This window comes from Streptomyces sp. NPDC079167 (genome assembly GCF_040686735.1).
Taxonomy (GTDB): Bacteria; Actinomycetota; Actinomycetes; order Streptomycetales; family Streptomycetaceae; genus Streptomyces.
Genome location: NZ_JBFBLO010000009.1, coordinates 224,734 through 282,404, shown reverse-complemented (window position 1 = coordinate 282,404; position 57,671 = coordinate 224,734). Strand labels below are relative to the sequence as shown.

Annotated in this window: 46 protein-coding genes and 3 pseudogenes (2 of these 49 only partly in view); 30 read left to right on the top strand and 19 right to left on the bottom strand. The window is 71.2% G+C overall.

Going from position 1 to position 57,671, the window contains the following annotated elements; all coding sequences use genetic code 11:
- From AB0P41_RS21000 to AB0P41_RS20990, 3 genes are all read left to right on the top strand, one after another.
- Positions 1-993 carry the 3' portion of a thiolase family protein gene (locus AB0P41_RS21000; protein WP_365933426.1) on the top strand. The gene continues 222 nt to the left of window position 1, outside the view, so only the last 993 of its 1,215 coding nucleotides appear in the window; the start codon falls outside the window, past its left edge; the stop codon is at positions 991-993.
- 204 nt (positions 994-1,197) lie between these two features.
- Positions 1,198-3,021 carry a SpoIIE family protein phosphatase gene (locus AB0P41_RS20995; protein WP_356714134.1) on the top strand — a complete coding sequence of 608 codons (1,824 nt, stop codon included), beginning with the start codon at positions 1,198-1,200 and terminating at the stop codon, positions 3,019-3,021.
- A gap of 150 nt (positions 3,022-3,171) precedes the next feature.
- Positions 3,172-4,275 (top strand): serine hydrolase domain-containing protein, encoded by a 1,104-nt coding sequence (locus AB0P41_RS20990; protein WP_356714133.1) that lies wholly within the window; start codon positions 3,172-3,174, stop codon positions 4,273-4,275.
- Positions 4,276-4,316: 41 nt separating this feature from the next.
- Here AB0P41_RS20990 and AB0P41_RS20985 read toward each other — a convergent pair whose 3' ends face one another.
- Complete coding sequence (locus tag AB0P41_RS20985) at positions 4,317-4,892, bottom strand: CGNR zinc finger domain-containing protein (protein WP_356714132.1); 576 nt, start codon at positions 4,890-4,892, stop codon at positions 4,317-4,319.
- A gap of 103 nt (positions 4,893-4,995) precedes the next feature.
- Between AB0P41_RS20985 and AB0P41_RS20980 the strand changes: the two genes are divergently transcribed.
- A complete protein-coding gene (locus AB0P41_RS20980) occupies positions 4,996-6,168 on the top strand; it encodes an epoxide hydrolase (RefSeq protein WP_365933424.1) in 1,173 nt (390 codons plus the stop codon).
- A 254-nt stretch (positions 6,169-6,422) separates the two neighbouring features.
- On the top strand, positions 6,423-6,527 hold the full coding sequence (locus tag AB0P41_RS20975; protein ID WP_365933422.1) for a hypothetical protein: 105 nt from the start codon (positions 6,423-6,425) through the stop codon (positions 6,525-6,527).
- 51 nt (positions 6,528-6,578) lie between these two features.
- Here AB0P41_RS20975 and AB0P41_RS20970 read toward each other — a convergent pair whose 3' ends face one another.
- The 5 genes from AB0P41_RS20970 to AB0P41_RS20950 form a co-directional block, all read right to left on the bottom strand.
- The gene (locus tag AB0P41_RS20970; protein ID WP_356714130.1) at positions 6,579-7,484 is read right to left on the bottom strand and encodes a Gfo/Idh/MocA family oxidoreductase; all 906 of its coding nucleotides are present in this window, start codon (positions 7,482-7,484) and stop codon (positions 6,579-6,581) included.
- Between the two features lie 35 nt (positions 7,485-7,519).
- Positions 7,520-8,728 carry an ROK family transcriptional regulator gene (locus AB0P41_RS20965; protein WP_356714129.1) on the bottom strand — a complete coding sequence of 403 codons (1,209 nt, stop codon included), beginning with the start codon at positions 8,726-8,728 and terminating at the stop codon, positions 7,520-7,522.
- A gap of 86 nt (positions 8,729-8,814) precedes the next feature.
- Complete coding sequence (locus tag AB0P41_RS20960; protein WP_356714151.1) at positions 8,815-9,741, bottom strand: carbohydrate ABC transporter permease; 927 nt, start codon at positions 9,739-9,741, stop codon at positions 8,815-8,817.
- A gap of 14 nt (positions 9,742-9,755) precedes the next feature.
- On the bottom strand, positions 9,756-10,736 hold the full coding sequence (locus AB0P41_RS20955; RefSeq protein ID WP_356714128.1) for a sugar ABC transporter permease: 981 nt from the start codon (positions 10,734-10,736) through the stop codon (positions 9,756-9,758).
- 33 nt (positions 10,737-10,769) lie between these two features.
- Positions 10,770-12,173 (bottom strand): extracellular solute-binding protein, encoded by a 1,404-nt coding sequence (locus AB0P41_RS20950; RefSeq protein ID WP_356714127.1) that lies wholly within the window; start codon positions 12,171-12,173, stop codon positions 10,770-10,772.
- Between the two features lie 135 nt (positions 12,174-12,308).
- Between AB0P41_RS20950 and AB0P41_RS20945 the strand changes: the two genes are divergently transcribed.
- The 5 genes from AB0P41_RS20945 to AB0P41_RS20925 all read left to right on the top strand — a co-directional run bounded on the left by AB0P41_RS20945 (position 12,309) and on the right by AB0P41_RS20925 (position 18,266).
- A complete protein-coding gene (locus AB0P41_RS20945; protein WP_356714126.1) occupies positions 12,309-13,355 on the top strand; it encodes a zinc-binding alcohol dehydrogenase in 1,047 nt (348 codons plus the stop codon).
- A gap of 69 nt (positions 13,356-13,424) precedes the next feature.
- On the top strand, positions 13,425-14,225 hold the full coding sequence (locus AB0P41_RS20940; protein ID WP_356714125.1) for a sugar phosphate isomerase/epimerase family protein: 801 nt from the start codon (positions 13,425-13,427) through the stop codon (positions 14,223-14,225).
- On the top strand, positions 14,222-15,610 hold the full coding sequence (locus AB0P41_RS20935; RefSeq protein ID WP_365933419.1) for a hypothetical protein: 1,389 nt from the start codon (positions 14,222-14,224) through the stop codon (positions 15,608-15,610). Before AB0P41_RS20940 ends, AB0P41_RS20935 begins: the two co-directional genes overlap by 4 nt.
- Positions 15,607-17,658: a glycogen debranching N-terminal domain-containing protein gene (locus tag AB0P41_RS20930; protein ID WP_356714123.1), complete on the top strand. Its 2,052-nt coding sequence runs from the start codon at positions 15,607-15,609 to the stop codon at positions 17,656-17,658. The genes AB0P41_RS20935 and AB0P41_RS20930 overlap by 4 nt, the downstream gene beginning before the upstream one ends.
- On the top strand, positions 17,655-18,266 hold the full coding sequence (locus tag AB0P41_RS20925; protein WP_356714122.1) for a dihydrofolate reductase family protein: 612 nt from the start codon (positions 17,655-17,657) through the stop codon (positions 18,264-18,266). The genes AB0P41_RS20930 and AB0P41_RS20925 overlap by 4 nt, the downstream gene beginning before the upstream one ends.
- A 69-nt stretch (positions 18,267-18,335) precedes the next feature.
- On the opposite strand, the gene AB0P41_RS20920 is transcribed toward AB0P41_RS20925, so the two are convergent.
- Both AB0P41_RS20920 and AB0P41_RS20915 read right to left on the bottom strand, forming a co-directional pair.
- Positions 18,336-18,467 (bottom strand): hypothetical protein, encoded by a 132-nt coding sequence (locus tag AB0P41_RS20920; RefSeq protein WP_356714121.1) that lies wholly within the window; start codon positions 18,465-18,467, stop codon positions 18,336-18,338.
- A gap of 186 nt (positions 18,468-18,653) precedes the next feature.
- Positions 18,654-19,559, bottom strand: a complete 906-nt coding sequence (locus tag AB0P41_RS20915; RefSeq protein ID WP_365933416.1) for an NAD(P)-binding domain-containing protein — start codon at positions 19,557-19,559, stop codon at positions 18,654-18,656.
- Between the two features lie 83 nt (positions 19,560-19,642).
- On the opposite strand from AB0P41_RS20915, the gene AB0P41_RS20910 reads away from it, so the two are divergent.
- Positions 19,643-20,014 (top strand): helix-turn-helix domain-containing protein, encoded by a 372-nt coding sequence (locus AB0P41_RS20910; RefSeq protein ID WP_356714119.1) that lies wholly within the window; start codon positions 19,643-19,645, stop codon positions 20,012-20,014.
- A 75-nt stretch (positions 20,015-20,089) separates the two neighbouring features.
- Here AB0P41_RS20910 and AB0P41_RS20905 read toward each other — a convergent pair whose 3' ends face one another.
- Complete coding sequence (locus AB0P41_RS20905; protein ID WP_356714118.1) at positions 20,090-20,608, bottom strand: hypothetical protein; 519 nt, start codon at positions 20,606-20,608, stop codon at positions 20,090-20,092.
- 121 nt (positions 20,609-20,729) lie between these two features.
- On the opposite strand from AB0P41_RS20905, the gene AB0P41_RS20900 reads away from it, so the two are divergent.
- The 8 genes from AB0P41_RS20900 to AB0P41_RS20865 all read left to right on the top strand — a co-directional run bounded on the left by AB0P41_RS20900 (position 20,730) and on the right by AB0P41_RS20865 (position 30,600).
- Positions 20,730-21,404: a TetR/AcrR family transcriptional regulator C-terminal domain-containing protein gene (locus AB0P41_RS20900; RefSeq protein ID WP_356714117.1), complete on the top strand. Its 675-nt coding sequence runs from the start codon at positions 20,730-20,732 to the stop codon at positions 21,402-21,404.
- A gap of 372 nt (positions 21,405-21,776) precedes the next feature.
- Positions 21,777-22,484 (top strand): DUF2470 domain-containing protein, encoded by a 708-nt coding sequence (locus AB0P41_RS20895; RefSeq protein ID WP_365933414.1) that lies wholly within the window; start codon positions 21,777-21,779, stop codon positions 22,482-22,484.
- 126 nt (positions 22,485-22,610) lie between these two features.
- Positions 22,611-22,985, top strand: coding sequence for a peptidase inhibitor family I36 protein (locus AB0P41_RS20890; RefSeq protein WP_356714115.1), 375 nt, complete (start codon positions 22,611-22,613; stop codon positions 22,983-22,985).
- 3 nt (positions 22,986-22,988) lie between these two features.
- A complete protein-coding gene (locus AB0P41_RS20885) occupies positions 22,989-23,900 on the top strand; it encodes a hypothetical protein (RefSeq protein ID WP_356714114.1) in 912 nt (303 codons plus the stop codon).
- A gap of 584 nt (positions 23,901-24,484) precedes the next feature.
- A complete protein-coding gene (gene malX / locus AB0P41_RS20880) occupies positions 24,485-26,086 on the top strand; it encodes a maltose/glucose-specific PTS transporter subunit IIBC (protein WP_365933411.1) in 1,602 nt (533 codons plus the stop codon).
- Between the two features lie 2 nt (positions 26,087-26,088).
- The gene (locus AB0P41_RS20875) at positions 26,089-27,276 is read left to right on the top strand and encodes a MalY/PatB family protein (RefSeq protein WP_356714112.1); all 1,188 of its coding nucleotides are present in this window, start codon (positions 26,089-26,091) and stop codon (positions 27,274-27,276) included.
- Between the two features lie 118 nt (positions 27,277-27,394).
- The gene (locus AB0P41_RS20870) at positions 27,395-27,865 is read left to right on the top strand and encodes a MarR family transcriptional regulator (protein WP_356714111.1); all 471 of its coding nucleotides are present in this window, start codon (positions 27,395-27,397) and stop codon (positions 27,863-27,865) included.
- Complete coding sequence (locus AB0P41_RS20865) at positions 27,862-30,600, top strand: FUSC family protein (RefSeq protein WP_365933409.1); 2,739 nt, start codon at positions 27,862-27,864, stop codon at positions 30,598-30,600. The genes AB0P41_RS20870 and AB0P41_RS20865 overlap by 4 nt, the downstream gene beginning before the upstream one ends.
- Positions 30,601-30,636: 36 nt before the next feature.
- Here AB0P41_RS20865 and AB0P41_RS20860 read toward each other — a convergent pair whose 3' ends face one another.
- Positions 30,637-31,155 (bottom strand): hypothetical protein, encoded by a 519-nt coding sequence (locus AB0P41_RS20860; protein ID WP_365933407.1) that lies wholly within the window; start codon positions 31,153-31,155, stop codon positions 30,637-30,639.
- Between the two features lie 335 nt (positions 31,156-31,490).
- Positions 31,491-31,949 carry an HIT family protein gene (locus tag AB0P41_RS20855; RefSeq protein WP_356714108.1) on the bottom strand — a complete coding sequence of 153 codons (459 nt, stop codon included), beginning with the start codon at positions 31,947-31,949 and terminating at the stop codon, positions 31,491-31,493.
- 328 nt (positions 31,950-32,277) lie between these two features.
- Between AB0P41_RS20855 and AB0P41_RS20850 the strand changes: the two genes are divergently transcribed.
- On the top strand, positions 32,278-32,769 hold the full coding sequence (locus AB0P41_RS20850; RefSeq protein WP_356714150.1) for an ATP-binding protein: 492 nt from the start codon (positions 32,278-32,280) through the stop codon (positions 32,767-32,769).
- Positions 32,770-32,839: 70 nt separating this feature from the next.
- On the opposite strand, the gene AB0P41_RS20845 is transcribed toward AB0P41_RS20850, so the two are convergent.
- Positions 32,840-33,397 (bottom strand): transglycosylase SLT domain-containing protein, encoded by a 558-nt coding sequence (locus AB0P41_RS20845; RefSeq protein ID WP_365933505.1) that lies wholly within the window; start codon positions 33,395-33,397, stop codon positions 32,840-32,842.
- A gap of 423 nt (positions 33,398-33,820) precedes the next feature.
- On the opposite strand from AB0P41_RS20845, the gene AB0P41_RS20840 reads away from it, so the two are divergent.
- Positions 33,821-34,111, top strand: coding sequence for a TRIC cation channel family protein (locus tag AB0P41_RS20840; protein ID WP_365933404.1), 291 nt, complete (start codon positions 33,821-33,823; stop codon positions 34,109-34,111).
- Between the two features lie 184 nt (positions 34,112-34,295).
- On the opposite strand, the gene AB0P41_RS20835 is transcribed toward AB0P41_RS20840, so the two are convergent.
- The 3 genes and pseudogenes from AB0P41_RS20835 to AB0P41_RS20825 all read right to left on the bottom strand — a co-directional run bounded on the left by AB0P41_RS20835 (position 34,296) and on the right by AB0P41_RS20825 (position 37,980).
- On the bottom strand, positions 34,296-35,219 hold the full coding sequence (locus tag AB0P41_RS20835) for a PmoA family protein (protein ID WP_365933403.1): 924 nt from the start codon (positions 35,217-35,219) through the stop codon (positions 34,296-34,298).
- Between the two features lie 445 nt (positions 35,220-35,664).
- Positions 35,665-36,923 (bottom strand): annotated as a pseudogene (locus AB0P41_RS20830) (MFS transporter).
- Positions 36,924-37,152: 229 nt separating this feature from the next.
- Positions 37,153-37,980: a helix-turn-helix domain-containing protein gene (locus tag AB0P41_RS20825; protein WP_365933401.1), complete on the bottom strand. Its 828-nt coding sequence runs from the start codon at positions 37,978-37,980 to the stop codon at positions 37,153-37,155.
- Between the two features lie 1,164 nt (positions 37,981-39,144).
- Between AB0P41_RS20825 and AB0P41_RS20820 the strand changes: the two genes are divergently transcribed.
- From AB0P41_RS20820 to AB0P41_RS20805, 4 genes are all read left to right on the top strand, one after another.
- Entirely contained in the window at positions 39,145-40,557 is a 1,413-nt protein-coding gene (locus AB0P41_RS20820) for a family 2B encapsulin nanocompartment shell protein (protein WP_365933399.1), read from the top strand.
- Between the two features lie 110 nt (positions 40,558-40,667).
- On the top strand, positions 40,668-41,978 hold the full coding sequence (locus AB0P41_RS20815; RefSeq protein WP_365933397.1) for a family 2 encapsulin nanocompartment cargo protein terpene cyclase: 1,311 nt from the start codon (positions 40,668-40,670) through the stop codon (positions 41,976-41,978).
- 4 nt (positions 41,979-41,982) lie between these two features.
- A complete protein-coding gene (locus AB0P41_RS20810) occupies positions 41,983-42,876 on the top strand; it encodes a geranyl diphosphate 2-C-methyltransferase (protein ID WP_356714103.1) in 894 nt (297 codons plus the stop codon).
- Between the two features lie 110 nt (positions 42,877-42,986).
- Positions 42,987-43,922, top strand: coding sequence for a TIGR03619 family F420-dependent LLM class oxidoreductase (locus AB0P41_RS20805; RefSeq protein WP_365933394.1), 936 nt, complete (start codon positions 42,987-42,989; stop codon positions 43,920-43,922).
- Here AB0P41_RS20805 and AB0P41_RS20800 read toward each other — a convergent pair.
- The 4 genes and pseudogenes from AB0P41_RS20800 to AB0P41_RS20785 form a co-directional block, all read right to left on the bottom strand.
- Complete coding sequence (locus AB0P41_RS20800) at positions 43,900-45,921, bottom strand: NAD-binding lipoprotein (RefSeq protein ID WP_365933393.1); 2,022 nt, start codon at positions 45,919-45,921, stop codon at positions 43,900-43,902. The genes AB0P41_RS20805 and AB0P41_RS20800 overlap by 23 nt on opposite strands.
- A gap of 140 nt (positions 45,922-46,061) precedes the next feature.
- Positions 46,062-47,051: pseudogene (locus AB0P41_RS20795) on the bottom strand (VWA-like domain-containing protein); the annotation flags it as partial.
- Positions 47,051-47,344: pseudogene (locus AB0P41_RS20790) on the bottom strand (AAA family ATPase); the annotation flags it as partial. The pseudogenes AB0P41_RS20795 and AB0P41_RS20790, both read right to left, overlap by 1 nt.
- Positions 47,345-47,440: 96 nt before the next feature.
- Entirely contained in the window at positions 47,441-49,402 is a 1,962-nt protein-coding gene (locus AB0P41_RS20785) for an acyl-CoA dehydrogenase (RefSeq protein WP_365933391.1), read from the bottom strand.
- 416 nt (positions 49,403-49,818) lie between these two features.
- Here AB0P41_RS20785 and AB0P41_RS20780 point away from each other — a divergent pair, with 416 nt between their 5' ends.
- From AB0P41_RS20780 to AB0P41_RS20760, 5 genes are all read left to right on the top strand, one after another.
- On the top strand, positions 49,819-50,772 hold the full coding sequence (locus AB0P41_RS20780) for a hypothetical protein (RefSeq protein WP_365933390.1): 954 nt from the start codon (positions 49,819-49,821) through the stop codon (positions 50,770-50,772).
- 210 nt (positions 50,773-50,982) lie between these two features.
- On the top strand, positions 50,983-51,951 hold the full coding sequence (locus AB0P41_RS20775) for a sugar phosphate isomerase/epimerase (RefSeq protein WP_356714098.1): 969 nt from the start codon (positions 50,983-50,985) through the stop codon (positions 51,949-51,951).
- Between the two features lie 86 nt (positions 51,952-52,037).
- Positions 52,038-55,337: a PQQ-dependent sugar dehydrogenase gene (locus AB0P41_RS20770; RefSeq protein WP_365933388.1), complete on the top strand. Its 3,300-nt coding sequence runs from the start codon at positions 52,038-52,040 to the stop codon at positions 55,335-55,337.
- 275 nt (positions 55,338-55,612) lie between these two features.
- Entirely contained in the window at positions 55,613-56,800 is a 1,188-nt protein-coding gene (locus tag AB0P41_RS20765) for an ROK family transcriptional regulator (protein WP_365933386.1), read from the top strand.
- Between the two features lie 106 nt (positions 56,801-56,906).
- Positions 56,907-57,671: the 5' portion of a PP2C family protein-serine/threonine phosphatase gene (locus AB0P41_RS20760; protein ID WP_356714095.1), read on the top strand. It continues 435 nt past the right edge of the window; the window shows 765 of its 1,200 coding nt (coding positions 1-765); the start codon lies at positions 56,907-56,909; its stop codon lies beyond the right edge, outside the window.

Below are 57,671 nucleotides of genomic sequence, written 5' to 3'. Positions count from 1 at the left end.
GCCACGCTCCTCGCGGGCCTGCCGGTCTCCGTCCCCGGCGTGACCGTCAACCGGCTCTGCGCCTCCGGCCTCGAAGCCGTCGTGCAGGCGGCCCGTGCGGTGGCGCTCGGGGACCACTCGCTCGTCGTGGCCGGTGGCGTCGAGTCGATGACCCGCGCCCCGTACGTCCTGCCCAAGAGCGACCGCGCCTTCCCCGCCGGGCACCCCGAGATGTACTCGACCACGCTGGGCTGGCGCATGGTCAATCCCCGGATGGATCCGCAGTGGACAGTGCCGCTCGGCGAGAGCGCCGAGCTGATCGCCGACAAGCACTCCATCAGCCGGGAGCAGCAGGACGAGTTCGCCCTCGCCTCCCACCGGAAGGCCTCGGCGGCACGGGCGGCGGGGCTGTTCGACGGGGAGATCGCGCCGCTGACCATCCCGCGCCGGAAGGGCGGTCCGCTCGTCGTCGACCGGGACGAGTGCATCAGGGACGACGCCTCGCTGGATGCCATGGCCAAGCTCCGCCCGTCCTTCCGTGCGGACGGCGGCACCGTCACCGCGGGCAACTCCTCACCTCTGAACGACGGTGCGGCGGCCCTGCTGCTGGCGGACGAGGAAGGCCTGCGGGCCACCGGCCGCGAACCGCTGGCCCGGATCACGGCCTCCGCGGTGTCGGCCAATGAACCGCACTACTTCGGGCTCGCCCCCGTCGAAGCCGTGAACAGGGCGCTGGACCGGGCCGGCAGGAGCTTCGCCGACCTCACGGCCCTCGAACTCAACGAGGCGTTCGCCGCCCAGGTCCTGGGCTGCGTCGCCGAGTGGCCCGATCTCGACCCGTCCGTCCTCAATCCTCGTGGTGGAGCGATCGCGATAGGCCATCCGCTCGGCGCCTCGGGGGCCCGCCTCGCCGGATCCGTCGCGCACCAGCTCAGGGCCGCCGGGTCCGGGACGGGCGTGGCAACGCTCTGTATAGGCGTGGGTCAGGGCTCCGCACTGGTGCTGGAGAGGTAGCCGGGGCTGCTGCGAGGGCCGGCCGCCTCCCGAGCGGCGGAACGGGCGGGCCGGATGAATGATGGACGGCATGACCTCCCTGACCGTGATTCCGGCGGCGGACACGATGCCGCCCGTGCGGCTGCCGCCGCCGGGCGGTCCGGAAGGCATGAGGGCGGAGAGCACGGGCGGAGAGGCCCGTCCGGGGACGGCGAGGGCCGCTCGATGAGGTCCACCGACGGATTGCTGGACATCGGCTTCATGCGCACGGTGTTCGACAGCCTGGGAACAGGCGTGTTCGTCACCGACAACACGGGCCGGCTCACCGCGTGCAACCCGCGCGCGCAGCAGATTCTCCGCCGTCCGCAGGAGGAGATGCTCGGACACGACATGCACGACCTGCTGCACCGCGGACCGGACGGCGCCACGGTCCCGCGGGACGAGTGCGCGATGCTGACCGTCCTGGAGACCGGCCGGACCTCCGAGGGCAGCGAGGAGCTCTTCCTGCGTGGGGACGGCACCCTCGTGCCGATCATCTGGGCGGCCACTCCGCTGCGGCACGAGGGACGTGCGGAAGGCTCGGTGGTCGTCTTCCACGATTTCAGCCTGCACCGTGACGCGGCCGAACAGACCGCGGCCTACCTGGCTGCCCTGGAGGGGCTCACCGCCCGGCTGACGATGGTGGCGGAGGTGTCGACGGTCCTCATCTCCGCCCTGGAGACGCCGGAGATGCTCGACCGGCTGGCCGGGCTGCTCGTGCCGGACATGGGTGACTGGGCGGCGATCGACGTGCACACGGCACGGCAGGCGGGCGAGATGCAGCGCGTCAGCGTCCGGGCCCCCGGCGACCACCGGGCGGCGGAGGCGCTCAAGGGGCCGCTGCCGCCCCTGCCCGAATCCACCCGTTCGGCCGTGGTCCAGGCCCTGCGGAGCGCCGAGCCCGTCGTCCTCGACGCGGACGCCCTCGCGGAGCCGCCCGACAGCCCGCTCGCGCGCGCCCACCGGGAACTCTTCGACCGGCTGGGAGGCAGCTGCGCCGTGGTGGTGCCCCTGCACACCCGGCGGCAGGTCTTCGGCGCGCTGACGGTGGCACGGACCGACCCCGGCACCTCCTACAGCGAGGCCGAGGTATTCGTGCTGGCCGACATCGCGCGCCGCGCCGGCCTGGTCATGGAGGCCGCCGTACTGTTCGAGCAGCAGCGCCATGTCGCCGAGACCATGCAGCGCCAGCTCCTCACCCCCCTCCCGCAGGTCGACCACCTCGCGATGGCGGCCCGCTACCGCCCCGCCGAGAGCGCTGCCGAGATCGGCGGGGACTGGTACGACTCCTTCCTGCTGGGCGACGGGGTCCTGACGATGGTCATCGGCGACGTCGTCGGCCACGATCTCAAGGCCGCCGCCCACATGGCCGAGGTCCGCAACATGCTGCGCGCCCTGGCCTGGGACCGGACGGAACCCCCCAGTCTGATCATGCGCCGTCTGGACGAGGCCATGACCCATACGAGCGACGCCCCCATGGCCACCTGTGTCTTCGCCCGCGTCGAAGGCGAGGAGGGCGGGCCCTGGCGGCTCCACTGGGTCAACGCCGGCCACCCGCCGCCGCTCCTGATCACGGCCGACGGGCACACCCGTTTCCTCGAAGGCGGTCACGGCCCCCTCCTCGGTCTCAGCTCGGCCCTGCACATGGGCCTGGGATGGCCCGACGCCCGTGTGGACCTCCCGCCCAGGTCGACACTGCTGCTGTACACCGACGGGCTCGTCGAGAGCCGCACCCGCGACATCGAGGCCGGTCTCGCCACGCTGCGCCGGCATGCCGCGGCCCTGGCCCGTCGCGACCTCGAGGACTTCCTCGACGAGCTCCTGGCCCGCATCGACCCCAGCGGCGACGACGTCGCCCTGCTGGTCCTGCGCATCCCGGCGGCGGGCGTCGGCGCCGGCCCCGACGAGGCACCGGCGCAGCATGCCCACAGCCCGGCCGCCGACAATCGCGGAGCGCCCGGATCCCGCATCGAGGACACACCCGTCAGGGACACCTCCGAGCCGGCCTGACGCATACGACGGGCGTCCTGGCAAGGGGGGTTGAGGACACCTTCGATTCGGGGCCGGGGCGCACTGATCTTGCGGCGGGCACCTGGCAGGGTCATCGGTGAGCGACCGGCCGGCCCGCGTCATCCGGGCCACGACCCAGGGGGAACACCCATGCATCGCAGGCACATTGCCGCAGCAGTCCTGCTCACCGCCACACTGACCGGGGCGCTCGCCCCCGTGGCTGCTGCCCGGCCGTCGGACCCGGTGCAGCGTCAGCTGGACCTGCTCGTGGACAGGGACGGTGTTCCCGGCGCGCTCGCCTACGACGGCAGGACCACCCGGACGGCCGGGGTCGCGGATCTGGTGTCCGGCCGTCACATGCCGGGCGCCCAGGGCCGGTTCAGGCTGGCCAGTGACACCAAGGCGTTCACCGCGACCGCCGTCATGCGCCTGGTCGCGGACGGGCGGATACGCCTCGACGACCGCGCCGGGGCCTATGTGCCCCAGCTCGCCGGGAGAGCAATCACCGTACGCCAGTTGCTGAAGCAGACCAGCGGGCTTCCGGAGTACTCCGCGCTGGTCGACTGGTCCGAGGCGGGCACGCCGGAGGAGTATCTGGCGCTGGCGCTCGACGCTGAGCCCGTCTTCGGGCCCGGGGAGGACTGGGGCTACTCGAACACCAACTACCTGGTGCTCGGCATGGTGATCGACAAGGCCTCGGGTGTCGGGTTCCGCACCTATGTCGAGCGTACGATCCTGCGACCGCTGCACCTCGACGACACCTACTGGCCGGCCCCGGGTGAGCTGACCCTGCGCGGCCCGCACGCCCGCAACTACGGCGTGCACCCCGCGTCCCCGGAAGCGGGTGTCGTCGATGTGACCGAGCTACCCGGCTACGAGTTCGGCGCGTCCGGCGGACTCGTCTCCACGCCCGAGGACCTCAACGCCTTCTGGGACGGCCTGTTCGGCGGCCGGCTCCTGCCCGGCTGGGCGCTGCGCCTGATGACGCGGGACACCACCGGCATCGGCGGCAGGGACGTCTACCCCGCGGGCAGCCGCTACGGCTACGGCGTCGCCTCGATCCCGCTCAGCTGCGGCGGCGTCTACTGGGGGCACGGCGGCGACCTGCCCGGCGGCTCGGTGGGCGGCGGCCGGGCCTCGGGCGGCCGGGGCACGGTGACCGTCTACACGACCACCTGGGCGGCCGAGGGCGACAGCCTGGGGCATCTCCAGGGCGCGGTGGACGCCGCACTGTGCGCCAACGGCCGGCGGTGAGCTCGGCCGCGAGTACCCTTCGGGTGTACCGCGGGTGACGTTCAGTCCGCCGATGCGGCGCTTTCGCGCCGGCCGGCGTGGAAGCGCGCCTTCTTCTGACGATTCCCGCATGTGTTCATGTCACACCATCTGCGGGTGCGGCTCCGGCTGGTGTCGAAGAAGGCAGCTCGGCAGGTCGGTGACGCGCACAGGGCCAACCGTCCGTCCCGTTCACCCGCGAGGATGCTGATCGCGTCGGCGGCGATCACACCGAGGGCGTCCTCCAAGCGGCGATCCGGGCCGAGCCGCCATCGCCGCGTGCCCTCGGGCGTCAGGATCGCCACGGCCCGCCCCTGAGCACTGCGGGCGTTGATGGTTCGGACAGCGGATGCGGGGAGGGCGTCCTGAATCGCGGCCGCTGTCGCGGCGGCGTGGATCGACTCTCTCAGTTCACGGGCGAGGTCCAGTTGGGCCGGGGTGCAGGAGTCCACGGTGAGGCCGTACACCGCGAGCCAGTCGACGAGTCGACCCGGCACCGGAATGCGCTCCACAGCGCTCCCAAGGCGCTCCGACAGAGTCCCCGTGAAGCTGGTCGCCAGCACGCCGCCGAGGCGGAAGTCAGGGAACGCGGCACTCATGGAACCACCATAGCTGGTTGCAGCGCGGCCCGGAGAACTGTTAGAACCGTCTTAGCCGGTTCGCGGTAAGGCGCGGCCGGCTCCACGACGGCCAGGAGGCCTCATGCCCCGTCCGACCAGCGACGTACAAGCATTCGAAGCCCGTGCCAGTGACGCCGACCTCGACGATCTGCGGGCGCGACTGACCGCGGCGCGGCTCCCGGAGGCCGAGACGGTCCGTCCCGCCGCGCCCGGCTCTCACCGATGGGAACAGGGCGTCCCACTCGCCGACCTCGTCGACGTCGTGAACTACTGGCGCACCGGTTACGACTGGAGGTCGTTCGAGGAGCGCCTCCACCGGGTCGGCCAGTTCCGCACGACCATCGATGATCTGGGAATCCACTTCCTGCACCATCGCTCCCCGCGCGCGGATGCCACTCCTCTGATCCTGACGCACGGCTGGCCGGACAGCGTCGTCCGGTTCGTCGACGTGGTGGAGGAACTGGCGGATCCGAAGGATGCGGACGCACCGGCGTTCCACGTCGTGGTCCCGTCACTGCCGGGCTTCGGCTACAGCGACAAACCGGCCACCACCGGGTGGGGAACCGAGAAGATCGCGGCCGCCTGGGTGAAGCTGATGGGAAGGCTCGGCTACGACACGTTCGTGGCCCACGGCGGCGACTGGGGCGGCAACATCACCACGGTCCTCGGCGGCAGGTTCCCGGCGCACGTGCTCGGCATCCACACCACGTTCGCGGAGGGACCGCCCGGTCTGACGACGGACGGGCTGACGGCGGCCGAGCGCGGGTGGGCCGAGGAGACCAGTGCTTTCTGGCGCGACCGCGCGGCGTACGCGAAGCAGCAGGCGACCAGGCCGCAGACCATCGGCTACTCGCTGGTCGACTCACCGGTCGGGCTACTCGCCTGGATCCTCGACAAGTTCGCCGAGTGGTCGGACACCGAGGACAGCCCGTTCGAGACGATGTCCCGGGACCGCATCCTCGACGACGTCACCCTCTACTGGCTGACGCGGACAGGCGCATCGGCGGCCCGCATCTACTACGAGAGCCACAACTCTCTGGATCCCGGGCTCCGGGTCGACGTCCCGGCGGCACTCACCATGTACCCCCGCGACGTCGAGAAGTGTCCGCGCCCTTGGGCGCAGGAGCGGTACCGGCGGATCGTCCGGTGGAGCACACCCGAAGACGGGGGGCACTTCCCGTCGCTGGAGGTTCCCGAGTATTTCGTCAAGGATCTGCGGGAGGGCCTCGCGGCAGTGCTGGTCGCCCGTCGGTGACCAGCACGGAGCACCGTCTGTCAGACTTGTCGGGGCGCTCCGGGCAGGGAGATGACGCTGCCACTGACGATCGACTGCTCCGATCCGCAGAGTGGTGGCCTTCTGGGCCGAGTCCTGGGGTACGCCCCTGGACCGCCGCCGGCCGAGGACCGAGGGTGCGGTTCCAGCAGGTCCCGGAGTTGCAGGCCGCCAAGAGCCGGTGACACCTCGCCCCGGAAGTCGGTGGTGGCCGTGACGTCCCGCTGGACCTCCGCGTGCGGCGGGTCGACGCCACGGTGGAACGGCTGGTCGAGGTCGGCGCCACCGTCGTACGGATCAAGGACGAGCCGGACACGGGGTTCTACTCCGCTGGCCTTTAGGACCCCGAGGGCAACAAATTCGACGTCGTCTGAAGGCCGTTGCGGCCGTGCTCAGCCGGCCGAGCGTGCGGCCATGTCGAGCAGCTGCTGTATGTGCAGGCCGTGGGCGGCGTCGATGCCGGTGCCCCGGCCGGTCCTGACGGCGGTGGCGAACTCGCGCCGGAGGACCGGCCAGCACTCCTCGTGGTCGATGCCGGCCGTGTCGTAGACCAGCTCCTCACCCGGGCCGAACAGTTCGATCCTGGTCCTGGCATTCGGGAGCCGTACGCTGCCGGAGAGGGATGCCTGGCTGACCGCGCCGTTCTCGTGCTCGCAGGTCAGTTCGGTCCAGCGGCGCGGATCCCCGGTCGCCCGTACGGAGACGATGGGCGCGACCGCGGTGTCGAGGAGGTCCAGGAGGTGGGGGCCGAGGTCGAGCAGAGCGCCGTGTTCCAGCCGCCAGGACGTCGCGAACTCCCCGCCGAGGAAGGCCCCGTGCAGATAGCAGGAGCGGGCTCCCGTGACCTCACGGGTGGCCGCCTCGGCGAGGAAGGCGCGGGTTGCCGGGTGGTACCGCTTGGTGAGGACGAGCTGGGAGACCACTCCGTGGTCGCGTACGGCGTCCGCCACGGCGCGGGCCGCGTCGAGATCGGCGCCGAGCGGCTTCTCCAGCAGGAGCGCGCGGCCGGCAGCCGCCGCGCGGGGTGCGAGGGCGGCCTGGACGGCGGGCGGCACGGCGAACGCGACCGCCTCGCAACGGCCGAGGAGTTCCTCGAAGGAGGCGGCTACCGGTGCGCCGTAGGGCTCGGCGACCTCGGCCGCGGCCTCGGGGCGGCGCGCCCAGACCGCCGCCAGTGAGGTCTCGGGACCGGCCGCGAGCATGCGGGCGTGCATGGCCCGGGCCCAGGGGCCGGCGCCCACGAGGCCGACGCGGACCGGGTCGTGGGGCCGGCTGTCCGGGAGGGGGGCGGTGGACATGGTGCTCTCCGTCGTTCTGCTGTGGGGCGGTGTGCTCAGGCGCCGGTACGGGCGAGTGCCGCGAGGCGGGCGTCGGCGCGTTCGGGGGCGTACAGGTGGTCGATGACCATGCGGGCGGCTCCGGTCAGGGCGGCGCGGTCGCCCAGTTCGGAGGTGACGACCTGGAGGTGGGCGGTGGTGCGCGGCATGGCGCGCTGGTAGATGAGTTCGCGGACGCCGGTGAGGAACGGGGTGCCGGCGAGGTCGCCGCTGAGCATCAGCACGCCGGGATTGAGCAGCGTGACGACCGTGACCAGGACCTCGCCGACGCGCTGCCCCGCCTCGCGGGCGAGCCTGACGGCATCCGGCTGGCCCGCGGCGAGATGCTCGCGTACGTCGGATCCCGAGGCGGTGGGCACCCCGGCCGCGGTGAGCTGCCCGGCGATCGACCGGCCGCTGGCGACGGCGGCGAGGCATCCGTAGGACCCGCACATGCACAGCGCGTCGGGGCGGTCGTGCAGGCGGATGTGGCCGATGTCGCCCGCTCCGCCGTCGATGCCCCGGTAGACCTCGCCTCCGACGACGACGCCGGCCCCGATCCCCGTGGACGCCTTGATCAGGACGAAGGCGCTGCAGTCCGGATGGCCGGCCCGCTGCTCGGCCAGGGCCATCAGGTTGGCGTCGTTGTCGACGAAGACGGGCAGGGGCCCGGCGGCCGGCATCGGGCCGACGTGTTCGGTCCAGGCCTCGCGCAGTCGTTCCCGTACGGGGAAGCGGTCCCAGCCGGGCATGATCGGCGGCTGCACGATCATCGCCGTCTCCCAGTCCACCGGCCCCGGCACGGAGAGACCGATGCCGCAGACCCGCTCGGCTCCCACGCCCGCCTCGGCGAGCAGCGGGCCGAACCAGCGCGCCAGTTGGTCCAGGGCGCGGTCGGGACCGTCGGCGATGACGAGGGCCCCGGTGTGCTCGGCGAGTACGGTGCCGGAGAGGTCGAGCGCGGCGACGCGGGCGTGCCGGGTCTCCAGGTCCGCGACGAGCACCACGGCGTGCACCGGGTCGAACTCCAGCCGGGCGGAGGGGCGTCCGCCGGTGGAGGTGCCGGTGGCGCCGCGCAGCCAGCCCGCTCCGAAGAGCTGGTCGAGCCGGTGTCCCACCGTGGAGCGGGACAGGCCGGTCGCCTGCTGGAGCTCGCCGCGCGTGGTGGCCTCACCGCTGCGAATGAGCTGCAGCAGATGCCCCGCGCTGGCCTGGTTTCCTGCCATCCCCGCCGTCCTCGCCCTGTCTGTCGCGTCCGCGCCCGCCCCGAGGGGCTTTCGGTCTCTCCTCGCCGGCCTCCCGGCTCCCGGCGTCAGCCCTTGTCCGCACCGCTGGTCAGGCCCTCGGTGAGGAGCCGTTCGGCGGAGAAGAACAGGAGTACCACAGGGATGGTGAGGACGACCGACCCGGCCATCAGCACCGTCTTGGACACCTCGATGCCGTTGGCGAGTTGCTGGAGGCCGAGGGAGACGGTCCACCGTTCGGGGTCGGCCGCCAGGAAGAGGAGGGCGAACAGGAACTCGTTCCACGCGATCATGAAGACGTAGAGCCCGGTGGCCATGAGGGTCGGCAGGGCGAGCGGCAGGATGATCTTGCGTACGGTCTGCAGCCGTGACGCGCCGTCGATCGCCGCCGCCTCCTCGATGCTGAACGGGATGGTGACGAAGTAGTTCTTCAGCATGTAGATCGAGACGGGCACGGTCTGCGCGATGTAGACGATGGCGAGCCCGATGAGGCTCCCCGACAGCCCCATCTTCGCGAACATGACGAAGAGCGGGACGGCCAGCAGCGTGGCCGGGAACAGGTAGACGGCCAGGAAGACCGCGCTGACCTGACGGTTGCCGAAGAACTTCAGCCGGCTGACGGCGTACGCGCCCGGTACCGCGGCGGCCAGTGTGAGCAGGACCGTGGCGACGGCGACGAGTGCCGAGTTGAGCAGCATGCCGAGGAAGCCCTGGCCTCCGTCCTCCGAGGACCTCAGGACGCTCTCGTAGGTGTCGAGCGTGAAGTCCTTCGCCGAGACCCAGAGGTTCCCCGGGTCCAGGAGGAGTGCGTCGATGGGCTTCACCGACAACATCAGCATGTAGTAGAAGGGCACGATCGTGATCGCCGCGAGGAAGGCGATCACGACCCAGCGCAGGACCCCGAAGAACCGTTCCTCGAACTGGGCGCGGGTGAGCCGGGGGCGCCGCGGCGCCGGCCGCGGGCGGGTGGTGCGCTCCGCCCGGTCACGGGTCATGGTGGGGGTGGCGGTCATGCCGACTCCTCCTGCATCTTCTTGCCGAAGAACTTGAAGTAGACGCCCAGGAGGGCCATGAGCACCACGGCGAGGACGAGGGCCTGCGCGGAGGCCGCCCCGACGTCGAAGCGCGAGGTGAGGAAGTCGTAGACGCGGACGGCCACGACGTCCGTGCCGGAACCGCCGCCGGTGAGCAGGTAGATGTCGTCGAACTTGTTGAACGTCATGATGAAGCGCAGGACGGACAGCAGGGCGATGACGGGCATCAGCTGCGGCAGCAGGATGTGCCGGAAGCGCTGGGAGAGCGTGGCACCGTCGACCTCCGCGGCCTCCTCCAGCCCGGCCGGAACCGCCTGGAGGCGGGCGAGCATGAAGAGGAAGGCGAACGGGAAGTAGCGCCAGGTCTCGAAGGCGATGACGGTCAGCAGGGCCAGCGGGATGTCGAAGTGGACGCCGAGCACGCCGACTTCGTAGGAGCGGGTGGAGAGGAAGGCGATGGGGTCGTCCCATCCGAAGAGCTTCTGGCCCCACTCGTTCACGATGCCGTACTGCGGGCTGAGTGCGACCTCCCACACGAAGGAGACCGCGACCACGGGGGCGACGTACGGCAGGAGCATGGCGGCGCGCAGGGCGCCCCTTCCACGGAAGGGCCTGCGCAGGGCGAGGGCGGCGATCAGACCGAGGACGACGGAGCCGGCGGTGGCGCCGACGGTGTAGAGGAGCGTGGTGCCGAGGCTGCTCCAGAAGCCGGGCGAGCCGAAGACCTGGGAGAAGTTGTCCAGGGTCCAGCGGCCGAAGAGGCCGTTCTCCTGGATGTCGACCAGCTTGGCGTTCTGGAAGGCGAGCAGGACGGTCCAGAGGATCGGCAGGATCACCACGACCAGGACCACCAGGAAGGTGGGGGTCACGAAGGCGAGCCCCGCGCGGTTCTCCCGCGTGCTCGTGCTCTGCGGTTGGACGCGGCGCTTCTTCGCGCCGCTCGTGATTGTGCTCATGGGTCGGTTACCTCGTGAGGGAGCGGCGGGCGGCTACTGGAGGGACTTCTGGAGGGCGGCCACTTCGGCGTCGGCCTCCTCGGCCGCCTCGTCGGGCGAGAGCTGGCCGCTGGTCATCGCCCCGATGGCCTTGGCGACGGGGAGTTCGCCGTTCGTCGCGCCGACGAGGGCGCCCTGCCCCTGGGCCAGGCCCCACCGCTTCATGCCGCCGACGCCGGTGACGAGCCGGTCGAGGAGCGCGGAGGGGTAGGCCTTCTGCATGGACTCTCGGCGGTCGACACCCATGACGCTGGCGCGCCAGGCCTGGTCGAAGGAGCCGGGCTTCTCGGCCGTGCCGGTGCGGACGGGGATCTTGCCCTCGGGAGCCATGCCGAACCAGTCGGCGTACCCCTTGCCCATCATGTACTCGATGAACTTCCGGGAGGCGTCCGTCTCGGCGGTCCGGGTGACGGCCCAGGACGTGATCTCCCCGAACTGGGCGGGTTCCTTGCCGTCGGGGCCCTTCAGGGAGGTGACGACGCCGGTGTTGCGGGCCAGGAACTTCGGGTCCTTCTTGCACTCCGGGCAGCTGGGGAGCGCGTCGGACCGCAGGCCGGCGAGCTCGTCCAGGAGGAAGGACGACCAGACCATCATCGACGACTGCCCGGCGAAGTAGGTGGCGCGGGTTGAGTCCACACTCTGGGTGCCGGGCGCTCCGTGCCCGCGGGCGAGTTCGTCGTACGCGGCGAACGCGTTGCGGCACGCCGGGGAGTCGAGAGCGGGCTCGCCCGCCTCGTCGACCAGCTCGCAGCCGTTGGCCAGGGCGAGGTCCTCGAAGCTCTGCTGGGTGAAGACGTCCGAGGGGTCGGTGGCCAGCGAGATGCCTTCCCGGCCGCCCTTGTCGAGCGCGGCGGCGGCCTTCAGGGCGCTCGCGTAGTCCTCCGGTGCGTCCAGTCCCGCCTTCGCGAACAGGTCCTTGCGGTAGACGAGGATCTGGAGCCAGGCGTCGGAGGGGACCCCGAGCCTGGTGCCGTTGTCCGAGGTGAGTTCGAGCGCGTTGCTGTTGAACGTGTCCGGCCGCAGGTCCTTCACGATGCGGTCCGCGACCTCGGTGTCGAGCAGGCCGTTGCCGTACATCTGCCAGACCTGGCCCATCGGGACCGCCCCGATCACGTCCGGGAGCTTGCCGGCCGCGGCGGCGGACATGATCAGTTGCGGCAGCTGGGCCTCGTCCACGCCCACGAGGTCGACCTCGACGCCGCTCTCCTTCTCGAAGCGGCTGATGACCTTTCTGGTCGCCGCCATCCTCGGCGGCAGGTTCTCCTGCGACCACACCGTGATCCGGTTGTCGGGCCTCTCCGCGCCTGAGCTGCCGGAGCAGCCGGCCAGGAGGCCCCCCGCCAGAGTCGCGGCGAGCCCGAACAGGGTCACCTTCGACCGTCGGGTCTTCATCACCATGCTGTGTCCTCACGCCACTTACGCACTTTCCTGACGCATCTCAGCATCACTTTTGCTTGTTGACAAGACATAACTCTGAGATATCTTCGACTGAAGTCAGCGAGCAACACCCCTCCAAGCGCTACCGGAGCCCCCGTGGAACGCGTCGTCCAGTTCACCGGCCCCCGTCAGGTCGAAGTCGCCGAGCACGGGAGCGCCCCGCTCCCCGTGGGGCATCTGCGGGTCCGCACCCGCTACTCCGGCATCTCGGCAGGAACCGAACTCACCGCCTACCGGGGTACCAACCCGTATCTGACGCGAACCTGGGACGCGGAGGCCCGGATCTTCCGCGACGGCGCGGCCGGGATCGAGTACCCGGTGGCCGGCTGGGGCTACTCCGAGGTCGGAGAGGTCACCGAGGTCTCACCCGAGCTCGTCGGCACGCCCGGCATGCCGGTCGCGGGCGATCTCGTCTGGGGCATCTGGGGGCACCGCAGCGAGGGCATCGTCCCGGCCGAGCGCATGATCGGCCACACCCTGCCCGCGGGACTGGAACCGCTCGCCGGGGCCTTCGCCCGGGTCGGCGCCATCGCGTACAACGCGATCCTCGCCGCGGACATCCACCTGGGCGAGGACGTGGCCGTCTTCGGCCAGGGCGTCATCGGGCTTCTCACCACCCGTCTCGCCCAGCTCAACGGAGCACGCGTCACCGCGGTCGACGCGCTCGACGGCCGGCTCGCGACGGCCCGTGAGTACGGGGCACGGCACACCCTCAACGCCCGTACGGACACCGTCGCCGAAAGCATCCGGGCCGCCACCGGCGGGGCGGGCGCGGATGTGGCGATCGAGATCAGCGGTGTGTACCCGGCGCTGCACGAGGCCGTGCGCTCCGTCACCGTCGGCGGCCGGGTCGTGGCGTCCGGCTTCTACCAGGGCGACGGCGCGGGTCTCCGCCTGGGCGACGAGTTCCACCACAACCGGGTGCAGCTGATCTGCTCCCAGATCGGCGGAGTGCCTCCGCAGCTGGCGGGGCGCTGGACCGTCGAGCGGCTCCAGCAGACCTTCCTCTCGCTGGTCGCCGAAGGCCAGGTCGACGTGAAGTCCCTGGTCAGCCATGTCGTCCCGGTGGCGGAAGCCGCCGACGCGTATGTACTGCTCGACGAGACGCCCGCCGACGCCCTCCAGGTCGTCCTGGAGTTCTGAGCCGCGCGGCCAGGACCGATCCACCCACCGGAACTCCCGAGCGCCCTCCACGGCGCCGAAAGGCACCCCATGCTGAAAACCGCCTGCCAGGAACAGCTCCTCCCCGGCGACACACTCCAGGAGAAGTGGGCCTTCGCCCAGGACGCCGGCTACGACGCCGTGGAGCTGCGGTCGAAGGGGGACTTCCACTTCCGTGACCGCCTGCCCGAGCTCAAGCAGGCCCTCGCCGACGGCGTGGTCATGCCGACCGTCTGCGTCGACATGCTGCACTTCTTCGCCGCGTTCGACGACGGCCTGCGCCGCGACGCCCTGGAGCAGATGAAGTCCCAGCTCTCCGTCGCTGCCGAGATCGGAGCACTGGGCGTCCAGACCCCCGCGTCCTACGGGATGTTCTCGCGCAGGCTCCCCCCGTTCGAGCCGCCGCGCACCGAGGAGCAGGACCGCGAGGTGCTGCTGTCCGGCCTCTCCGAGCTGGGCGAGCACGCGCGCCGCGAGGGCGTGACCCTCTATCTGGAGCCGCTCAACCGGTACGAGGACCACATGGTCAACCGGCTGGAGCAGGCCGTCGACCTGATCCGTACGGTGGACCTGGACTCGGTCCGCATCGGCATCGACAGCTACCACATGAACATCGAGGAGGCCGACCCCTCGGCCTCGATCCTGGCGGCGGCCCCCTACATCGGCCACGCACAGGTCAGCGACTCGAACCGCTTCCAGCCGGGAGCCGGCCACCTCGACTGGCCCGCCTGGATCGGCGCGCTGCACAGCATCGGCTACGACGGCTACCTCGCCGCCGAGTGCCGGCTGACCGGCGACCCGCTCGCGGCCGTGCGCTCCGTCCCCGCGTTCCTCCGGAGGTCCGGCGCGTGACGTCGCTGCTCGAAACCCCCGTGCCCGCCGCCGCCGACCACCTGGCCCTTCGGCGCGGCGCGGCACGGGTACTCCTCACCAACTGGACGGGCACCTCGACCGTCCCGTCGCGCGGTCTGTATCCGCACCAGTGGAGCTGGGACTCGGCCTTCATCGCGATCGGTCTGCGCCATCTGTCGGTGCGCCGGGCCCAGCGCGAACTGGAGAGTCTGCTGGGCGCGCAGTGGGCCGACGGGCGCGTCCCCCACATCGTGTTCAGCCCCGCCGTGCCTCTCGACGCGTACTTCCCCAGCCCCGACTTCTGGCGCTCCTCCACGGACGGCGCCACGGCGGGCGCCCCGGCCGGCACCGAGACCTCCGGCATCGTGCAGCCGCCGGTCCACGCGCTCGCGGCCTGGCTCGTCCACGAGGCGGACCCGGAGACCTCGCGCCGCCGCGGTTTCCTGCCCCGCGTGTACGACCGGCTCGTAGCCTGGCACCACTACCTCACGGGCCCCCGCGACCTCGGCGGCGGCGGGCTGGCGGCGATGGTGCACCCGTGGGAGCCCGGCATGGACAACAGCCCGTGCTGGGACGGCCCGCTGGGGCGTGTCGAGCCCGTCACCCCCGGTTCGTACCGGCGCGCCGACCTCGACCACGGGCAGCCCTCGGAACGTCCCACCGACCTGGACTACGGCCGGTACGTACGGCTCGCCGCCGACTACCGCGACAGCGGTTACGCGGATGTGCCGGGCGGGCACGCCTTCGCGGTCGAGGACCCCTGCGTCAACGCGCTGCTGATCGTCTCCGAGCACGCGCTGGCCCGGATCGCCGCCGAGACGGGGGCGGACCCCGCCCCCCACGAGGCGCGGGCGGCGCGCCTCACCGCGGCCCTGGTGGAGCGGCTCTGGTCGCCCGCCGACGGCATGTTCCTCTGCCGTGACCTGGCCGGCGGGGGGCTGATCCCCGAGCGCGGCGTCACCGGGCTCGTCCCGCTCATGGTCCCCGGCCTCCCCCAGGGCATCGTGGACGCCCTGCTCGGCACGGTGACGGGCACCGGCTTCCGCCTCGGCGAGGTCCCGATGGCTCCGTCGTACGACATCACCGGGCACGCCTTCGACCCCTCGCGCTACTGGCGCGGTCCTGCCTGGTTCAACACCAACTGGCTGCTGGAACGCGGTCTGCGCCGGTGCGGGCAGGTCCGCGAGGCGGACGCGCTCCGCGCGGCCATGCTCGACGCGGCCGGTGCCAGCTCCTTCGCCGAGTACGTGGACCCGTTCACGGCCGAGGCCCGCGGGACCCGCTCCTTCGGCTGGACGGCGGCCCTCACCCTCGATCTGCTGGCCGCCACGCGGCCGGCCGACGGCGCCACCCCGCCCCACACGCCGATCGGAGCACACACGTGAACGGCACGGCGGAGACCACGCTGGTCCGTGCGGGCACCTTCGCGGTCCTCGGGGCGGACGGCGGTGTGAGCGGCCGTCGAGGCACCTCCCCCGACGGACTGTTCCATCGCGACGCCCGGCATCTGAGCCGGTGGACACTGACCGTCGACGGTGCCGAGCCGGCCGTGCTGGTGCCGTCGGACGGCGAGGCGTCCGCCCGGTGCGTGCTCACGCCCCCGGGCACCCGGGACGAACCGGCGGCCTTCACCGTCTTCCGTGAACAGGCCGTCGACACCGGGGTCCTGAGTGAGTGTCTGCGACTGGTCAACAACCGTCCGGAGGCCGTCACCGCGGTCCTCTCCCTCACCACCGACGCCGACTTCGCCGACCAGTTCGAACTGCGCTCCGACAAACGGAGGTACGAGAAGGCCGGCGCGATGCGCACGGCGAGTGCCCATGCCGAGGGGGTCACCTTCACCTACGAGCGCGGCACATGGCTGTCGCGTACGGCGGTGTGCGCCTCCCCCGCACCGGCCGCCGTCCGGCCCGTCGGCGTACGGGACACGGCCCACCGGCTGGACTGGCACCTGGAGCTGCCCGCACACGGGACGGCCGAGCTCCTGCTCACCGTCACGGCGTACGCGCACGGCGCGCCGGCGCCGGCCCTCGTCGGTACACCGGCCGAGGCCGTCGCGGAACAGGCGGCGGACACATCGGCGTTCACCGGTGCTCCGCTGCCCGTTCCGGCCGGCGCACCCGAGGGCCTGGCCGCCGCGTGTGCCCGTGGACTGAGCGACCTGGCGGCCCTGCGGGTCCCCGCGACCGGACCGGACGGCGAGCGCGTGCGCGTACCCGCGGCGGGGATCCCCTGGTTCCTCACCCTCTTCGGGCGCGACTCCCTGTTCACCTCTCTCTTCGCTCTCCCGTACCGGCCGGAGCTGGCGGAGGGCACCCTGCGCGCCCTCGCGGCCACCCAGGGGGCGGAGTACGACACCGGGCGCGGCGAGCAGCCGGGACGTATCGTCCACGAGATCCGGCACGGCGAACTGGCCCACTTCCGCCAGGTGCCGTACGGCCGCTACTACGGTTCGGTCGACGCCACCCCGCTCTTCCTCGTGCTCCTGGACAGCTTCACCGAGGCCACGGGCGACCGTGCCCTGGCCGCCCGTCTGGAGGACCACGCGCGGGCGGCCGTGGACTGGATGTTCCGCGACGGCGGCCTGGACGACGGCGGTTACCTGGTCTACTCGCCCGACCCGCAGGGCCTGGTGAACCAGAACTGGAAGGACTCCGACGGCGCCGTCTGCTTCCTCGACGGCACCCAGGCCGAGGGGCCGATCGCGGTCGCGGAGGCCCAGGGATACGCCTACGACGCGCTGGTGCGCACCGCGCGGCTGGCCCGCTCGGTGTGGGAGGACGACGCGTACGCCGACCGGCTCGACAGCGCCGCCGCCGGCCTGCGGGCCCGTTTCCTGCGGGACTTCTGGATGCCCGGCCCCGACTTCCCGGCGCTCGCCCTGGACGGCCGGGGCAGGCAGGTCGACTCGCTGGCCTCGGACGCCGGGCACCTGCTGTGGTCCGGCATCCTGGACGACCGGCACGCGCGGCGCGTGGGGCGGCGCCTGCTGGAACCCGACTTCTTCTCGGGCTGGGCCGTCCGTACGCTGGCGTCCGGCCAGCCGGGGTACCACCCGCTCTCGTACCACCGGGGCACGTCCTGGCCGCACGACAACGCGGTCATCCTGCTCGGTCTGGCACGGTTCGGCCTGCACGACGAGGCGCGCACGGTCGCCCTCGGCCTGCTGGAGGCGTCGGCCCACCACGGTCACCGGCTGCCCGAGGTCATGGCCGGGTACTCGCGCGCCCAGCACCCCCGGCCCGTTCCCTATCCCCACTCCTGCTCGCCGCAGGCCTGGGCTGCGGCGACACCTCTGGCCGTGCTCACCGCGCTGCTGGCGGAGGACGAGAGTGTTCCCGCCCGACCGGCCCCCGGGAGTGGCACAGTGGTGTTCCGTGGACCGGAGGCAGCAGCGGCCGTGACGTCGGCGGAAGAGAGTGATGCGCGATGAGGCTTGTCGTACAGGAGTTCCTGTCCCTCGACGGTGTCTCCCAGGGCCCCGGGTCCCCGGACGAGGACCGGAGCGACGGTTTCGACCGGGGGGGCTGGTTCGTACCGCACCTGGACGAGGAGTTCGAGGAGGTGGCTGCCACCTGGCTCCGTACGGCGGACGCGTTGCTGTTCGGCCGTCGCACCTACGAGAGCTTCGCCCGGGACTGGCCGACGATGAGCGACCATCCTTTCGCGCCCCTCATGAACGGCCTGCCCAAGTACGTCGCCTCCCGCAGCCTGACCACAGCCGGGTGGAACCCGACAACCGTGCTGAGCGGGGACGTCCCCGCCCAGGTCGCCGAGGTGAAGTCCCTGCCCGGCCGGGACCTGCAGATCCACGGCAGCGCCCGGCTGGCCCAGTCATTGCTGGCCGCGGGCCTGGTCGACGAGTTGCGCCTCGTGATCGCCCCGGTCGTGGTGGGCCGGGGCCGGAGGCTCTTCCCGGACGGCGGCACCCCGGCCGGCCTGCGGCTCGTCAGCCACAGGACGACCGCGCGCGGGCTCTCGGTCCACACCTTCGAACCGACGGGGCTGCCGGAGCAGGGCGTGTACGGGGCCGGTGCCTGAGCCGGGTCGTGCCGAGGAGGCGGCCGGTCAGGCGGACGGACGGCCGGGTCATCCTGCGGGGACGGCCGCCTACCGCTGTCCGTGCCCCCGCTCCTGCAGGCGGCGGCCCTCGTCCCGCAGCCGCTGGTCCTGCAGGGCCTTGCCGTCCGCTTCCATCTTCCGCCCTCGCAGTTGCTTGAGCGCGGAAACCATCCTGCCCATGAGAGCACCTCACGATCTCGACACCGCTGGGCCTGTCCACGACAGGCCCGTCCGCCCGGTCGGTCGCGGCGACTCCGAAGAGCAACACCGGTCCGCCTTGCCCCAATTTTTCCCGCCGATCGAAACCGAATGCAAGTGCGGACGGCCTCCCGTTCGCGAACAGGCGGAAGAAGCACGGGCGTGCGGTCAGCGCGGTGCCCGGATCCTGTCGATGATGCGCGTCCAGTTGTCGCCGCCGTGCCCGTCCTCGATCGCGTGCCGGTAGTGGGCCTGAAGGGCCAGCGGGAGCGCGAGATCGAGTCCGAGTGACGCACTGGTCTCGGCGATGTGGTCGGCCGTCGCACCCATCATGGTGACCGTGCTCAGGTCGCCGGGATGCTCGCCGGCATCGAGCGCGGCGCCGGGACGCTCATCGCCGGCCCTCAGGATGTCACTGATCGTGTCGGCGGCGGAGAGGAGCTCCGGGAGCGCTTCCTCGGCCTTCATCCCGGCGGTCCCCAGCATCGCCGTGGCGTGCATCAACGCGGAGAGGGTGGTCAGGAAGACCGCGAGCTGGGCCTGGTACATCATCTGGGCGAGGCCCGGATCGTCGCCCAGATACCTGGGCGCTCCGAGCGGCTCCAACACCGCCCGGTGACTCTCCATCACCTGCCCGGGGCCGCTGTAGTAGACGTAGGACGCCTCCGTGCCGACCATCGGCGCCGGGACCATGACTCCGCCCGTGAGGAGGTCCGCACCATGGCCCGCCGCCCAGGCGGCGGCCTCCCGTGTGCGGTCGGGGGTGTCGGAACTCAGGTTCACCAGCGTCCGGCCCGCCAGCGATCCGGTGGCGCTGCCGAGGATGTCGTACATCGCCTGGTAGTCCGTCAGGCTGAGGATCACGAGGCCGCTCGCCTCGACGGCCTCGCGCGGTGTCGCCGCGCGCGTCGCTCCGTCGGCGACGACGCCGTCGGCGCGGGAGGCGGTGCGGTTCCAGACGGTGACCGGGCGGCCGGCGGTGAGGAGGGTGCGTGTCATCGCCCGGCCCATCGGGCCGAGCCCGATCACGGTGACAGCGTGGTCTTGTCCGGTGTTACGGGTCTGTTCGTTCACCCCTCCATCGTCGAAGAGCGGCTCTACTCTCGGAAGTACCCACTATTTACTGCGGTACTTACCTTTTAGTAAGGGACTTACTGATGACCGAGGCACCGAGACGCGGGCCCTACATCTGCGGCATCGACGCCGCGTTCGACGTGGTGAGCGGCAAGTGGAAGGGGCTGATCCTCTGGGAGCTCGACGCCCATCGCGTACGCCGGTTCGCCGAGCTCCGCCGGGGGCTGCCGGGAGTGAGCGAGAAGATGCTGACCCAGCACCTGCGGGAGATGGAGGCGGACGGCCTCGTGCACCGGGAGGTCTACGCGGAGGTGCCGCCCCGCGTGGAGTACTCCCTGACCGAGCACGGGCACACACTCAACCAGGCGCTCGGGCCACTCGGAGCCTGGGGGGTTGAGCGCATGCGCCGCGAAGGCTCCGAAAGGGCGGACATGGCGGACGTTTCACGCGGTTGAGCAGTCGTCCGCCCGGCCGGGCGTGCAGTCCGAGGCGGTGCGCGGTCTCGCGTCGATCGGTGCGCGGTCTCGCGTTCAGACGAGGGAGACTGCGGCCAGGGCGACGGCGCAGCCCCCGAAGACCACGGCGTTACGCAGATGTCTCTGGGCGCGCACCCAGCGCGGGAAGGCGTCCTCGGCGGCCCGGAGGAAGGGCGCGACCTCGACACGGGCCAGTTCCGGGTCGCCCTTGCGACGGAAGGCGGCCTCCACGGACTTCACGGCGGTGAGGTCGCTGTGGACGATCACCGCGTTCATCAGCAGCACCAGCGAGGAGAATATCCAGGTCAGCAGCTGGGCCGGAGCGGCGCCGGCAAAGTTCACGGCGGCCGTGGCGGTCATCACGGCGGCCACGGCCACGGGGGCCGCGGTCTCGTGACCCCCTGCGTCGAAGCGGAGGTTGTTCTCCTCCAGTACCTCCGGGCGGACGTTCTGGCGCCGGAGCTCGGCCACCGCGGCGGCCTTCGCGGCGGGCCCGAAGAGGTGGCGTACCACCGGGATGCTGACGAAGGCGGCGGCGACGAGCAACTGCATGACTGCGGCGAGGGTGTTCATCGGCTCTCCTCTTGGACTTGCACTTAGTTCAATCGACCGGACGAGGAGACGGTAAGCCCACACTTGAACACTGTGCAAGTGGCTTATTGAACTTTGTGCAAGTACTGCGTACGGTGTGGGCATGGCACGCGACACCCTGACCCGGGACCAGATCGTCCGCACCGCCGTCGAACTCCTGGACACCGAGGGGCTCGCGGGGCTCAACATGCGCGCCCTGGGCACCAGGCTCAACTCGGCAGCCACCGCCGTGTACTGGCACGTCAAGAACAAGGACAACCTCGTCCTGCTCGCCACCGACCAGGTGTGGAGCGAACTCACACTGCCCGACCCCGGGGCGGCCGACTGGCGCGCGGCGGCCACCGTCATGGCCACCGACCTGCTTGCGATGTTCACCCGGCATCCCTGGCTGGTGCAGGTCCTCGCCGCGCACCTCGTCCACGGCGAGGGCAAGGCCCGCCACGACGACCGCAGTCTGGCCGTCTACGAAGCCGCCGGCTTCACCGCCGCGCAGGCCGATCAGGCGGCGGGCGCCGTCTTCACCTACGTACTGGGCAACGCGGCCGGCGCCGCCGCGTCCGCCTCACTGGCGCGGAAACGCACCGAAGGCGGAAGCGCCGCCGAAGAGCAGTTCCGGCACACCATGGCCGAGGCACGGAGGACCGCCATGCGCCATCCGCATCTGCGCGCCCGGCTGGACACGGAAGCGGCGGCCGACTACGCCGCCGCCCCCGACAACACCTTCGAGTTCGGCCTCCGGGCCCTCCTCGACGGCCTGGAGCGGCAACTCACCGCGTAGACAGCGAACAGACGGCCCGTCGGGCAACCCCCGCACCGCAAGCCCGTACGCATCACCCGGGCGGGTCCGCGGGGTCGATCCGCGACGGGCGGCCCGCTCCAGGACCGTACTCATCCAGTCGCCACCGGGGCTGCGGTTACGCGAGGTCAGGTACGCGGACAACTCCGTGTCCTGCCCCTGCTCCGCGGCGAGAGCCTGTCGCACATGGACCAGAGCCGCCGTCTGTCCCACACCGGCCCCGGCGCCACCATCCGGCCACTGTCGCGCGATCGGGGTACGGCGCCGCTACCCGAAGCGCGAATCATGGGTTAGGTTAGGCATACCTAAGTAACACCGATGATGTCTCCCCGCCCGCTCCTCTGGAGAACTTGGATGCGTCTTTCCCACGCCCGCGTCACCCACCCCTCCCCCGCCGAACGCGTGCTGTCCATCCTGACCGCGGCCCATTCGATGACGGTGGTGAGTGACGGGCTCGACCCCGTCGAGGTGCACCGCCTCGACGGGACACCCGCGATGGGCCACATCCACCTGCACGAACCGTCGGAGGCCGGCTCCGCCCAGCCGGGCCCACGGGTCCCCGTCCGTCTGGAGTTCACCGACATCGCGCCCACGCCCGTACGGGAGCGCACGCGCGCCCGGGTCACGGTGACCGGCCTGCTGACGACCCCGTACAGCACGGACGCCGCGGAGAGTACCTGCATGGAATTCGGCCAGGCGGTCTTCGAGGACCACAGGGGCCGCGCGTTCGTCACGCTGGACACGCTTCAGGAGACCGACCCCGATCCGATCGCCACGAGCGAGGCGGCGATGCTGACCCATCTCGTGGACGATCACGGCGAACTCGTCCCCCTGCTCCTGCGCCTCGTGCAGCCGCAGCCCGAGAAGGGCGTGACGCGCGTCCTCCCGCTGGCGATGGACCGTTACGGCGTGACCCTGCGTCTGGAGTACCCGGGCACCCATCGCGATGTGCGCCTTCCGTTCGCGAAGCCCGTCGCCCGGCTCGACCAGGCCGGTCCTCAGATCCACGCCCTGCTGGCGGCCGCTCGTCGCGCGTCCCACCGGAACCAGCTCCTCACCTGACCTCGGCGGCCCGCACCCTGGACAGTTGCAGGGTCCCTCGCAGCGCCCCGCCGCCTAGCCTGATCCGTGTCGAAACCGACTCGTCATCAGCACGAGCGGCGGCGAACTACCGAGGGGGAAGACATCATGGGATTCAGGGCAAAGCTCGCGGCCCTCAGTGCGGGCGGCACACTGGTGGCCGCTTTGGGGATCGGCCTCACGGCGGCTCCTGCGCAGGCCAGTTGGGACGACTGCGAATCCGGTGCGCTGTGCGCCTACTCGCAGACCAAGGGGGGCGGCACTCCCGGTCAGGTCTGGGGCAACAACTACGATCTGTTCCAGTACTCCAAGTTCGACAACGCCAAGTCGCTCTACAACAACGGCAATTCCTGCGACGTCGCGCTGTACCCCAACACCTGGTTCCGGGGCGGACCCCAGGGCCTCCTGCGGGGCGTCAAGGTCTCGGACCTCGACGACACCAAGTTCGAGGACGGCGTCGGCTCCAACATGTGGGTCTGCTGAGCCGTGCGCCGGCTGCTGTGGACAGCTGCCGCACTGCTCCTCACGGCCGGGTGCGCCGCACCCGGCCGTGAGGCCGCGACGGAACCTGACGTCTCCGCGCCCCTGCCTCTGGCGGGTGCGATGTACTTCTCGGCCGCCGAGCGGACGGCGCTGCGGAAGTCCGAGGAGTCACTGATCCGGATCTGTATGCGCGAGCGCGGACATGAGTACCGCATCGGTCCCGCGCACGACGCGAGACGCGCGGCCGCCGTCAACCCGTACACCGTGCTGTCGCCGCAGTGGTCGAGGAGCGACGGCTACGGGCTGACCGGCGAGGCGCTGGAGGGGCCGCCGGAAGACCCGAACGCGAAGATGCTGGCCGCCCTCCCGGAAGCGGAGCGGGAGGACTGGCAGAAGGCGCTGCTCGGCAGCCTGGACGACCATATGAAGATCTCGCTGCCCAGCGGCCGGACGGTCAGCTACGACCCCGGCTCCTGCGCCCAGCAGGCACGGGACGAGGTCTACGGCCGGAACTGGCCCGAACTTCGCTACACCGTCGAGGACCTGAGCAATGAGGTCATCCGGCGGACCCTGGACTCGGCCGACTTCCGGGAGGTGGAGAAGGGCTGGGCCCGGTGCATGGCGGACCTGGGCCACTCCTACGCCTCGCTGGAGGACCCCCGCAAGGAGATCCTGGACCGACTGGCGCGGGCGAAGGGCGACCGCGACCGGGTCCTGGCCGTGGGGGACCGGGAACTGGACCTGGCGGAGGACGATCTGAGCTGCCAGATCTCCACGGACACACACCGGCGGATCGCCGGCGTGCAGGCCCGCGCGGAGGAGCCGGTGCGGGCGAAGGCCGGGAAGGACCTGGACCGGTTCCAGCAGGCGAAGCGGACGGCGCTGAGCCGGCTTCCGGGTCTCGCCGCCTCCTGACCCGGAGCGGTCACGGTGTATCCAGGTGGTGGAGAACCTGGCCGCACAAGCGCTTCCGGAACGCGTCCGGGGGGTGGCATGCGCCACCCCCCGGTCAAGTCGGCGCGTCCTCAGGTCTGCGGACGGCTGCCGTGGTTCGCGCCGTTCTTGCGGCGGGCCTTCTTCTTACGACGTCGCTTCGAGGACATCGAACCTCCTGGATCAGTAGTTCTCGCACACTATCCACCGGATTGTCGGCCCCGGCAGCCAATGAGCCCCTTACCCACCGGCGCGTCGGCAAACACCCGCCGCCACCCCGGACGGGTGGCGTACGTCACGGGGTGCGACAGCCGGTTCACCCCCCGTCGGTCCCCCGTGGCCGGTACGGCCTGCGCCCCGGCCTCCATGGACAGTCGTCGGCCCGCTGTGATGTGATCCGTGCGGCGGAACGGCCCCGTCTGGCGCTGCTCACCGGGCGATCCTCAGGTGCGTCGCGCGAAGGCGGCCCGAGCCCCTCGTCCATATCCACCGACGCTCGCCCACCGTGGGTCCCCGCCACGGCGAGCGTCCGGGTCCGTCCCCCCAGGCTCGAAAGTTCCGTACACATGCAGAAGACCAAAGCCGCACTCTGGGAATTCCTCCAGGGGCTCGGCAAGACATTCATGCTCCCCGTGGCCCTGCTCGCGTTCTGCGGCATCATGCTGGGCATCGGCTCCTCGCTCTCCAGCGAGGCCGTCACCGACAATTTGCCCTTCCTGAAGGCCGAGGGCTTCCACCTCGTCTTCACCTGGATGGCCAACACGGGTCTGGTGGCCTTCACCTTCCTGCCCGTCCTCTTCGCGATGGCGATCCCCCTCGGCCTCGCCCGCGAGGACAAGGGTGTGGCGGCGTTCTCGGGTTTCGTCGGCTTCGCCGCCATGAATCTCGCGGTGAACTTCTATCTCACCGCCAAGGGTGTCGACTTCGAGGACGAGGCCGCGATCAAGCACTACGGCACAGCCGATGTGCTGGGCGTGCAGTCCATCGATACGGGACTCCTCGGAGCCGTGGCCGTTGGCATCGTTGTCAGCCTCCTCCACCAGCGCTTTCGTACGCAGCGGATGCCTGACGCCCTGGCCTTCTTCGGCGGGCTGCGCTTCGTCCCGATCATCTCCGCTCTCGTCCTGAGCGTGCTCGGTCTGCTCATCCCCCTGGTGTGGCCGACCTTCAACGGCTGGATCACCGCGGTGGGCCGCGGCATCGGTCACACCGGAGTCTTCGGGCCGTTCTTCTTCGGCATGGGAGAGGTGCTGCTGCGCCCCATCGGGCTGCACCACATCCTGGTGGCGATGTTCCGGTTCACCGACGTCGGCGGTTCGGGAGCCGTCTGCGGGGACAACGTCTCGGGGGCCCTGAACATGTTCTACGCGCACCTCGACTGCGCGGGCGCGCCGGATGCCGCCGTCACCGACGCCACGCACTTCCTCTCCCAGGGCAAGATGGCGTCCTACCTGGGCGGCCTGCCGGGTGCCGCGCTCGCCATGTACCACTGCGCGAAGAAGAAGATGCGCCCGGAGATCAAGGCCCTGCTCGTGTCCGGTGTGGTGGCCTGTGTGGTCGGCGGCATCACGGAGCCGCTGGAGTTCCTGTTCCTCTTCGTCGCGCCGTGGCTGTACGCGATCCACGCGGTCCTGGTGGGGCTCGGTTTCCTCACGGCCGCCCTGCTCGGCGTCTTCATCGGGAACACGGACGGCAACGTCATCGACTGGCTGGTGTTCGGCGTCCTCCAGGGATCAACCACCAAGTGGTACCTGGTGCCGGTGATCGCGGCGGTGTGGTTCGCCGTGTACTACTTCCTGTTCCGCTGGGCGATCAACCGCTTCGACCTCAAGACCCCCGGGCGCGAGAAGGAAGAGGAGAACGAGGACGGCGAGCCGGTCGCGGCGGACGCGACGGAGCGGCCCGCGCGCGAGCTGGTCGCGGGCAAGTACGACGCCGTCGCCATCCTCGACGCGATCGGCGGCGCCGACAACATCCGGTCCCTGGACAACTGCATCACCCGCCTGCGCATGACGGTGGGGGACGCGGCGCAGGTGGACGAGGCGCGGCTGAAGAAGCTCGGCGCCGTGGGCGTGATCAAGCTCGACAACCACAACGTGCAGGTCATCATCGGGCCGCAGGTCCAGTCGGTGAAGGACGCCATCGCCACCATGATCCCGGTGGGCTGACCATGGCTCCCCCCTCCCCCGCTCCGCAGGATCCGTACGGCTTCGGCACCGTCGTGGACCGGCGCGGCACCTGGTGCACGCAGTGGGACTACGTCGAGGACCGCTTCGGCGTTCCTGATCTGCTGCCGTTCACGATCTCCGACATGGACTTCGCCACCGCCCCGGAGATCATGGCCGCGCTCCGCGGCCGGCTGGACCACGCCGTGCTCGGATACTCGCGGTGGCGGCAGGACGACTTCCTCTCCGCGGTCGTCCACTGGTACGCGACGCGGCACGCGACGGCCGTCGACCCCGCGTCGGTCGTCTACGCGCCGTCCGTCGTCTACCAGCTCTCGCAGCTGCTCCGGCTGTGGTCGCGCCCCGGGGACGGCGTGGTCGCCCACACTCCCATGTACGACGCCTTCCCGAAGACCGTGGCGGCCCACGGGCGGCAGCTCCGGGAGTGTCCGCTCGACGACTGGGCGGAGCTGGAACGGCTCCTGGCGTTGCCCGACACGGCCGTGCTGCTGCTGTGCTCGCCGCACAACCCGACGGGCAAGGTCTGGTCCGCCGGCGAGCTGGACCGGATGGCGGCGCTGTGCGCGGAGCACGGCGTGGCCGTCGTCAGCGATGAGATCCACGGCGACCTGGCCCATCCGCCGCACGTCCACCACCCCTGGTCCGGACTCGGCGGCGAGGGCCGGTGGGCCGTGATCACCTCGGCGTCGAAGTCGTTCAACATCCCGGCCTTGACCGGGAGTTACGGGATCATCGGCGACCCCGCGTCGCGCGACGCCTATCTGCGGCAGCTCAAGGAGGCCGACGGCCTCTCCTCCCCCGCCGTGCTGTCCCTGGTCGGGCACATCGCCGCGTACAGAGAGGGGGCGCCCTGGCTGGACGCCTTGCGTACGTACCTCGCGGGCAACCTCGCGATGGTCGCCGACCGCCTCCGCGAGGAGTTCCCGCAGCTCGGCTGGGAACCCCCGGAGGCGGGGTACCTGGCCTGGATCGACCTGCGGCCGCTCGGGGTCGACGACGACGCGCTGCAACGCGAGCTCGTCGAGGTGGAGAGGGTGGCCGTCATGCCGGGAGCGGCGTACGGCTCCCCGGGCCGGGTCCGGCTCAACGTCGGATGCCCCCGGTCCAAGGCGGTCGCGGGTGTTGAGGCGCTCGTGCGCGCACTGCGCCGGCTCACGCGGGCCGGCGGGTGACCGGTCCCCGCCCCGGTGAGGCCAGATCCACCGGGGCGGGGCGGCAGGCCCGGACGAGGCCGGGCATTTTGCCCGCACATGGTTCCGCGCCGACTATTGACATCCATATAATTGCAATATGCATCAATCGTCGTCCCTGGCCGGTCCCACCGACGAGCAGCGCATCGAAAGCGCCGCCCGGGGCCTCCTCAGAGGCATCGGACGGCTCTCGCAGACGCTCTTCCGCACCGGGGACTTCGGGATCGGCCGCAGCCAGGTGGCCGTGCTCGACGCCCTGGAGGACGGCCCCCGGCGGGTGACCGCTCTTGCCGCGTACACGGGCATGTCCCAGCCCCGTGTGACCGTGGTCCTGCAGAGCCTCGAAGAGCACGGTCTGGCCACGCGTGAACGCCGCGCCGCCGACCGGCGCGTCGTGGAGGCCTCCCTGACGCCCGCCGGACGGGACCTGCTCGACCGGGGGCGCCGGCGGATGGCAGCTGCGCTCCTGCGAGGCCTCGCCGCGGGCGTCGACGACTCCGAGCGCGCCGTGGGCGCCGCCCGGAGCGCCCTCACGACCTTGCTCGACGCGATGGATTCGGAGCCCAGTTGATCAGCCCAGGTACCGCGCCGTCGGACACGGCGCCGGAACTCGCACCCTCCGCACCTCCCACCCGCGCCCCCGCACCGGCGGAAGGCGCCGCGCGCGCCGTCGCGCCGCACCGGGTGGGCGGACCTCGGCGGCGCTGGGACTGGATACTCGCGGCAGACCCCGGCCTCGGGCAGCTCCAGGCGGGCTGGCGCACCCTCGTCGCGATGGTGACCTCGCTCGCGGTCGGCTACGGGATGGCCCGGGCCCTGGACGTCCCGGCCATGATCGGCATGATCGTCGGCGGGATGACGGGCCTGATGAGCGCCTTCGCCGTCGCCGAGAACACGTGGCAGCGGCTCACCCGCGCCATCCTCTGGATGCCGTTCCCGTACGCCGCCGTCCTGTGGCTCGCCACCGAGCTGCACGACGACCGCGGCCTGGAGATCAGCCTGATGGTCGCGGCGCTGGCCCTGACCTTCTTCCTCGCCCGGTTCGGACAGCTGGCGCTGCTCACGGGCATGATGCTGTTCAACGGCCTGATGGTCGGCATGATGGCGGACATCCCCTCGGCCCTGTGGGGCAAGGCGTTCGCCGTCGCCCTGGTCTCCGCCGGGGCGGTGTTGCTGACGCGGCTGCTGTTCTGCTACCCGATGCCGCGCGAGGACCTGCTGCGCACCCAGCGCGCCTTCGTCGTGGAGGCACGCCGGGTGGCCGACGCGGCCGTCGAGACGCTGAACCCCGACGCCGACCAGGAGCGGGCCGTGCGCCGGATGGCACGTGCCCTGCACCACCTCAACGTCACCACCGTCACCATCGACGGCCGGCTCGCCCAGCCGGAGGTCGCCGCGGACCCCGGCATGGCGGAGCTGCTGCACCGACACCTCTTCGACGCGGAGCTGGCCCTGCGCGGTATCGGCCGTGCCGTGCAGGACCTGGCCCGGCTCGACGTGCCGCCGGACCTGCGCGAGGCGATGGCCGTCGCCCTCGTCATCGCACGGGACACGCCCCTCGGCAGCGCGCAGGGCCTGCGTCCGGCCGCCGAACGCATCCGCCGCCGGGCCGACCACCTGCGCGAGCACCCCGGCACGGGCGACAGCCAGGCGGAGACCGTCGAGCTCGCGTGTCGCGTGGCCGCCCTCCTCGACTCCCTGGCCGGGTCGCTCTCCCACTGGCTCTCGCTGGGCTGGAGCACCCCCGGGTCCCCCTCGCAGGTCCCCTTCCAGCCGACCGTGGCCCTGGAGCGCAACCGCCCCGCCGGGTCGGCCGGCGCGGCGCAGCGGGTGCTCGCCGCGCGCACGGAGAAGAGCTGGCGGCGCGCCGTTCCCTTCGTACGCGCACCGCTGCACGCCGGGGTCGCGGCCGCCATCGTCTGCCCGATCACCGACGCGATCGACCCCCAGCGTTTCTACTGGGGCCTCGTCGGCGTGATGATCACCCTCTTCGGCACGAACACGACGCACGAACGGCTGCGCAAGTTCGGCCATCGCATGGCGGGCACGGTGATCGGCGCCGTGCTCGGCATCGCTCTGCTCCACCTCCTGGGCCCCGGCCACGTCTACGGGACGCTGACGGTCATCGTGGCGGGCCTCACCCTCGGAGCCTGGGGGATGCAGCGCGCGTACGCACTCTGGGTCGTCGGGCTCGTCGTCGCGCTGGTGCAGCTGTACGGGCTGACAACGCCCTACGGCGGCATGGACCATCTGCTCGGCGAGCGGCTGCTGGACAACGGCCTCGGGATACTCGTCGCTACCGCGTGTGCCGCACTGATCTTCCCGCTGTCGAGCCGCAGGATCACTCGGGAGGCGGAGCGCGGCTATGTGGCCGCCGTCGGCACCCTGGTCTCCCAGCTCGCCCTGCGGTGGGAGGACCCCGATGCCCCCGTGCGGCTGCGTGGAGCCGCCCGTGGGGTGGACGCCGCCTTGTTCGAGGTCCTCAGCCTGGCACGTCCGCTGGTCCGGATGCCTCGCGGTCTGCGGGGGCGGGACGCGGACAACCGCACGGCGCTGCTCACCACGGCGACGGGTCATGCCCGCGCCCTGGCCGCGGCCGCGGACATCGACATCGACCTGGCCCCCGGGCCGGCCGGACGGTTCGCCCGCATCACCGAGACGCTGAGCCGCTCACTGCGTGCCCTGGACCGCTCGCTGACGACCGGTGAGCGCGAGGAGGGCTGGCAGCGGGTGGCGCCGCTGGTACGGGAACTGAAGGCGGAGTTGGACCAGGCGCCGCCCGGACCGCGGGCGTCGCGCGTCCGCACGACGCTGCGGGAGCTCTCCGCACTCGACGAGACGCTCGCCGGCTACGCGGAGCGGTGCGGACTCGACGTGCACGACAACTGCGCGGAGGCCACGACCGGTTCGCCGATGGAACGCCGTACGCGGGCGCTCGTGGCGGAATGGTCCCTGCGCCCGGCGGCACGGGCAGCGGGCGCTCCGGGAAAGGCCCCTCGCACCGCCGCGGCCACAGCCGCACCACGGCCGTACCCGGGCCCGGTGACGGCCGGGACGGCGGTCGGGGGCGCCGTCCGGTGCGCAGCGCATCCCGCGGGGTGCGCGGGATGGGTCACCGTGATCGACGCACGGGGGAAGCGGGTCGCGGCGGGGCCGGTGCGCTCGGGCCGGTATCGCGTCGACGGGCTCCGCCCGGGCAGCCACACGCTCATCGTGTCGGCGAGGTCCCACGCCCCGCACGCGGAATTCCTGTACGTGCCGGAAGCGCTGGAGGCCGGCCGTATCGGCCACGACATGTGGCTGTAGCGAGCGCGAAGGCGCCCCGCCCCGTCACCGGCCTTGTCAGTGCCCGGCGGCCGTCTTCACCAGGGCGACCGCCACACCGATCACCGCGTCGGCAAAGCCGGCCAGCACCGCCGGCAGAACGCCGCCTCCCATGCGCATGCCTCCCACGCAGCCCCAGGCGAAGAGGGAGGCGATGCCCACGCCGGCGGCTGTCGTCAGGGCGACGGACAGGGACAGGACGTCCAGCGCCGCGAGGGAGATCATCACGGCGGGGCCCACCGCGCAGGACAGCAGCGGGCTGCTGACATACAGCATGCGCCGCAGGTCGTGGCCGGTGGCGAGGTGGCCGTGCACCGTGCGGTGCGCCTGCTGGTCGGCGACGAACGCCGCGAGCCACAGGCCCAGGGCGGTCGTCAGGACCGTGGCCAGGGCGCCGGTGACGCCGGCCTCGCCCAGGGACAGGCCGACCACCACGGCGATCATCGTGATCGTCGCGTAGATCCGCTCCTTGAGCCGGTCCGCCGGAGCACCTGCGGCCTGTTCGGGCGGCAGTCCCGACCTGCGCTCGTCCGCCATGTGTTTTTCCCTCGTACGTCACGGGAGGCGGACGTCGCACGCCCCTGGTCCGGCACCACGGCGGGCCCCGGGAAGCGCCGTGGCCGGCGCCCACCAGCATGCCCTGCCAACGGTCCGGAACCGGGGACAACCGGACCGCCGCGGTCGGTGTCACACCTCGGGCCGGCTGAGCGTGGCCCCGCCCGGGCGGCCGGGCGGGTCAGCCGGGGCGGACGGGAGACTCGCGGCGAGTGCACCCAGGCCGGCCTTCTCCGGGTCGGTCGGGGACGCCGCGTCGGTGACCATATGCACGTTCGCCGTCCGGGAGCGGTACCGCCCCGGCCTCGGTGTGGCGCCTACGGGCCCTCCTCGAGCCGGGCCCGGAGGGAGAGGGCCACGCGGTCCGCCCGGTCAGCCGTCACCCGCTCGGGTTCCGGCCGGCCGAGCAGTCGGAAGACGCCTGCTCCGCGTTGCTCGGGAGGCAGGTCCGCCATGCGCGGCACGATGTGGAAGTGTGCGTGGGCGAAGCCCTCGGCTTCGGCGAACTGGACGACGTAGGTCTTGGCGCAGCCGGTCACGCTGTGGAGGGCCCGGGAAAGTCTGACCTGCCATGACCCCAGGGCGGCTGCCTCGGCGTCGGTGAGGTCGTGGACGGCGGTGACATGACGGCGGGGCAGGAGCACCAGCCAGCCGGGCAGCGCCGTGTCGAAGGCGTGGGCCACCCGCCAGTGCGCGTCGGACGCGACGCGCTCGCGTGGTGGGAGTTCGCCGAACTGTGCTTCTCTGCCGCACGCGTAGCAGTCGGGAGCCGTCATGGACCCAGATCGTAGGACCGCCTCAGCCGCCAGGTGGGTGTTCGGTCACAGTGGGCCGAAGTCGGAGTGTGCTGACGTGAAATCACCGTCGGGTTCGACCGCGATCCGGGCGGAGAGCGTTCCGGGTCGGTCTCGAAGGCCGTGGAGTCCGGCCGCTCGGCCGTCCGGCACGGTGGCGACCCGACGGACCGGTGGCTGCCACGCGGTCCGACGTCGCCGGGCGCCCGGCCCTGTCTCCGGTGAATTCTCCGGGCCTGAAATCCGTGACGTGGGGTAGGCGGTCGGTGTACTGAGCTGCGTGGTGCAGCCGACGAACGGGGGAAGTGCCATGGAACGGCTGGCGACGAGGTGCGGGACCGGACAGGACAGGCCGTGGGACGAGGCGGGCGTCGTGGCGGGTAGCGCGGCGTACGACATGGAGTCCGGGGACATTGCCCGGGCCCGTGGTTTCGTCCGGGAGTTTCTGTCCGATGCTCGGACCCTGCGAGGTGTGGCTGTGCCCGCGCGGGCCATGGAGGTCTCGCAGCTGGTCGTGAGCGAGCTGGCCACGAACGTCTGCAAGTACGCGCCGGGCCCGTGCCTGCTGGATCTGGAGGTGGACGGCAGCATGCTGACCATGACCATGTGGGACTCGGGCTCCGTGCTCCCCAGCGCTCTGCGGGGCGACCCCTCACGCGCGGGGCAGCACGGCCTGGAGATCGTGCTGGCGGTCTGCCAGAGCTTCGAGGTTCGCCGCGAGCCCGTGGGCAAGCGGGTGCGCGTACAGATCTCGCTGCTCGACAGCCTGGACGGCGACCCTGCGGGACAGTCGATCTGGTGAGGTCCGGTGGAGGACGACGGCCCGGCCACATTCCCGGGAGGGGTGTGGCCGGGCCGGTGCGGCTCGTGGCTCAGTAGGCGGAGTCGACGTTGTCGATGGAGCCGTACTTGTCGGCCGCGTAGTTGGCGGCCGCGGTGATGTTGGCGACCGGATCGGTCAGGTCCTCCGGGGTGCCCGGGACGTGATAGGCGTCGAAAGTCGGCTGGATCACCTGCAGCAGGCCCTTGGAAGGCGTGCCGTTCTGCGCGTTGACGTCCCAGTCGTTGGACGCTTCGGGGTCGCCGCCGGACTCACGCATGATGTTGCTGTGCAGGCCCTCGTAGCTGCCCGGGATCCCCTTGGCGTCCATGATCTTGAGGGACTTCCGGATCCAGCTGTCCAGTTCGTCCGTGTCGGTGGCCTTGCCTGCCTTCTCACCGATGGCGTCCGCCTGTGCGGCGACTCCGGCGGCCGAGACCCCGGCCGACGCGGCCGCGCTGTGCGAGGCCGGCTCGGAGGCGTGCGCGGGGGACGGGGCGAGGGTCAGAGCGGCTGCTGCGGCTCCTGCCGCGCACAGTCCGGAGACCGCGAATCTGCGGATCCGGGCGGTACGGGCGGTGGGGGCCGTGGACTGGGCGGACGTACGGATAGAACACTCTCCTTGCGCTGATGTCAGGGACGTCCCGGGGGCCGGACGGGAGCGGGGGGCGGCGGCGGAGTGCCGCTTCCGACCGGTCCGGAGCGTCAGCTCCCCGGGGCTCGAACCATCGTTAGCGGCACCTCGCGGCGGCGGCAACGACCCGCCCTACTAGGCGTCTACGTAGACGTGCGCCCGCAAACCCGGGCGCCGGCCCCCGCGACGTGGGAACCGGCTCCTACTACCGCGCCTCGTATGTGACCTGGGACCTATGGGCCGACTCACAGCGCGGCCTCAGGCGGCGCCCTGCATTAGGGCGATGTCGTCCGCGGATCATCGAGGGTGCGAATTTTCGGGGAAGGGGTCGTGTACGGCTTTTCTCCGCGGTGCGCGCCGCGCGCCGGCGGCCACCGGCCGCCCGCAGGGAGGGGAACCGTGTCCGCGCCGGGTGGCGGACTGATCCGCGACACCCTGCTCCAGCACGGCACCCCCGCGGCCCTCACGGACGCCGCCTACCTGCCCACCGCGTTCGCGGGCGCGCTGCTCGCCTTCGTCCTCTCCCTGTCCCAGGACCAGTGGGCCAGGGCCTTCACCGCCCTGGACGCGGCTGTCATCGGCTTCTGGTCCATGGCCGGTGCGCAGAAGACACGTGCCGCCGGACTCGGCCGGCTGCCCGCCGCCCCTCCTCGGCACCGTCGCGGCGGCCGGCGGCGGTGCCGTGCGTGACCTGCTGCTGCGGCGTGTTCCGGAGGTCTTCGGAGGCGGCGGCCGAGCCGGGGAAGATCGCTCCATGTCTACCCGTCCGGGGTGACGTCCCTGCCGGGACACGAGCTGGTCGTGGAGCTCTCCGCCGCCGCGCACCCCTCACAGCTGGTACTGCGCCGAACCGCGCAGGCGCGGGGCTTCGCGCTCACCACGTCCGTGCCTCCAGGTGTGCGGCGACCTGTTCGCGGTCCCAGGCGCCGTCGGCCACCAGCACGCGGTAGCTCCGGTCGAGCGTGTCGCCGGGAGCGAGGACCAGCTCCTCGTGGAACGCCCAGGACGGCGCGACCGCGGCAAAAGGGGTGCTGCGTACGAACCAGTGAGCCGGGTGGGTCCCCTTGTCGCCCGCGTGGTCGTTGGCGGGCGCGTGCTCGAAGACGACTGTGGCGTGCCCGTCACGGCCGTCGTGTTCACCGACGTACGCCAGCCAGGGTGCCTGGCTGCCCATCAGGTCCCCGCCTTCCGCGTCGGCGGTGAAGACCTTGCCGTCACGGAAGGCGCGGGGGCCCCGCCAGAAGAGTCCCGTGTATCCGGCGGCGGGCCGGCCGTGAGTGGTGGGGCTGCCGAAACGCAGCGGCTCCTCACGCCGGTTGGTGACCGACGAGGTCCAGCTGAGTGTCCAGCTGCCGGCCTCCGGGTCGACGTCGCACACCTCTACGCGGCGCTCCTCCTCGGCCCACAGCTCGCCGTCGTACGGGTGCCAGGTCAGCCGCTCGGCGATGACGGCCCGGTCGCCGGCCGCGGAGACCTCGTCGAAGGCCACGTGGGCCATCGAGCCCACCCTCTCCGGCAGAGCGAGATACCCCTCACCGGGCACATAGGTGTTGCCGCCCCACAGGTTCTGGCCCGACAGATGGGAGGCCGTCAGCTGCAGCCCCTTGTGCCACCGGTGGTCGTTGGGCCGGTAGTCCGTGACGAGCCCGCCGGAGAGGGTCCTGACCGGGTGCAGATAGGGCTTGGGCGCCTCCCACTGCGCCTCGGGACCGTACACGTAGGCGAACAGCTCCGTGCCGGTCGCCTCGTGCGCGACGGTGATCCGGTCACCGTGGGCGTGGGTCAGCGAGAGCGTCATGCGCGGTCCTCTTCCTTACGGGTGGTCGGTGTCCGGGGGCGGGCAGACGGCTGGAGCGGGCGATCCCTCCTGAACCGACCGCGCCGCAGCCGAACCCGATAGTAAGCGCTTGCTGTCGCCGTCGTCGATTGTCCCGACGTTGCCATCGCCAGGAGCCTCCGAGGTCGACCCGTTCGACGCCAGGCCATGGACATCATCCAGGCGTCCGCCCAGGAACTGGTCCGGCGCCTGGAGCGGAACTCGACGCGCCCGGCACCGGCCGTCCGGGTACGGCTCGTGGGGCAGAACTCCGCCGAGACCCCACTCGCCGTCGCGGCGGGCCAGATCGAGGCGGGCCCGGTCGTTCTGCCGATCGACGACGAGGGACTCGCGGTGACCCCGCTGATGCGCGACGAGGTGAACTACGTCAGCGCGAGCGCCGAGCGCACCCGCACCCCGGTCGCGCTCAGACCTTGTCGAGGTCACGCTCCGCGGTCTCGGGCAGCGCGAGGATGCATCCCAGGGAGACGAGCGCCATCGCGCTCATGAACCAGCCGCCCGCCGAGGGGCTGTACGCCTCGGCGAGCGCGGTCACGATCAGCGGGGCGGCCGCGCCGCCGAGCACACCACCGAGGTTGTAGGAGAATCCGGCGCCCGAGTAGCGCATGTTCGTGCCGAACAGCTCGGGCATGTACGCACCGGCCGGCCCGTAGATGATGCCCATGCAGAGCAGGGCCCCGCTCAGAGCGACAGCGATCAGCACGTAGTTATTGGTGTCCAGGAGCGGGAAGAGCACCGCTCCCCAGACCACACCGAACGCGGCCCCGGCAATGATCAGCTTGCGGCGGCCCACCCTGTCCGACCAGCGTGCGACGAGAAACGTGGACACACCGAGTACCGCCACGGCGACCAGGGTGAGGCCGAGCATGTCGTTCTTGGGGATCTCGAGCGTGCCTGTCGTGTACGTCATGCAGTAGGTGGCGGCCGTGTAGAACATCACGTACACGACAGTGATCATTCCGGCACCCAGCAGCATCTCCTTGGGGTGGCGGCGGAAGGCCTCGACGAGCGGGGCCTTCGTCGTCCCGCGTTCCTCCACGACCTTGGCGAAGGCCGGGGTTTCGGAGATCTTCAGCCGGATGACCAGACCGACGGCGACCAGCACGAAGGAGAGCAGGAAGGGTATGCGCCAGCCCCAGCTCTCGAACGCGGCGTCGTCGAGGACGGACGACATCAGCAGGAAGGTCACCGTGGCCGCGAAGTAGCCGACGGGGGAACCCATCTGCGGAGCCGCCGCGTAGAGGCCCCGCTTCCCCTTCGGAGCGTGCTCGACGGCGAGGAGCGCCGCACCGCCCCACTCGCCGCCCAGCCCAGGCCCTGGACGACGCGGAGGAGCACCAGCAGGACCGGCGCCCAGACACCGAGGGTCGCGTAACCGGGCAGCAGGCCGATCAGGCCGGTGGAGAGGCCCATCATCAGCAGGGAGACGACGAGGACCGTCTTCCGGCCGACGCGGTCCCCGAAGTGCCCGAACACGGCCGCGCCGATGGGCCTGGTAGCGAAGCCGATGGCGAAGGTCGAGAGCGTGGCCAGCGTGCCGGCGGTCTCGGACAGGTCCGGGAAGAACGCCTCGTTGAGGACGAGCGCCGCCGCGGTGCCGTAGATGTAGTAGTCGTAGAACTCGATGGCCGTGCCGATGAAGCTGGCGGTGGCGATGCGTCGCATGCCGCCGGGCGACTCGGCGGCGAGTGCGTTCGCGGGCGCTGATGGCACGTGGGCAGGTTCGGTCATGGGTCTGCTCCGGGTTCGGATATGGGTTCGCCGTCGCGGAAAGCGAACGGGGTGTGAACCTAAACCGGCGCCCGTTGCCCGCAGTTTGTCCGCCCGGACAGCGTTCCGGGCGGCGGACTGTCCGCGTGGACAGCCGCGTCCCGGTCGTCAGGGACCCGGGCGGTCAGCCACCGGGGAACGGACTCGTACCGGGTGTCTCACGGGAGAGCCGCAGTTGAAGCATGGCGGCGAGCCGGTGCTCCGGGTCGTCCAGGTCGAGTCCGGTCAGGGCGACGGCCTTGCGTACCCGGTAGCGCAAGGTGTTGGGATGGACGTTCAGGTCCTTCGCCACCCGGCCGACGTCGCCGAAGGCGTCCAGGTAGAGCAGCAGCGAACGGCACATCTCGGTGCCGTGCAGATCGTCGTGGCGGGCCAGTTCCTCGATGGCCGGGTGACGGATGTCGCCGTGCCGGTCCAGGAGCCCGAGCACGTCACGCACCATGAGCGACGCGGTGAGCGCCGTATGGGTGGCGACCTGCCGCTCCGGCGTGCGGGCCAGGACCTGAAGACCATGATGGCCGCGCAACTTCACGGCCGGTATGTCGTCGAGCCGCGGAGCGGTGCCGGCGACCACGGCCTGAACGGGAGTCCGCAGATGGTGGCGCAGAGCGCTCACGACGTCCTCGGCCCAGCGGGCGAGCGGCCCCTCGGGAGCGGACCCTTCGGCCCGCTCCGGGAGCATGGCGTACACCTGTCCACAGGCCTGCGTGACCAGGGCGCTGCGCCGGTAGGAAGCGGCGTGTACGGAGATGATCTCTGCCGCCTCCGCGCGCCGGGCGTCCTGCGAGACGACGTCCCCGCTCGCCGGCTCCCGCAGGTCGAACGCGACGACGGTCGCCGACGCGTTCGGTGCGATCCCCAGATGTGCGGCGAGCGCCCCGGAGTTGAAGCGCCCCGTCAGCAGGGCCGTGCGCCAGTCCCGCCCGGGACGGGAGGCGTGCCGTCGGGTCACCCTGGAACCAGTGGTCGACCAGTTGGGAGGCGGCGAGCCGGGCAGCGCCCCGCATCACTTCCTGCGTGCGCCCGGCGAGAGGGCGGGTCCCTTCCTGCACCCAGACCGTGCCGAGGGGCCGGCCCGCGGCGTTGATGCCGATGACCAGCCGTCGGCGCGCCCCCATCTCGGGCCGCTCCTCGACCTCGACGACGTCCTCACCCGCACGGGCCCGGCGGTAGACACCCCTCTGCCGGAGGTGCGCCAGGTACGGCTCGGGACAGTTGCGGCCCAGGATGGAGCGGCGGCGCAACTCGTCCGCCTCGTCACCGGAGTCGGAGTAGGCGAGCACACGGTGTGCGGCGTCCTCGATGCTGACCACTCCATGGGTGAGCGTGGCCACCGTCTGGGCCAGGGAGAACAGGTCGCCTCGACGGTCGGAGGAGTCGGCCGCGGCCCCCCGTTCCAGCACACCGCGCACCTCGGCCTCGACCTTGTCCCAGCGGACGGAGGCCGCGATACCCATCAGGGCGACGCCCGCGCTCGCGGCCGCCTCGCTCACCGGCCGGGACGGCGTGCTGCCCTCACCCGGGAGCGCTCTCACCACGACGGCCGCCGCGCCCGCTGCCGCTGCCGCACGCACGACGGCGGCAGCGTCGGCGCCGCGTGCTCCGACAGCGAGTACCAGCGCACCGGGGAGATCCGAGAGCACGTCCTCGGGTTCGGCGATGATCACCTCACCGATGCGGCCGTCGCGGGCCCCGGCCCACGTCGTCTCGATGCCCATCTCGTCCGCGAGGCGACGCAGCGAGGTGCCGGTCGTCGCGGCACCTCCGGTTCCGGCTGTGTTCACGTCATCACGGTACGGTCAGCCTCCCGCCGGCTCCCACCGGAGGAACGCCATGATGACCGCTGACTGAATCGTCGGGCCGGTCGCCCGTGGCGCACGGACCGGACGTGCTGCCGGTCGCCGCTGAAACGGGCCGGCACCTGGACAAACATCATGCGGTCCCGATCATCGTATCGAGTTAATGTCGGCGACTTTCCTTGGCCCGGAGCGCGAAGCCGCCCTTAGTGTTTCTCATGGTCCGAACGGATTCCCGTTCACATACTCCCCTTTCCCTCCTGTTGCCCCATGGCGTCCGTATACGCACGTCGCCGCCCTGACCGAGGAGCGCTTGCCCGATGACTGTTGACTCGAGCCCGGACGTGCGACCGGAGCCGCCCCGGCAATCCAGCCTGGGCACGGCGGCCGCCCGTAACCTCGCCACCACGACCAAGTCCGCGCCGCAGATGCAGGAGATCACCTCCCGCTGGCTGCTGCGGATGCTCCCCTGGGTGGAGACCCAGGGCGGTGTCTACCGGGTGAACCGTCGCCTGACCTACACCGTCGGCGACGGTCGCGTGGAGTTCGTCCAGGACGGCGCCGACGTCCGGGTGATCCCCCGCGAGCTCGGTGAACTGGCCCTGTTCCGCGGCTTCGACGACGTGGAGGTGCTGACCGCCATCGCGGACAGGTGCGTTCGACACGACTTCCGCGCGGGCGAGACGCTGGTCGAGCGCGGGGCGCCCGCGGACAAGCTCCATCTGATCGCACACGGCCGTATCAGCCAGGCGTCCGTGGGCAGTTACGGCGACGAGGTGATGCTGGGGGTACTGGCCGATGGCGACCGGTTCGGGGAGAACGCCCTGCTGGACGAGGACGCCCGGTGGGAGCTCACCGCCACCGCCGAGACCTCGGGCACGCTGCTCACCCTCTCACGCGGGGACTTCGCGGCCGTCCTGTCCTCGGCGCCGAGCCTCCGCGCCCACCTCGACGCGTTCGCCTCGCTCTCCGGCCGGCGGCAGAACCATCGCGGCGAGGCGGAGATCGCGATGTCGGCCGGCCACACCGGCGAGCACGAGTTGCCCGGCGCGTTCGCCGACTACGAACTGAAGCCGCGCGAGTACGAACTCTCGGTCGCCCAGACCGTTCTGCGGATCCACACGAGGGTCGCCGACCTCTACAACGGGCCGATGAACCAGACCGAGGAGCAGCTCAGGCTCACCGTCGAGGCGCTCCGCGAGCGCCAGGAGCACGAGCTGATCAACAACCGGGAATTCGGCCTGCTCCACAACGCGGACTTCAAACAGCGCATCCAGACGCACTCCGGCCCACCGACCCCGGACGACATGGACGAACTGCTCTGCCGGCGCCGCGGCACCAAGTTCTTCCTGGCACACCCCCGGACGATCGCGGCGATCGGGCGTGGATTCAACGCGTACGGAATCTATCCGGGCCACGTCGACCTCGGCGGCCAGCAGGTCCCGGCCTGGCGAGGGGTCCCGATCCTCCCCTGCAACAAGATCCCCGTCACGGAGGAAGGGACCAGCTCGATCCTCGCCATGCGTACCGGCGAGGAGAACCAGGGCGTCATCGGCCTTCACCCGACCGGCCTGCCGGACGAGTACGAACCGGGCCTGTCCGTCCGCTTCATGGGTCTCGACGAGAAGGCCGTCACGTCCTACCTCGTCACCGCCTACTACTCCGCCGCCATCCTCGTGCCGGACGCGGTCGGCGTGCTGGAGAACGTGCAGATCGCCCGCCGGCCCGGGTAACGGCCTCCGGACGAAAGAGACGCCCGGTGCGACACCCGGCAGTTCCCGGGGCCGTCGCGCATGCCCCGGAGGGCCTCGGACCAGCCGCACACCCCACCAAGGAGCCATGGATGCCCGCGCCTGAGCTGCCACCGCCACAGTCGAGCCTGCCGGAGGCCGCTTCCCGCTTCGGGACGCGTCTCCTCGCCTCCGCCGCGGCCCGAGCCCGCGACGTCAAGGCCGCCACCGGCGGTCCGCCCGGCGCGTCTTCCCTGCCCGCTCCGCCCCCGGATTCCGCACCCGCCCCTCCTCACCTCGGCATTCCGGCGGCCGGGGTGCCGGCAGCGGGCGACGGCCTGGAGCGGATCCTGCGTGGTCCCAGCGGCCTGGGCACGGCGGGTCTGCGCCTGGCCCTGCGGGAAGAGCCGCCGACCGCGTCGGGCCGGCCTGCGGACACGGCGGAGGGCCCGTCTGTCCCGGGCCTCTACCACCACCCGGTGCCCGAGCCCGACCCGGTGCGGGTCGAGGAGGTCAGCCGGCGGATCAAGGCCTGGGCACTGGACGAGGTCGCCCTGTATCCCGAGGACTGGGAGGAGGAGTTCGACGGCTTCTCGGTGGGCCGCTACATGGTGGGCTGCCACCCCGACGCGCCGAGCATCGACCATCTGATGCTCGCCACCCGCCTGATGGTGGCCGAGAACGCGGTGGACGACTGCTACTGCGAGGACCACGGGGGTTCACCCGTCGGCCTCGGCGAACGTCTCCTGCTGGCACACACCGCCCTCGACCCCCTGCACACGGCACAGGAGTACGAGCCGCACTGGGCGAAGTCGCTCCATGCGGACGCGCCTCGGCGCGCCTACCGCTCCGCCATGGAGTACTTCGTCCGAGCGGCCGGCCCTTCCCAGGCCGACCGGCTCCGGCACGACATGGCCCGGCTGCACATGGGGTATCTCGCCGAAGCGGCCTGGGCACAGCTGGACCACGTCCCGGAGGTGTGGGAGTACCTGGCGATGCGCCAGTTCAACAACTTCCGCCCCTGCCCCACCATCACCGACACCGTCGGCGGCTACGAACTTCCGGCGGACCTGCACGCCGAGTCCGCCATGCAGAAGGTCATCGCCCTCGCGGGAAACGCGACGACCATCGTGAACGACCTGTACTCGTACACCAAGGAGCTCGACTCCCCCGGCCGGCACCTGAACCTGCCCGTCGTGATCGCCGAACGGGAGGGCCTCTCCGCCCGGGACGCCTACCTGAAGTCGGTCGACGTCCACAACGAACTCATGCACGCCTTCGAGACCGAGGCCTCGGCCCTGGCCGCCGCCCGCCCCGTCCCGACCGTGCAGCGCTTCCTGCGGGGCGTGGCCGCGTGGGTCGACGGCAATCACCACTGGCACCGGACCAACACCTACCGCTACAGCCTGCCCGATTTCTGGTAAGAGAATGGACTCGTACGTGACCGACACCGAACTCACCGCCACCGCCACTCCCCTGCGCATCCCCCGCCCCGCGACGCCCTACCAGGGGGACATCGCCCGCTACTGGGACGGGGAGGCCAGGCCCGTGAACCTCCGTCTCGGCGATGTCGACGGCCTCTACCACCACCACTACGGCATCGGTGAGGTGGACCATGCCGCACTCGGCGACACCGAGGACAGCGCCGGCGAGAAGAAGCTGATCGCGGAGCTCCACCGACTGGAGTCCGCGCAGGCCGAGTTCCTCCTGGGACATCTCGGTGACATCGGGAGTGACGACACCCTGGTGGACGCCGGCTGCGGCCGTGGCGGTTCGATGGTGATGGCGCACCAGCGCTTCGGGTGCAAGGTCGAGGGCGTGACGCTGTCGGCCAAACAAGCCGACTTCGCCAACGGCCGTGCCCGCGAACTCCGCATCCAGGACCATGTCCGCGCCCGGGTCTGCAACATGCTCGCCACGCCTTTCGAGACCGGATCGGCCGCGGCGTCCTGGAACAACGAGTCGAGCATGTACGTCGACCTGGACGACCTCTTCGCCGAGCACTCCCGCATCCTCCGGGTCGGCGGTCGCTACGTGACCATCACCGGCTGCTGGAACCCGCGGTACGGCCAGCCCTCGAAGTGGGTCTCGCAGATCAACGCGCACTTCGAGTGCAACATCCACTCGCGCCGGGAGTACCTGCGCGCCATGGCTGACCATCGTCTCGTGCCGCAGGCCGTCATCGACCTCACCCCCGACACTCTGCCCTACTGGGAGCTGAGGGCCACGTCTTCGCTGGTCACGGGCATCGAGGACGCGTTCATCAACTCCTACAGGGACGGGTCCTTCCAGTACCTCCTCATCGCGGCGGACCGCGTCTGACCTGGCCCCCTGCTGTCCGGGAGGGCCCATGGCGACGGAACGGGCCCTCCTCCCGCCCAACCGCTCCGACGGCTGGGCGGGAGTCGTCCGGCATGGCATCGTGAGTTCCCATGTCGCAGATCACGGAGATGCGGTTGGGCGTGACCTTTCCGACGTTCGGTCCTGACGCCCAGCCGGAAGGCATCACGAAAGTCAGCCGCACGGCGGAGGAGACGGGCTACGACTCCCTGTGGACGGGTGACCGCGTGCTCGCCCCGGTCGCGCCGAGCACGCCCTACCCGGGCCGGGGCGGCGTGATGCCAGGTGTGTACGAGAACCACCTGGATCCCCTGGTGGCCCTGACGTTCGCCGCGGCGCACACGAGCAGGATCCGTCTCGGGACCAGCACGCTGAACGGCCTCTGGCAGCCGCCGGTCATGCTCGCCCGATCACTGACCACGCTCGACCTGGTCAGCCACGGGCGTCTCGACGTCGGCCTCGGGCTCGGCTGGATGCCCGAGGAGTACAGGGCGGTCGGCGTGCCGTGGAAAGGCAGGGGCGCGCGGCTCGACGAGACGCTCGACGTCCTGGAGGGGTACTGGTCCGGCGGTTCCTTCGCCCACGACGGCCCGCTCTTCTCCGTTCCGGAGACCAGGGTCGGTCTCAGGCCGCAGCAGCGCCCCGGGCCTCCGGTGCTCCTGGCGGCGTTCACCCCCCGGGGCTTCGCACGCATCGGACGCCGACTCGACGGCTGGCTGCCCGGCGCCATGCCGCTGACGGACCTCGTGTCCATGTGGAGCGCCATCGTGAAGGAAGCCGAGAAGGCGGAGCGGGACCCGGCCTGTCTGCGTATGGCGCTGCGTGTGAACCCGGAGCTGACCGACACCAGGACCGATCCGGAGCAGGTGCCACGGAGGGGGACGCTGCAGCAGTACGTCGACTACGCGAGGGCCGCGGCCGAGAAGGGTGTGCACGAACTGTTCGTGGACTTCGGCCAGACACCCGTCACGCTCGACGAACGCATCGAGCTGGCCGGCCGTTTCCTCACCGGCGTGCGTGCGGGGTGATCACGACGACGTCGTGGTTCTCGCTCCAGCGCAGGACCTCGTCCTTGCGGGGGTTGACCCGCACCCCGAATTCTGGGCCCGTCGTCGCACGGTCACGGCTCCGGTATCCGATGGCGCACTCCCCTCGGCGCGACGCCGACTCGACGACCGTGGCGAAGGAGGCGCGGCACCCCGCCCGTACGTAGTGGGCGGCCGGCTTGAGCTGGATCGTGCTTCCGCCGGGGGCGAGGAGTTCCTCGAACAGTTCGGCCAGATGCCGGTTCTGCGAGATCTGCGCCATCAGGAGGCCCACCAGTTTGCCGCTGACGATGAAATCCGCGCCCGGCCCGACCGGCGCGATCGCCCTGTTGCGGTCGTCGGTCATCTCGGTGACCACGGTGACGGGGTTTCCCGACCTGCGTTCCAGATCGCGCAGGAGCAACAGGGTGACCAGGGTGCGGTCGTCCGGTGCGCCGCCACAGGCCACGCGGTCGGGGCCGAGGACGATGACGCCGTCGTACGTGGCGAGGTCCAGGCCGTTCACCGTCCCGGGCAGGGTGGGGTCTCCGGGGCGGAGGACGACCGTGAGGCCGGTGGAGGCCTCCGTCTCCGCGGCCCGCACCTCCGCGGCGGTGGGCTCCCCGCCGTCGGCCACGACGTGGAGGACCGAGCCGGGAGTGACGTGGTCTGACAGGTGGCGGACGATGCGGTGTGCGCGACGGTTCCATCCCAGCAGGAGCATCCTTTCGGAGCGCACCGCTGCGGGCGGACGGGGCACGATGACCGACGCGTCGACGGCCGCGGGTTCAGGAGCCTCCACCGTCGTGTCGTCGTCCTCCGCGATCACGACGAGCCGGTCCCCTGCGCACACGAGCGAGTCGGGTGGCGGGGCGAGCCGCAGAGCTCCGTCCGCCCGCAGGACGCCGACCACGGTCGACGACACATAGGCCGTCAGTACCTCGGCGAATGTACGGCCGGCCTGCGCCGGCGCATCGACGACGTAGAACTCGTCTCCGGCGAAGTCGAGCAACTCCTGGAACACGAGCGACAGTCCGGGCTGCCGGGCACACTGCGCCACGAGCCGTGCGGTGATGTCGTCGATCTCCAGGACGACCGCACCCGGGCCTGCGGCGAGCACGGCGGCGAGCCGGTAGCGTCCGTCCCGGACCACCGCCAGGATCCGGGCGCGGCAGTCGCCGTCGGTCGCCGCCCGGAGGGACAGCAGGTTCTTGACGATCTCGGCGTCCTCGTCGGGTTCGTCGCGCGGGAGCACCAGGACGACGTCCGCCGTGGCCGGGCTGACCCGTTCGAGTGCGGCCGGGTCCGTCGGACGCCCGTTGCGGCAGATGATCCGGGTGCCTCCTTCTCTGCCGCCCAGCTCGGTGCGCAACTCCTCCTCCATGTCCGTCTTGTCCCGGTCGGCGAGGACGACGACGGCTCTCCGCCCCTGGTTGCTGTTGGCCTCCACGATCTCGGCCACGACCGTGAAGATCTGATCGGACCAGCCGAGTACGACGGTGTGGCCGTTCTCCAGGACGGTGGAGTGGCCGCGCCGGAGGTCGAGGAGCTTCTCGGTGATCGCGGCAGTGATCAGGCTGACGAGGGTGGACACGTAGAAGAGGGCGACCAGGGCGAGAAGGACCGACAGGGCGACACGCAGGGGCGATCCGGCCTCTCCGCCCAGCCGGAGTGTCTGTCCGACGCTTCGCCAAACCGCCGCGGCTTTCGCCCACCGGTCGTCGGGGGCCCCGTCGTCCGTCCATACCAGGACGGCGCTCGCCGGGACGACGATGACCAGGCACACGACAGCGAGCCAGCCGATGAGCGCGGCGGCGCCACCTGCCAGTGTGTTGTCGAACCAGTACCGCGCCTGCTCGCTCGGCGCTGCCCGGCGGGGAACTCCCCCCGAGGCGTCCACCTGGGCCTCGGGGGTCTCCTGCCCCTGACCCTGCCGCTGCTTTCCCACCCTGGCGATCCCGGCCCACCGGCGCCTGTCCTGATCATTGCTCGTCTTGTGCACAGCAGCAGCGTGGACAGTCGTTGATCACGGCATACGGGTATCAGGCCGTGGTTCATCCTTTAGAGGAGCAGGCGGATGCCGGCGCAGCGTCTCCCTGCCCGGCCGGGTCCGAGCGGGAACTCCGTGTTGACGCCGGGCTCTCAGCCCAGCCGGAAAACCGGCCCGCGCGGAGTGAACGGCAGTGTGGCACCCTGCGGGATCAGAAAGGCGTGGTCGCGTCGGATCCGCAGTGGATCGCACCAGCCGTCGGTGATGACGAGCACCGGGGCCGTCGGCGGGAAGTCGTCCGCTCTCCGCAACAGGTTGATGCCCGGCTGCAGTTCGGTGCCGCCCCGGCCGCGTACCCGCACCCGGCCCGCGATCTCGGCCGGGGGCAGGTACCCCGCGTCGTACGGCGCCGCGTCGCAGAACACCACACGCGCAGCCGGCACGTCACGTGCCTCCGCGTACGAGGCGATCGCGCCGAGCGCCTTGCCGAGCAGCGTGCTGTTCATCGAGCCGGAGGTGTCGAGTACGACTCCGAATGTGCAGCGGGCCGTCTCCTCGGGAGGGAAGTACCGGCCGGCGCGCGGGATGTCCGGGGTCGACGCCTGCCGCCGGGCGGGGCGGGCGTAGGAGCGTACGGGCTCGGGCCGGGGTACGTACTCGTCGAACCAGCGGGCGAGTCGCGCGTCCCACGGCACGGGCGGGTGGGACAGTGCCCGGATCTCCTGGACCAGTCCGGCGGGCAACAGTCCTCGCTCGCCGTACTGGTGCAGGTCGAAGCCCTGGACGAGGCCCCGCCGGTAGAAGTCGTCCAGGTCGGTGTACGGGCGGGCGTCGGCGTGCGGCAGCGGCTCGCCGAGGATGTCACCGACCCCCTTGCCCCGCAGGGTCGCGAGCCGGCGCCGGCGGCGCAGGTCACTCGCGATCCGGTCGTACACCTCCTCCGACGACAGGCCTCGCAGCTCCGGGTCGTACAGCAGTCCTGCGGGCATCTCCCCCACGCGCATCTGGACGAGCCAGTCGTTGACGACGTAGTCGGCCGCGACGTTGAAGAGGAACGGGTCGCGGCCGCCCCGGCGTTCACCGTGGCGCAGGGCGGCGTGCAGCATCTCGTGGGCGAGGACGAAGCGCCATTCCTCGTCGGTGCGGCGTTCAGCTCGTCGAGGAAGAGGCAGTACGGTTCGTCGCGCGCGATGCTCTCCGGCGGACAGAACACGGACCGCCCGTCGCGGATCTGTGGCACGCCGATCAGGTCCTCGGGCGCGAGCTGCGTCCCGAGGAGGCTGACGCACTCCAGCCCCAGCGACTCGGCGAAGCCGCGTACGAGCGACGACTTGCCGATCCCCGGCGCTCCCCAGAGGAACACGGGCCGCACGGTGGCGAGTCCCAGCAGCAGGTCGGGTATCTGGGCGGGAGTGACCGTGACGGCAGCCTGCACGCGGAGGTTTTCCTTCGGGACGTGGGAGAGTGAGCCCGCTCAGTATGGGAGCGCCCACGGACCGGCCGCAGCCAAATTCCGGGCGGGTCAGCCGGGTCACCCCACCAGGTCCGGCGCGCGCAGCATCTCCGGTGGGATGCCCCAGGCGTCGACGAAGCCGACAGCGAGGGGCCGGACCTTGCGGCAGAGGTCGTTCACCTCGCGGCTGATCGCCTTGGAGCGCTGGACGGTCAGCCGGCCGTGCTCCATGAACCAGGCCCGGTCCGACTCGATCGTGGACAGGGCGAACAGGTCGCACAACAGGCCCAGCGCGACCTTGTTGCCGCCCTCCGGCAGGGTGCGCACCTTGTCGACGAACGCCTCCAGCACCAGGCGTTCGACGTGTGCGTGGGCGACCGCGATGACGTGGTCCTGCACCTGTGAGAAGACGACGCCGGGGTCGCGCTTCTGGTCGACCCCGCGCTTGAGCCGGCGGGCCACGCCGGCGAGCATGTGCTCCTCGCGGTAGCGGAGCATGGCGAGCTGGTACTCCGAGTCGAGAAGGCCGGCTTCCTGGTCCCATTCGTCTCCGCCGGGCAGCAGATCGCGTACCCGCTCGAGCAGCTTGTGGGCCGAGGTCTTCTCGATGACCGTCTCGACGGCGAGGCCGGTGACGTAGCGGACCATGCCGAGCTGGTCGAGGTCCTCGAACTCTGCCGCGTAATGGGTGAGCAGGCCCTTGGCCACGAGCTGCATCAGGACGTGGTTGTCCCCTTCGAAGGTGGTGAAGATGTCACTGTCGGCCTTGAGGGCGGCGAACCGGTTGACGGTGAGATAGCCGGCGCCGCCGCACGCCTCGCGGCACTCCTGGACGACCCGGGTGGCGTGCCAGGTGCCGAGCGCCTTGGTGCCGGCGGCCCGTGCCTCCAGCCGGCGCCGCGCCTGCGCGTCGTCCTCGATGCCGGAGAAGACCTCGTGCAGCTGGGTGCGGACGACGTCCTGCGCGAAGTGCAACGCGTACGTGCGCGCGATGAGCGGCAGCAGACGACGCTGATGCAGTCCGTAGTCGAGGAGCAGCTGCTCCTCCGTGTCCGAGGCGGCTTCGAACTGCCGGCGCCGCACGGCGTACTTCGTGGCGATCGCGAGGGCGACCTTGGCGGCGTTGACCCCGGCGCCGCCGACGCTGACCCGGCCCTGCACCAGCGTGCCGAGCATGGTGAAGAAGCGGCGGTCGGGGTTCTCGATCGGGCTCTCGTAGAGACCTTCGGCGGTGACGTCGGCGAACCGGTTGAGCAGCGCCTCGCGCGGCACCCGTACGCCGTCGAACCAGATGCGTCCGTTGTCCACGCCGTTGAGACCCATCTTGCGGCCGTCGTCCTCGATCCGGACGCCGGGTGCCACCTCTCCTTCGGCCCGGACCGGCACGACGAACGCGTGCACTCCCCGGGCTTCCCCGCCGACCTCCAGCTGGGCGAAGACGACAGCCAGCTCGGCATGGCGGGCGGCGTTGCCGATGTAGTCCTTACGGGCGTGGTCGCCGCCGGTGGTGATGACGAACTCCTGGCGGGCGGCGTCGTACGTCGCGCGGGTGCCGAGCGCCTGGACGTTGGAGCCGTGCCCCGTCTCGGTCATCGCGAAGCACCCCATCAGCTTCCCGGTGATCAGGTCCGGCAGATAGGCGTCGTGGTGGCGTTCGGTACCCAGCTGCAGGATCGCGCCGCCGAAGAGACCGAACTGCACGCCGACCTTCACCAGCACCGACAGGTCACCGAAGGCAAGCGTCTCGAACGCGGCGATCGATGCCCCGATGTCGCCGCCCCCGCCGTACTTGCCCGGGAAGCCCATGCCGGTCTGGCCCGTCGCGGCCATCTCGACCACGAGCTCACGCACCCGCTCGCGAAACGCGTCGAAGCCGAGCTCGTCGGCCTCCTCGAGGACGGAGGCGTACGTCACGAGGTTGGCCCGGACGAGGTCGCGGATCCCGGCGTACTCGCCGTCGAGCACCTCGGTCAGCGCCCGGACGTCGATCTCGGGCCGCACGTAGCCGCTCGGGTCGGTGGATGTGTTGTCAGTGGCCATGCCATGTCGCTACCCCGCCCCGGCGCGATCAAGCGGTCGGTCCGGGCTCCCGGCCGCCGACGGCCCTGCCTCCCTTTTCACCGGCACTCCACATCTTTTGATGAATCATCAGAAAGTTCAAGGGATTCGTACCGAACCTCTGGACAGTCCCCCGGACCGCGCCCTAATCTCTCGGCGCATCGAGACATACGTTTCGCCCGGATGACACCGCAGCCGATCGGCGCTCCCCCGAACGCCGCTCACCTCACGGATCTCTCCACGTCTCTCCCCCCACGGCCGGGCCCCGCCCGTCACGAGGCACCGCGCGATCGCCGGCCGGCGGTCGCCGCGCACGCACCGTCTCAGCACCCCCGTCGGCAGGGGGGAAACCGGCCGGGTCTCCGACCCCGCCGTGAACGCAGTGGAAGGGAAGCGACATGAAGATTCGCACGTTCATCGCGACGGCCTCACTGGTGGCGTCCGGGACGCTGGTGGCCTTCTCCGGCTCGGCCCAGGCCGCGCTCTACACCACCTGTGTCGGCGACGGCGGAGCCGTGACCGTCACCAACGACCTCGTCGTACCGGCCGGGAAGTCCTGCACCCTCACCGGCACAAAGGTCAAGGGCACGGTGACGGTCGAGGCCGGGGCCGACCTCGTGGCGGCGGGCGCCACCTTCAACGGCGCGGTCACCGTCGAGGAGAACGCCTACCTCGACCTCACCGACACGACGGTGAAGGGCGCGCTGACCACCGAGTCCGCCTTCGGCGCGCACCTGGAGAAGAGCAACCTCAAGGCCGTCGACGCCACCGGGGGATTCGTCTACGTGGTCGACTCCACGCTCGGCGGGAACGTCAGGACCGGCGCCGGCGAGCTGTACGTCTCCGGGAGCACCCTCAACGGATCGCTGACGGGCGACGGCAACCAGTACAGCGATGTGTACGACTCCACCGTCAAGGGCGCGCTCACCGTCGACGGAAACACCCTCGGCGGCGTGTTCTGCGCCAGCGAGGTGTACGGCGCCGCGAAGTACGCGTCCAACGCGGACAACCTCCAGCTCGGCGGCGAGGGCCTGCTCGGATCCTGCGCGGGCGCCTCGTACTTCGGCGGCAACCTCGCGGTCACCGACAACACCGCGAAGGCCGTGCTCGACAACGCGATCGTGCGCGGCGGGCTCACCGCGACCGGAAACGACCCCGTCCTGGTCGTGGGCGACCTGGCACGTGTCCGTGGCGCCGTCACCGGCGACACCGCCCCCGCCGCCGCCTCGTCCTCCCGCTCGGCGAAGGAGGCGGCGCCGGAGGACCGGGGAGCCGGCCTCGCCGAGAAGGCCGCCGCCCGCGCCGCCGAGGCACGGGCCGAAGCCCACGGGGCGGGCAGGTCCAGCCTCTGACCCCGGGCGGTACGACCGGGCGGCCCACGTAATGGCCCGCGCGGCGGCACCGGCTGATGGCGGGCGGCCCACCCGCGTCGCCGAACCCCCCGCAGCGCGTCGGCTCCCCTCCTTCCGCCGCCCACGCCTGATCTCCGGAGCGGGCCAGGACCGCCGAGCGGCCCGTCCCCCCGACCCGTACGCCCTTCTCCTCCGTACCCAGGAGTGACCGTGAGTCATATCCGTAAGTCCTTCGACCGCAGGGACTTCCTGCGCGCCACCGTCGGCACCACCGTGGCCATCGCCGCAGCCTCCGTCACCGGAGCCGCGGCGACCTCGGCCGCCGCCGCACCGAGCGGTCTGTCCATCCCCAAGGACCGGATCGGCATCCAGCTCTACAGCATCCGCGACAAGGTCAGCTCGCTCGGCTTCGCCGTCGTCCTCCCCGAACTGGCCCGGATCGGCTACAAGGAGATCGAGTTCGCCGGATACACCCAGTCCACCTCCATCCTGGGCCGGCAGATCACTCTCCCGGAGATCCGCACGCTGCTCGACGACCACGGACTGCGGGCGGTCGGCAGCCACGTGGGCATCGGCAGTCTGCGCACCAACCTTCAGGCGGAACTGGACGCCGCGCAGATACTCGGGATGCCGCACGTGGGCACCGCCAACGCGCCCTCGAACGTCAACACGGTCGCGGGCTACCGCGCGGCAGCCGACGAGTTCAACGTCTGGGGCGCGGCGGCGACCGCGCGCGGCCTGAAGCTCTATCAGCACAATCACGCGGGCGAGTTCGCCTTCGCCACCGATCAGCCGTCGGTCCGGCTGTACGACGTGTTCCTCAAGAACACCGACCCGCGCCACGTCCATCTGGAGCTGGACATCTACTGGGCCTATGTGGGCCAGTACCGCTGGCCCGGATTCGACCCCGCCGCGTACGTGCGCAACCAGCCCTACCGCTACCCGCTGTTCCACATGAAGGACGGCGACGCCAACGCGGCGAACGCCAACGGCTTCGACATCGTCGAGTTCGGCGCCGGTGACCTCCCGTACGAGAGGTTCATCCGCGACATCGGGCCCCGCGCCTCGCACGTCGGTATCTGGGAGCAGGACACCGCGCCCAACACCCAGCCCAATCCCCCGGGGTCGCTGGGTGCGGCGCAGCGCAGCTTCACCGCCCTCGAAGGGCTCCTCGCCTGAACAGTGCCCACGGCAAGGGAGGCGTCTCCATGTGAGGCGCCTCCGTGTCCGCTCCTCACCGCCAGCGATCAAGGAGACGCATCACCGTGCACCGCACTCTGAGACGCCTGATCACCGGGGTCCTGCTCATGGCACTGCCCGCGCTGGGCGGTGTGGCGCTCGCGCCCGCCGCCCAGGCGCACCCCGGCCATGAACACGCCCTGGACTGGTCGAACTACGAGAAGGTCACCCTGACGAAGGACACCGGCGAACCGATCGACCTCGCCGTGCTGCCCGACAACCGCGTCCTGCACACCGCCCGCAACGGCGACGTGCGGCTCACCGACCCCGGCACCGGTGTCACGAAGGTCGTCAACCACGTCGACGTGTACCAGAACTCCGAGATGGGCCTGCAGACCGTCACGCTCGACCCGGACTTCGCCACCAACAAGTGGGTCTACCTGTACTACTCGCCGCCGCTGAACACCCCGGCCGGCTCAGCACCGCTCCAACTGCCGGCCGGGCAGGACGACTCCTACTGGAAGCGGTGGGAGGGGTACGACACCCTGACCCGCTTCAAGTGGACCGGGGACAAGCTCGACCTCTCCACCGCGCAGGAGATCATCCGGGTCGACAGCAACCGCGGCCAGTGCTGTCACGTGGCCGGTGACGTGGACTTCGACGGGGAGGGCAACCTCTACCTCGCGACCGGTGGCAACACCCCGGCGTCGGGCCCGAACGTCAACGGATACACACCGATCAACGACGCGGCGGGCTACAACCCCGGTCTCGACGAGCGCCGCGGCGCGGGCAACACCAACGACCTGCGGGGCAAGATCCTGCGCATCCACGTGCAGGAGGACGGAAGCTACACCGTCCCCGAGGGCAACCTCTTCGAGCCCGGCACGGAGAAGACCCGCCCCGAGATCTTCGTGATGGGCCTGCGCAATCCCTTCCGGCTGGCGGTGGACCCCGAGACCGACGCCGTGATGTGGGGTGACTACGGGCCCGACGCCGGTACCGCCGACCCGAATCGCGGACCGATGGGCTACGTCGAGTGGCAGACCACGACCAAGGCCATGAACAGCGGCTGGCCGTACTGCACGGGTGACAACAGCAAGCCCTACCGTGACTTCGACTTCGCCACCCTCACGCCCGGCCCCGCCTTCGACTGCGCGGCGCCCGTCAACGACTCCCGCTGGAACACCGGACTGACCGAGCTGCCCGCGTCCGCGCCGGCCACGCTCTGGTACGGCGACCGGGACACCGACCAGCCCTGGCCCGAGCTGACCGCCTTCCGAGGTCCCGGCGGTCCGGGCGGGCAGGCCCCGATGGGCGGCCCTGTCTACCACTACGACGCGGACAACCCCTCACCCGGCAAGTTCCCCGAGTACTGGGACGGCAAGGCGTTCTTCGCGGAGTTCTCTCAGGACTACGTCGCCGCGCTCACGCTCGACGGGCCCGACGGCCCTGTGAGCAAGCTGGAGAACCTCCTGCCCAACAGTGAGCGGTCGCAGAACGGCATCCCGCAGTGGGACAACCCGATGGACCTGGAGTTCGGTCCGGACGGCGCGCTCTACGTCCTCGACTACGGCGACGGCTTCTTCCGGCAGAACCCCGACGCGGGCCTCTACCGGATCGACTACGCCGAGGGCAACAAGGCGCCCACCGCCGTGATCAAGGCCGACAGGACGTCCGGCCAGGCCCCGCTGGAGGTCTCCTTCGACGCCACCGGTTCCAGCGACCCGGAGAACGGCGCCCTCACCTACCAGTGGGACCTCGACGGTGACGGCACCTTCGACGCCGACGGGCCCACGGTCACCCGTACGTATCCGGAGAACGGGCAGTTCCAGGCGCGGCTGAAGGTCTCCGACCCGCAGGGCAAGTCCGGTCTTTCGAGCCGCCAGATCACTGTGGGCAACACCGCGCCGACGGTACGGCTCACCTCGCCGCCGAACGGCGGGTTCTTCAACTGGGGCGACGCCGTGCCGTACGGCATCGCCGTCGAGGACCCCGAGGACGGCACCACGCCGGACTGTGCCAAGGCGGCCTGGACCTTCGGTCTCGGGCACAACCAGCACGGGCACCCGGTCAACAGCGGCACCGGCTGCGCGGGCGGAGTCGTGACCCCGACCGACGCGGGCCACGGTGACACCGAGAACGTGTTCGGCGTTCTGGGGATCACCTACACCGACAAGGGCGCGGGCGGCGTTCCGCCGGCCACCGGCGACGCCCAGGTGGTGCTCAACCCGGCCCTCATGCAGGCCGAGCACTACGACTCGTCGGAGGGTGTCACGGTCGCGGACGACACCACGGCGTCGGGGCAGCGCAAGCTGACCTCCTTCGACGCGGGTGACTGGATCGCGTACGAGCCGGTGTCGTTCACCGGGATCACCGGTGTGCGGACCCGTGCCAGCGGTGCCGGCACCCTGGCGCTGCGCTGGGGCGCGGCCGACGCCGAGCCGTTCGCCACGGTGCCGGTGCCGGCCGGGGAGGGCTGGCAGGCCGTCACCACGGCTCTTCCCGAGGCTCCTTCGGGTAGCGGTGAGGTCTTCGTCACCAGCTCCGGCGGTGTCGAGCTGGACTCGCTGACCTTCCAGGGCGCGGGCGTCGCGGACCGGACCGCGCCCGAGGCCACCGCCACGCTCAACCCGCCCCGGCCCGACGGTGACGACGGCTGGTACACCCGCAATGTGTCGCTCGCCGTCTCGGCGACCGACAACGGGACGGTCGCGAGCCGCCAGTACTCGGTCGACGGAGGGAAGACGTGGCAGTCGGCGAACGCGGCCGTCACCCTGTCCACCGAGGGAGCCACGACCGTCCGATACCGGGCGACGGACAACGGCGGCAACGTCTCCGGGGTGGGCTCGCTCACCGTACGGATCGACCGCACGGGTCCCACGGTGGCGGTGAACGGCCTCGACGCGGACGGCGTGCACGGGAATTCCGGGCGGCCGACGCCGGTCTTCTCGGCACAGGACGCGGTGTCCGGCGGGGCCACCGCGACGGCCACGCTGGACGGCGGATCCGTCACCTCGGGCCAGGTGCTGGAGCTGTGGCGGCTGCCGCTGGGGAGCCATGACCTCACGGTCAGGGCCCGGGACAAGGCCGGCAACACCACCACGAAGACGGTGACCTTCACGACCCGTACGTCCTACGCGGACATCCGCGGGCTGATCACCCGGCTGCGGGCCGACGGCCTGATCACGGCGCAGGGACAGCAGCGGCTCACCGTGCGGCTGGCTCAGGCGGAGGCGCACGCCGAGGCGGGCCGGACCGCTCGGGCCGCGGCCGTACTGGAGTCGTTCGCCGGCTACGCGTCCGACACGGCCCTGGTGCCGGACAGCGAGGCCGGTGCGGCGCTGGCCGGGAGCGCGCGGGCGCTGAAGGGAGGCGCCACCGGCTGACGCCGGCAGGGACGGAGCTGCCCCGCTGTCACCGGCGGGGCAGTTCTGCGCCCGGACTCCGCGCGAGGTGTGCGCTTCCAGGTGGCGGAACCCGGGAGTTCCGTCAACAGTGCGGCGACTTTCCGCGTTCTGTGAAAAAGTTGCCGGAAGTCGCCCGTGCCTCGCCCTGCGGCGCGCGAGCGCGGAGCCTGTCCGGGCGGTCACATCGCCGGACCTCCGTGCCACCTCCGCGACAACTCCCCAGCTCTCCGAGGGCGTTCAGAGGAAGTGAGTCCGTGAACCTCCAGTACCGCGTGTTGAGTCTGTTGCGCGACAACGGACCGCTGTCCCGCGCCCAACTCGCGGACCGGCTGGAGGTCCCACGCCCGAGGCTGCTCGGCGAACTCGACCGCATGGTCGCGGCCGGGCGCGTCTGTGAGGCCGGCCCCGCCGCGTCGCGTGGCGGGCGGCGCTCCACCCTCGTCCAGCTGGCCCCCGGGCTGCGGTTCGCCGCCGTCGATCTGGGCGCCAGCTCCATCGACATCGAGATCACCGACGGCGCGCTGGTCCCGGTGGCCGCCTGCTCCGAGCCGGCGGACATCCGCTCCGGGCCGGTCGCCGTACTCGGGCGTGTCAGCGAACTCCTGCGTGCGCTGGCGGACGAAGGGCACTACACCCGGCTCGACGCCATCGGCATCGGCCTGCCGGGGCCGGTCAGCTTCCGGGAGGGCGTACCCGTCTCGCCGCCGATCATGGTGGGCTGGAACCGCTTTCCGGTACGTGACACCCTCGCCCGCGCACACGGCTGTCCTGTCGTGGTCGACAACGACGTCAACGTGATGTCCCTCGGGGAGCAGCACAGCGGGGTCGCGAGGGCCGTCGACCATCTGCTCTTCGTGAAGATCGGCAGCGGCATCGGCTCCGGCATGCAGCACCACGGCCGTATCTACCGGGGCGCGGAGGGGTGTGCCGGCGACATCGGGCACGTCCAGGTGGAGGCCGAGGCCGACGGGCCCGTCTGCTCCTGCGGGAACACCGGCTGCCTGGAGGCGTACTTCGGCGGGGTGGCCCTGTCCAGGGACGCCACGGAGGCCGCGAGATCCGGGCAGTCGCCCGCCCTTGCCGAACGGCTAGCCGAGCGGGGGGCGCTGACCGCCCTGGACGTCGGGGAGTGCGCGGACGGCGGCGACAGCACCAGCGTCGGACTGATCCGGGCCGGGGGCCACCGGGTCGGGCAGGTCCTCGCCACGCTGGTCAGCTTCATGAACCCGTCGATGATCGTGATCGGCGGAGGTCTGACCGGGCTCGGGTACCCCCTGCTCGCCGAGATACGCAGCGTCGTGTACAAACGCTCGCTCCCACTGGCCACGGGCAACCTGCCGATCGTCATGTCCGAACTGGGCCCCCGCGCCGGGGTGGTGGGAGCCGCGCTGCTGGCGAGCGAACTCGCTTACGGCGAGGCGTCGGTGGCCGGGGACGCCTGAGGGGAGACCGCCGCCGCCGGACGGCCGGTGACCGGGCGTGACGGACCTGCCAGGTGAGGATGGCGAATACCGGGGAATATGTGGCGACAGACGATCGGAGGTTGCCATGGATGGCAGAGATCTGGAACTCGGCGAGCTTCTGGCCGCCGCGGAGTCCGCGCCGCCCGGGGAGTCCGTCGGCGTGGTCGCGCACGATCTGCGCAAGCGCTTCGGGGCGGAGCGTGTGTCGTTCCTGTTCGTCGACCTCATGGGGCAGCGGCTGCTACGCCTGACCGCGCCCGTCGAGGGCGTCATGGCGGACGTTCCGGAGCGGATCGCCCTGCAGGGCAGTGTCTACGACACGGTTCTCCGCGGGCAGCGCCAGCATGTGGAGCCGGACGGCCAGGGCGGACGGCGGGTGATCTCTCCGGTGAGCAATCGGGGCGACTGCATCGGTGTCCTGGAGGTGACGCTGCAGTACGCCGACGACGCCGTGCTCGGACAGATCAGTGAGGCGGCACACGCCCTGGCGTACATCATCGTCACGGACCGCCGTTTCACCGACCTCTACCACGCCGGCCGGCGCACCACCGAGACCAGCCTGGCCGCCGAGATCCAGCATCAGCTGCTCCCCTCGGCCTCCTGCTGCGAGGCTCCCCAGTTCACCCTCGCCGCAGGTCTGGTCCCGGCCGACGACATCGGTGGCGACACCTACGACTACACCCTGGACCAGGACACTCTGCACCTGTCCATCACCGACGCCATGGGGCACGACACCGATTCCGCGCTGCTGGCCACCTTGGTCACGGGGGCGTTGCGCGGCGCCCGTCGCACCGGCTGCGACGCGCTGCATCAGGCCGGTCGCGCTCACGAGGCCCTGCTGAACCACAGT

Bases quoted from the DNA above. Each gene is read 5' to 3' on its own strand.
- AB0P41_RS20785 (WP_365933391.1), bottom strand. From the start codon at position 49,402: ATGGCCACTGACAACACATCCACCGACCCGAGCGGCTACGTGCGGCCC.
- AB0P41_RS20875 (WP_356714112.1), top strand. From the start codon at position 26,089: ATGGCTCCCCCCTCCCCCGCTCCGCAGGATCCGTACGGCTTCGGCACC.
- AB0P41_RS20955 (WP_356714128.1), bottom strand. From the start codon at position 10,736: ATGAGCACAATCACGAGCGGCGCGAAGAAGCGCCGCGTCCAACCGCAG.
- AB0P41_RS20835 (WP_365933403.1), bottom strand. From the start codon at position 35,219: ATGACGCTCTCGCTGACCCACGCCCACGGTGACCGGATCACCGTCGCG.
- AB0P41_RS20965 (WP_356714129.1), bottom strand. From the start codon at position 8,728: ATGGCAGGAAACCAGGCCAGCGCGGGGCATCTGCTGCAGCTCATTCGC.
- AB0P41_RS20855 (WP_356714108.1), bottom strand. From the start codon at position 31,949: ATGACGGCTCCCGACTGCTACGCGTGCGGCAGAGAAGCACAGTTCGGC.
- AB0P41_RS20925 (WP_356714122.1), top strand. From the start codon at position 17,655: ATGAGGCTTGTCGTACAGGAGTTCCTGTCCCTCGACGGTGTCTCCCAG.
- AB0P41_RS20940 (WP_356714125.1), top strand. From the start codon at position 13,425: ATGCTGAAAACCGCCTGCCAGGAACAGCTCCTCCCCGGCGACACACTC.
- AB0P41_RS20850 (WP_356714150.1), top strand. From the start codon at position 32,278: ATGGAACGGCTGGCGACGAGGTGCGGGACCGGACAGGACAGGCCGTGG.
- AB0P41_RS20900 (WP_356714117.1), top strand. From the start codon at position 20,730: ATGGCACGCGACACCCTGACCCGGGACCAGATCGTCCGCACCGCCGTC.
- AB0P41_RS20950 (WP_356714127.1), bottom strand. From the start codon at position 12,173: ATGGTGATGAAGACCCGACGGTCGAAGGTGACCCTGTTCGGGCTCGCC.
- AB0P41_RS20860 (WP_365933407.1), bottom strand. From the start codon at position 31,155: ATGGCGGACGAGCGCAGGTCGGGACTGCCGCCCGAACAGGCCGCAGGT.
- AB0P41_RS20960 (WP_356714151.1), bottom strand. From the start codon at position 9,741: ATGACCCGTGACCGGGCGGAGCGCACCACCCGCCCGCGGCCGGCGCCG.
- AB0P41_RS20895 (WP_365933414.1), top strand. From the start codon at position 21,777: ATGCGTCTTTCCCACGCCCGCGTCACCCACCCCTCCCCCGCCGAACGC.
- AB0P41_RS20870 (WP_356714111.1), top strand. From the start codon at position 27,395: ATGCATCAATCGTCGTCCCTGGCCGGTCCCACCGACGAGCAGCGCATC.
- AB0P41_RS20970 (WP_356714130.1), bottom strand. From the start codon at position 7,484: ATGTCCACCGCCCCCCTCCCGGACAGCCGGCCCCACGACCCGGTCCGC.
- AB0P41_RS20905 (WP_356714118.1), bottom strand. From the start codon at position 20,608: ATGAACACCCTCGCCGCAGTCATGCAGTTGCTCGTCGCCGCCGCCTTC.
- AB0P41_RS20995 (WP_356714134.1), top strand. From the start codon at position 1,198: ATGAGGTCCACCGACGGATTGCTGGACATCGGCTTCATGCGCACGGTG.
- AB0P41_RS20920 (WP_356714121.1), bottom strand. From the start codon at position 18,467: ATGGGCAGGATGGTTTCCGCGCTCAAGCAACTGCGAGGGCGGAAGATG.
- AB0P41_RS20890 (WP_356714115.1), top strand. From the start codon at position 22,611: ATGGGATTCAGGGCAAAGCTCGCGGCCCTCAGTGCGGGCGGCACACTG.
- AB0P41_RS20780 (WP_365933390.1), top strand. From the start codon at position 49,819: ATGAAGATTCGCACGTTCATCGCGACGGCCTCACTGGTGGCGTCCGGG.
- AB0P41_RS20805 (WP_365933394.1), top strand. From the start codon at position 42,987: ATGTCGCAGATCACGGAGATGCGGTTGGGCGTGACCTTTCCGACGTTC.
- AB0P41_RS20810 (WP_356714103.1), top strand. From the start codon at position 41,983: ATGGACTCGTACGTGACCGACACCGAACTCACCGCCACCGCCACTCCC.
- AB0P41_RS20820 (WP_365933399.1), top strand. From the start codon at position 39,145: ATGACTGTTGACTCGAGCCCGGACGTGCGACCGGAGCCGCCCCGGCAA.
- AB0P41_RS20815 (WP_365933397.1), top strand. From the start codon at position 40,668: ATGCCCGCGCCTGAGCTGCCACCGCCACAGTCGAGCCTGCCGGAGGCC.
- AB0P41_RS20910 (WP_356714119.1), top strand. From the start codon at position 19,643: ATGACCGAGGCACCGAGACGCGGGCCCTACATCTGCGGCATCGACGCC.
- AB0P41_RS20985 (WP_356714132.1), bottom strand. From the start codon at position 4,892: ATGAGTGCCGCGTTCCCTGACTTCCGCCTCGGCGGCGTGCTGGCGACC.
- AB0P41_RS20980 (WP_365933424.1), top strand. From the start codon at position 4,996: ATGCCCCGTCCGACCAGCGACGTACAAGCATTCGAAGCCCGTGCCAGT.
- malX (WP_365933411.1), top strand. From the start codon at position 24,485: ATGCAGAAGACCAAAGCCGCACTCTGGGAATTCCTCCAGGGGCTCGGC.
- AB0P41_RS20990 (WP_356714133.1), top strand. From the start codon at position 3,172: ATGCATCGCAGGCACATTGCCGCAGCAGTCCTGCTCACCGCCACACTG.